At 68.5% G+C, this 55285-nt stretch carries 59 protein-coding genes, 1 tRNA gene and 3 pseudogenes (1 of these 63 cut by a window edge); 33 read left to right on the forward strand and 30 right to left on the reverse strand.

Annotated elements, in window-relative coordinates:
* Nucleotides 1-408, forward strand: a 408-nt coding sequence (locus AWC07_RS16430) for an HNH endonuclease signature motif containing protein (protein WP_139829735.1), incomplete at its 5' end; no start/stop codon positions are given.
* Nucleotides 409-510: 102 nt separating this feature from the next.
* On the opposite strand, the gene AWC07_RS28830 is transcribed toward AWC07_RS16430, so the two are convergent.
* Nucleotides 511-990 (reverse strand): DUF5994 family protein, encoded by a 480-nt coding sequence (locus tag AWC07_RS28830; protein ID WP_341865250.1) that lies wholly within the window; start codon nt 988-990, stop codon nt 511-513.
* Nucleotides 991-1373: 383 nt separating this feature from the next.
* Here AWC07_RS28830 and AWC07_RS16440 point away from each other — a divergent pair, with 383 nt between their 5' ends.
* From AWC07_RS16440 to AWC07_RS16445, 3 genes are all read left to right on the forward strand, one after another.
* Nucleotides 1374-1577, forward strand: a complete 204-nt coding sequence (locus AWC07_RS16440; RefSeq protein ID WP_036412397.1) for a cold-shock protein — start codon at nt 1374-1376, stop codon at nt 1575-1577.
* Nucleotides 1578-1715: 138 nt separating this feature from the next.
* On the forward strand, nt 1716-1850 hold the full coding sequence (locus AWC07_RS29375) for a hypothetical protein (protein WP_279628891.1): 135 nt from the start codon (nt 1716-1718) through the stop codon (nt 1848-1850).
* A gap of 271 nt (nt 1851-2121) precedes the next feature.
* Complete coding sequence (locus AWC07_RS16445) at nt 2122-2562, forward strand: DUF5994 family protein (protein ID WP_036412395.1); 441 nt, start codon at nt 2122-2124, stop codon at nt 2560-2562.
* Nucleotides 2563-3045: 483 nt separating this feature from the next.
* Here AWC07_RS16445 and AWC07_RS16450 read toward each other — a convergent pair whose 3' ends face one another.
* Both AWC07_RS16450 and AWC07_RS16455 read right to left on the reverse strand, forming a co-directional pair.
* Entirely contained in the window at nt 3046-3300 is a 255-nt protein-coding gene (locus AWC07_RS16450; protein ID WP_036412393.1) for a hypothetical protein, read from the reverse strand.
* A 184-nt stretch (nt 3301-3484) separates the two neighbouring features.
* Nucleotides 3485-3907: a DUF2784 domain-containing protein gene (locus AWC07_RS16455; protein WP_244187612.1), complete on the reverse strand. Its 423-nt coding sequence runs from the start codon at nt 3905-3907 to the stop codon at nt 3485-3487.
* 186 nt (nt 3908-4093) lie between these two features.
* On the opposite strand from AWC07_RS16455, the gene AWC07_RS16460 reads away from it, so the two are divergent.
* The 3 genes from AWC07_RS16460 to AWC07_RS27670 all read left to right on the forward strand — a co-directional run bounded on the left by AWC07_RS16460 (nt 4094) and on the right by AWC07_RS27670 (nt 6232).
* Nucleotides 4094-4885, forward strand: a complete 792-nt coding sequence (locus AWC07_RS16460; protein ID WP_084293479.1) for an SDR family oxidoreductase — start codon at nt 4094-4096, stop codon at nt 4883-4885.
* Nucleotides 4886-5118: 233 nt separating this feature from the next.
* Nucleotides 5119-5922, forward strand: a complete 804-nt coding sequence (locus AWC07_RS16465; RefSeq protein ID WP_036412392.1) for a mycofactocin-coupled SDR family oxidoreductase — start codon at nt 5119-5121, stop codon at nt 5920-5922.
* A gap of 133 nt (nt 5923-6055) precedes the next feature.
* Complete coding sequence (locus AWC07_RS27670) at nt 6056-6232, forward strand: hypothetical protein (RefSeq protein ID WP_167380091.1); 177 nt, start codon at nt 6056-6058, stop codon at nt 6230-6232.
* Between the two features lie 236 nt (nt 6233-6468).
* Here AWC07_RS27670 and AWC07_RS16475 read toward each other — a convergent pair.
* Nucleotides 6469-6552 (reverse strand) — tRNA-Tyr (locus tag AWC07_RS16475).
* 65 nt (nt 6553-6617) lie between these two features.
* Here AWC07_RS16475 and AWC07_RS16480 point away from each other — a divergent pair.
* Both AWC07_RS16480 and AWC07_RS16485 read left to right on the forward strand, forming a co-directional pair.
* Nucleotides 6618-7109 (forward strand): YajQ family cyclic di-GMP-binding protein, encoded by a 492-nt coding sequence (locus tag AWC07_RS16480; RefSeq protein ID WP_036412388.1) that lies wholly within the window; start codon nt 6618-6620, stop codon nt 7107-7109.
* 188 nt (nt 7110-7297) lie between these two features.
* On the forward strand, nt 7298-8794 hold the full coding sequence (locus AWC07_RS16485; protein WP_036412386.1) for a flavin-containing monooxygenase: 1497 nt from the start codon (nt 7298-7300) through the stop codon (nt 8792-8794).
* 19 nt (nt 8795-8813) lie between these two features.
* On the opposite strand, the gene AWC07_RS16490 is transcribed toward AWC07_RS16485, so the two are convergent.
* Nucleotides 8814-10328 carry a trypsin-like peptidase domain-containing protein gene (locus tag AWC07_RS16490; protein ID WP_085105146.1) on the reverse strand — a complete coding sequence of 505 codons (1515 nt, stop codon included), beginning with the start codon at nt 10326-10328 and terminating at the stop codon, nt 8814-8816.
* Nucleotides 10329-10496: 168 nt separating this feature from the next.
* Between AWC07_RS16490 and AWC07_RS16495 the strand changes: the two genes are divergently transcribed.
* Nucleotides 10497-11522 (forward strand): NAD(P)H-dependent glycerol-3-phosphate dehydrogenase, encoded by a 1026-nt coding sequence (locus AWC07_RS16495; RefSeq protein WP_139829736.1) that lies wholly within the window; start codon nt 10497-10499, stop codon nt 11520-11522.
* Here AWC07_RS16495 and AWC07_RS29845 read toward each other — a convergent pair.
* From AWC07_RS29845 to grcC1, 4 genes are all read right to left on the reverse strand, one after another.
* Entirely contained in the window at nt 11519-11752 is a 234-nt protein-coding gene (locus AWC07_RS29845; RefSeq protein ID WP_139829737.1) for a hypothetical protein, read from the reverse strand. The genes AWC07_RS16495 and AWC07_RS29845 overlap by 4 nt on opposite strands.
* Before the next feature lie 39 nt (nt 11753-11791).
* Entirely contained in the window at nt 11792-12148 is a 357-nt protein-coding gene (locus AWC07_RS16505) for a type II toxin-antitoxin system HicB family antitoxin (protein ID WP_036419559.1), read from the reverse strand.
* A gap of 295 nt (nt 12149-12443) precedes the next feature.
* Nucleotides 12444-13304 (reverse strand): zinc metalloprotease HtpX, encoded by an 861-nt coding sequence (gene htpX, locus AWC07_RS16510; RefSeq protein ID WP_036419561.1) that lies wholly within the window; start codon nt 13302-13304, stop codon nt 12444-12446.
* A 97-nt stretch (nt 13305-13401) separates the two neighbouring features.
* Nucleotides 13402-14409 (reverse strand): nonaprenyl/(2E,6E)-farnesyl/geranylgeranyl diphosphat synthase, encoded by a 1008-nt coding sequence (grcC1, locus tag AWC07_RS16515; protein WP_036419563.1) that lies wholly within the window; start codon nt 14407-14409, stop codon nt 13402-13404.
* On the opposite strand from grcC1, the pseudogene menJ reads away from it, so the two are divergent.
* A pseudogene (gene menJ, locus AWC07_RS16520) lies at nt 14389-15651 on the forward strand (menaquinone reductase); the annotation flags it as partial. The gene grcC1 and the pseudogene menJ overlap by 21 nt on opposite strands.
* A 38-nt stretch (nt 15652-15689) precedes the next feature.
* Complete coding sequence (locus AWC07_RS16525; protein ID WP_036419566.1) at nt 15690-16037, forward strand: DUF732 domain-containing protein; 348 nt, start codon at nt 15690-15692, stop codon at nt 16035-16037.
* On the opposite strand, the gene AWC07_RS16530 is transcribed toward AWC07_RS16525, so the two are convergent.
* The 8 genes from AWC07_RS16530 to AWC07_RS16565 form a co-directional block, all read right to left on the reverse strand.
* Nucleotides 16034-16732, reverse strand: a complete 699-nt coding sequence (locus tag AWC07_RS16530; protein ID WP_085105147.1) for a demethylmenaquinone methyltransferase — start codon at nt 16730-16732, stop codon at nt 16034-16036. The two genes, AWC07_RS16525 and AWC07_RS16530, sit on opposite strands and share 4 nt — an antisense overlap.
* A gap of 83 nt (nt 16733-16815) precedes the next feature.
* Nucleotides 16816-18678 carry a PE family protein gene (locus AWC07_RS16535; protein WP_036418974.1) on the reverse strand — a complete coding sequence of 621 codons (1863 nt, stop codon included), beginning with the start codon at nt 18676-18678 and terminating at the stop codon, nt 16816-16818.
* Between the two features lie 138 nt (nt 18679-18816).
* Nucleotides 18817-19968, reverse strand: a complete 1152-nt coding sequence (locus AWC07_RS16540; protein ID WP_085105148.1) for a glycosyltransferase family 4 protein — start codon at nt 19966-19968, stop codon at nt 18817-18819.
* A gap of 62 nt (nt 19969-20030) precedes the next feature.
* Nucleotides 20031-20543 carry a DUF3592 domain-containing protein gene (locus tag AWC07_RS16545; RefSeq protein ID WP_036419614.1) on the reverse strand — a complete coding sequence of 171 codons (513 nt, stop codon included), beginning with the start codon at nt 20541-20543 and terminating at the stop codon, nt 20031-20033.
* Entirely contained in the window at nt 20540-22189 is a 1650-nt protein-coding gene (menD, locus tag AWC07_RS16550; protein WP_036419616.1) for a 2-succinyl-5-enolpyruvyl-6-hydroxy-3-cyclohexene-1-carboxylic-acid synthase, read from the reverse strand. The genes AWC07_RS16545 and menD overlap by 4 nt, the downstream gene beginning before the upstream one ends.
* Before the next feature lie 25 nt (nt 22190-22214).
* Nucleotides 22215-23012 (reverse strand): alpha/beta fold hydrolase, encoded by a 798-nt coding sequence (locus AWC07_RS16555; RefSeq protein ID WP_036419617.1) that lies wholly within the window; start codon nt 23010-23012, stop codon nt 22215-22217.
* 10 nt (nt 23013-23022) lie between these two features.
* The gene (locus AWC07_RS16560; protein ID WP_036419618.1) at nt 23023-23979 is read right to left on the reverse strand and encodes an o-succinylbenzoate synthase; all 957 of its coding nucleotides are present in this window, start codon (nt 23977-23979) and stop codon (nt 23023-23025) included.
* Nucleotides 23976-25580, reverse strand: a complete 1605-nt coding sequence (locus AWC07_RS16565; protein ID WP_036419619.1) for an amidohydrolase — start codon at nt 25578-25580, stop codon at nt 23976-23978. Before AWC07_RS16565 ends, AWC07_RS16560 begins: the two co-directional genes overlap by 4 nt.
* 77 nt (nt 25581-25657) lie before the next feature.
* On the opposite strand from AWC07_RS16565, the gene fadD8 reads away from it, so the two are divergent.
* From fadD8 to AWC07_RS16615, 12 genes and pseudogenes are all read left to right on the forward strand, one after another.
* Nucleotides 25658-27259, forward strand: a complete 1602-nt coding sequence (fadD8, locus tag AWC07_RS16570; protein ID WP_036420121.1) for a fatty-acid--CoA ligase FadD8 — start codon at nt 25658-25660, stop codon at nt 27257-27259.
* Between the two features lie 88 nt (nt 27260-27347).
* On the forward strand, nt 27348-27485 hold the full coding sequence (locus tag AWC07_RS27675; protein ID WP_167380092.1) for a hypothetical protein: 138 nt from the start codon (nt 27348-27350) through the stop codon (nt 27483-27485).
* Complete coding sequence (locus AWC07_RS16575) at nt 27482-28384, forward strand: 1,4-dihydroxy-2-naphthoyl-CoA synthase (RefSeq protein WP_036420120.1); 903 nt, start codon at nt 27482-27484, stop codon at nt 28382-28384. The genes AWC07_RS27675 and AWC07_RS16575 overlap by 4 nt, the downstream gene beginning before the upstream one ends.
* Nucleotides 28385-28418: 34 nt before the next feature.
* A complete protein-coding gene (locus tag AWC07_RS16580) occupies nt 28419-29306 on the forward strand; it encodes an SDR family oxidoreductase (protein WP_036420118.1) in 888 nt (295 codons plus the stop codon).
* Nucleotides 29284-29451, forward strand: a complete 168-nt coding sequence (locus AWC07_RS27015) for a hypothetical protein (RefSeq protein WP_167380090.1) — start codon at nt 29284-29286, stop codon at nt 29449-29451. Before AWC07_RS16580 ends, AWC07_RS27015 begins: the two co-directional genes overlap by 23 nt.
* Before the next feature lie 24 nt (nt 29452-29475).
* Nucleotides 29476-29883, forward strand: coding sequence for a VOC family protein (locus tag AWC07_RS16585; protein ID WP_036420117.1), 408 nt, complete (start codon nt 29476-29478; stop codon nt 29881-29883).
* A 98-nt stretch (nt 29884-29981) separates the two neighbouring features.
* Nucleotides 29982-31212 (forward strand): annotated as a pseudogene (locus AWC07_RS16590) (inorganic phosphate transporter); the annotation flags it as partial.
* Between the two features lie 10 nt (nt 31213-31222).
* Complete coding sequence (locus tag AWC07_RS16595) at nt 31223-31516, forward strand: hypothetical protein (RefSeq protein WP_036420114.1); 294 nt, start codon at nt 31223-31225, stop codon at nt 31514-31516.
* Between the two features lie 58 nt (nt 31517-31574).
* The gene (locus tag AWC07_RS16600) at nt 31575-31871 is read left to right on the forward strand and encodes a DUF3349 domain-containing protein (protein WP_036420113.1); all 297 of its coding nucleotides are present in this window, start codon (nt 31575-31577) and stop codon (nt 31869-31871) included.
* Between the two features lie 44 nt (nt 31872-31915).
* The gene (gene menE, locus AWC07_RS16605) at nt 31916-33031 is read left to right on the forward strand and encodes an o-succinylbenzoate--CoA ligase (RefSeq protein ID WP_208622438.1); all 1116 of its coding nucleotides are present in this window, start codon (nt 31916-31918) and stop codon (nt 33029-33031) included.
* Nucleotides 33032-33042: 11 nt separating this feature from the next.
* A complete protein-coding gene (locus AWC07_RS16610; protein WP_036420110.1) occupies nt 33043-34395 on the forward strand; it encodes a hypothetical protein in 1353 nt (450 codons plus the stop codon).
* A gap of 8 nt (nt 34396-34403) precedes the next feature.
* Nucleotides 34404-35651 carry an APC family permease gene (locus AWC07_RS16615; protein ID WP_036420109.1) on the forward strand — a complete coding sequence of 416 codons (1248 nt, stop codon included), beginning with the start codon at nt 34404-34406 and terminating at the stop codon, nt 35649-35651.
* Nucleotides 35652-35732: 81 nt separating this feature from the next.
* Here AWC07_RS16615 and AWC07_RS16620 read toward each other — a convergent pair whose 3' ends face one another.
* From AWC07_RS16620 to AWC07_RS16630, 3 genes are read right to left on the reverse strand one after another with little or no spacing between them, the layout of a single operon-like run.
* Nucleotides 35733-36395 (reverse strand): TIGR04282 family arsenosugar biosynthesis glycosyltransferase, encoded by a 663-nt coding sequence (locus AWC07_RS16620; protein WP_036420107.1) that lies wholly within the window; start codon nt 36393-36395, stop codon nt 35733-35735.
* Complete coding sequence (locus AWC07_RS16625; RefSeq protein ID WP_036420106.1) at nt 36392-37048, reverse strand: glycosyltransferase family 2 protein; 657 nt, start codon at nt 37046-37048, stop codon at nt 36392-36394. Before AWC07_RS16625 ends, AWC07_RS16620 begins: the two co-directional genes overlap by 4 nt.
* A 33-nt stretch (nt 37049-37081) precedes the next feature.
* On the reverse strand, nt 37082-38971 hold the full coding sequence (locus AWC07_RS16630; RefSeq protein WP_085105149.1) for a DUF7159 family protein: 1890 nt from the start codon (nt 38969-38971) through the stop codon (nt 37082-37084).
* A gap of 313 nt (nt 38972-39284) precedes the next feature.
* On the opposite strand from AWC07_RS16630, the gene AWC07_RS16635 reads away from it, so the two are divergent.
* Nucleotides 39285-40874: a DUF7937 domain-containing protein gene (locus AWC07_RS16635; RefSeq protein WP_139829743.1), complete on the forward strand. Its 1590-nt coding sequence runs from the start codon at nt 39285-39287 to the stop codon at nt 40872-40874.
* A 3-nt stretch (nt 40875-40877) separates the two neighbouring features.
* On the opposite strand, the gene AWC07_RS16640 is transcribed toward AWC07_RS16635, so the two are convergent.
* Both AWC07_RS16640 and AWC07_RS16645 read right to left on the reverse strand, forming a co-directional pair.
* Nucleotides 40878-41918, reverse strand: coding sequence for an NAD-dependent epimerase/dehydratase family protein (locus AWC07_RS16640; protein ID WP_036420103.1), 1041 nt, complete (start codon nt 41916-41918; stop codon nt 40878-40880).
* Complete coding sequence (locus AWC07_RS16645) at nt 41915-42691, reverse strand: S-methyl-5'-thioadenosine phosphorylase (RefSeq protein WP_036420101.1); 777 nt, start codon at nt 42689-42691, stop codon at nt 41915-41917. Before AWC07_RS16645 ends, AWC07_RS16640 begins: the two co-directional genes overlap by 4 nt.
* 65 nt (nt 42692-42756) lie before the next feature.
* Between AWC07_RS16645 and AWC07_RS16650 the strand changes: the two genes are divergently transcribed.
* A complete protein-coding gene (locus AWC07_RS16650) occupies nt 42757-43629 on the forward strand; it encodes a 1,4-dihydroxy-2-naphthoate polyprenyltransferase (protein ID WP_036420125.1) in 873 nt (290 codons plus the stop codon).
* Between the two features lie 115 nt (nt 43630-43744).
* Nucleotides 43745-44755, forward strand: coding sequence for a beta-ketoacyl-ACP synthase III (locus AWC07_RS16655; protein WP_085105150.1), 1011 nt, complete (start codon nt 43745-43747; stop codon nt 44753-44755).
* 20 nt (nt 44756-44775) lie between these two features.
* Here the strand turns inward: AWC07_RS16655 and AWC07_RS16660 are convergent, their stop codons facing one another.
* Nucleotides 44776-45135 carry a DUF4229 domain-containing protein gene (locus AWC07_RS16660; RefSeq protein ID WP_036410235.1) on the reverse strand — a complete coding sequence of 120 codons (360 nt, stop codon included), beginning with the start codon at nt 45133-45135 and terminating at the stop codon, nt 44776-44778.
* A 46-nt stretch (nt 45136-45181) separates the two neighbouring features.
* Here AWC07_RS16660 and AWC07_RS27025 point away from each other — a divergent pair, with 46 nt between their 5' ends.
* Nucleotides 45182-45328: a hypothetical protein gene (locus tag AWC07_RS27025; RefSeq protein WP_089025030.1), complete on the forward strand. Its 147-nt coding sequence runs from the start codon at nt 45182-45184 to the stop codon at nt 45326-45328.
* Nucleotides 45329-45344: 16 nt separating this feature from the next.
* Here the strand turns inward: AWC07_RS27025 and AWC07_RS16665 are convergent, their stop codons facing one another.
* From AWC07_RS16665 to hemL, 7 genes are read right to left on the reverse strand one after another with little or no spacing between them, the layout of a single operon-like run.
* Complete coding sequence (locus AWC07_RS16665; RefSeq protein WP_084293359.1) at nt 45345-46646, reverse strand: MinD/ParA family ATP-binding protein; 1302 nt, start codon at nt 46644-46646, stop codon at nt 45345-45347.
* 48 nt (nt 46647-46694) lie between these two features.
* Nucleotides 46695-47669: a c-type cytochrome biogenesis protein CcsB gene (gene ccsB, locus AWC07_RS16670; RefSeq protein WP_036410231.1), complete on the reverse strand. Its 975-nt coding sequence runs from the start codon at nt 47667-47669 to the stop codon at nt 46695-46697.
* Nucleotides 47666-49246: a cytochrome c biogenesis protein ResB gene (locus AWC07_RS16675; RefSeq protein ID WP_085105159.1), complete on the reverse strand. Its 1581-nt coding sequence runs from the start codon at nt 49244-49246 to the stop codon at nt 47666-47668. The genes ccsB and AWC07_RS16675 overlap by 4 nt, the downstream gene beginning before the upstream one ends.
* 59 nt (nt 49247-49305) lie before the next feature.
* On the reverse strand, nt 49306-50070 hold the full coding sequence (locus tag AWC07_RS16680) for a cytochrome c biogenesis CcdA family protein (RefSeq protein ID WP_036417960.1): 765 nt from the start codon (nt 50068-50070) through the stop codon (nt 49306-49308).
* Complete coding sequence (locus AWC07_RS16685) at nt 50067-50669, reverse strand: TlpA disulfide reductase family protein (protein ID WP_036417962.1); 603 nt, start codon at nt 50667-50669, stop codon at nt 50067-50069. Before AWC07_RS16685 ends, AWC07_RS16680 begins: the two co-directional genes overlap by 4 nt.
* Before the next feature lie 2 nt (nt 50670-50671).
* Nucleotides 50672-51280, reverse strand: coding sequence for a histidine phosphatase family protein (locus AWC07_RS16690; protein ID WP_036417964.1), 609 nt, complete (start codon nt 51278-51280; stop codon nt 50672-50674).
* Complete coding sequence (gene hemL / locus AWC07_RS16695; protein ID WP_036417966.1) at nt 51280-52614, reverse strand: glutamate-1-semialdehyde 2,1-aminomutase; 1335 nt, start codon at nt 52612-52614, stop codon at nt 51280-51282. The genes AWC07_RS16690 and hemL overlap by 1 nt, the downstream gene beginning before the upstream one ends.
* Nucleotides 52615-53070: 456 nt before the next feature.
* Here hemL and AWC07_RS16700 point away from each other — a divergent pair, with 456 nt between their 5' ends.
* From AWC07_RS16700 to AWC07_RS16720, 5 genes and pseudogenes are all read left to right on the forward strand, one after another.
* The gene (locus AWC07_RS16700; RefSeq protein ID WP_244187613.1) at nt 53071-53487 is read left to right on the forward strand and encodes a YflT domain-containing protein; all 417 of its coding nucleotides are present in this window, start codon (nt 53071-53073) and stop codon (nt 53485-53487) included.
* Nucleotides 53488-53614: 127 nt separating this feature from the next.
* The gene (locus AWC07_RS16705; RefSeq protein ID WP_084293704.1) at nt 53615-54184 is read left to right on the forward strand and encodes a peroxiredoxin-like family protein; all 570 of its coding nucleotides are present in this window, start codon (nt 53615-53617) and stop codon (nt 54182-54184) included.
* 4 nt (nt 54185-54188) lie between these two features.
* Nucleotides 54189-54500, forward strand: coding sequence for a glutaredoxin family protein (locus AWC07_RS16710; protein ID WP_036417968.1), 312 nt, complete (start codon nt 54189-54191; stop codon nt 54498-54500).
* 162 nt (nt 54501-54662) lie between these two features.
* Complete coding sequence (locus AWC07_RS16715; protein ID WP_036417970.1) at nt 54663-55058, forward strand: nitroreductase family deazaflavin-dependent oxidoreductase; 396 nt, start codon at nt 54663-54665, stop codon at nt 55056-55058.
* Nucleotides 55059-55067: 9 nt separating this feature from the next.
* Nucleotides 55068-55285: pseudogene (locus tag AWC07_RS16720) on the forward strand (enolase C-terminal domain-like protein); it runs 786 nt beyond the window's last position.

Consider the following 55285-nt stretch of genomic DNA (forward strand, 5'->3'; position numbering starts at 1 on the left):
CGCCTGGGCCGCCACGCCCGCCACTACCTCGCCGTGTTCGACCACGGCAAAGCCGTGGCGCTGTATCACAGCAAACGGCTGGCCTCACCGGGGCAGCGAATCGTCTTGTACGCCAGCGATCGTGGCTGCAGCGCCCCGGGCTGCGACGTCAAAGGGTATTACTGTGAAGTCCACCATGTGATTCCGTTCGCCGAGTCGCCCACCACCGACATCAACCAACTCACCTTCGCCTGCGGCCCCCACCACAAACTGGCCGACCAAGGCTGGACCACCCGCAAAAACACCCACGGCGACACCGAATGGCTCCCCCCAGCCCACCAAGACCGCGGCCAGCCCCGCACCAACACGTTCCATCACCCCGAAAAACTGCTCCGCGACGGAGACGACGACGAAACGGAACCCCCATAGCCGCCACCACAATTACATTGCAGCGCAACACCATACCGCGGCAGACGCAAACCACAGACAGGCCGTCAAACCTCCCTGCGCGGATCGGCACCACCAACGGCTTCAGCTCACGCCGCTGGCGCCGTGACTCACCAGCGGGGGGGTCGCAGCCTGACGCAGCACCATGATGGCGAGGGCAGGAGAGGTCCGGCACGGTACCACTAGGAGATTTGCCGATGTTTCAACGCCAGTGACCCACATCAGCCGTTGGTGGCCAATGATTCCAACGTGGTTCGCCATCCTCATACAGTTCAGCAAGTCCAGATCTGGCGAACCCGCCACCGACGACCAATTGATGCTGATTGCCGCAATGTCGCCCAGTCGCGTGGACAGCGCATCAATGAGGTCGGGAAGCTCCTGCGCTATCGAGGCCTTGTGCGGCCACCATCCCCCGTCCAATGGTGCACCCAGGTCGGTCGCCAAGGTGAGCCGCACCGGGCTGGCCACGCGGTGTCCGTGTACGGTCGCGTTCACGAAGCGTCCGTGGTTGCCAACGCCACCGTGCGGACAGTCCGGGCGGTGACACCAGGCTGCGCGGCCCACTCCCGGCCGCAGGGCATCAACGAAATCGTCACTGCCAGTGCGCTATTCCGGCATTGCTCACGGAGTTCCATCACGATCCGTTCGTCTAGGTGCGACCCGACACACGCATGTGAGGGACCGACAAACGAAGCCCATCAATGATCGTCACGTCCGCTGTGGTGACACCCGAGGATCCGGTTGTCTAATAAACGTTCACCGGAGACGCTACACCCCGCAGAGGCTCGAACCGCAGAATGTTTGAAATATATTGAGCCAAAGGCTAATTCGTCGATGATCAGGCGGGCGTGCGCTCGCGGTACGGGCTACCGCCACCCAACGTGCTACCTTGAGGGTGGATGTCGTTTCCGTGCATCCATTCTAAAAAGAAAGAAGTTGGAAAAGGTATGACACAGGGAACTGTGAAGTGGTTCAACAGCGACAAAGGCTTCGGTTTCATCGCTCCTGACGGCGGTGCAGAGGATGTATTCGTTCACTACACAGAAATACTCGGAAGCGGTTATCGGTCGCTTGAGGAGAACCAGCGGGTTCAATTCGAGGTCGGCCAAGGCGCCAAAGGACCCCAAGCGACGGGAGTGACACCCGTCTAAGAGACCGCTTCGTCAGGTGGGCCGGCAGGCAGTGTCTCGCCGGCCCACCGCTCGGTTGCCTGCACTAGCCTTTATCCGCTCGAGCGGCGTACGCTCTTGAAACCGGGACCAGCCAGGCCCCATACGAAGGGGCCAGTCGTGTCCGATAAGTCTCCCCGCCAATCTCTGGGCAAGAAATCCAGCCAGACACTCAAGCAGAAACGCGCTGCCAAGCGCGCCAAAGCGGAGCACACAGCCGCCCGGGACGATGCGCTGAAGCCGAAACGCCACTGAGACAGTGGCTTTTGCGGACATGACACCTCGTCGATAACGTATCCCACGTCGCATTTCTTGAGCTGAATTCATTGGCGCGCCAACTCTTTCGGCATAATTGCCGGTCAGCGCGCCGAAGCGCAAGCCGAACGCTGTAAACAGCCGGGTGCGCTCTGGTTGCCGACTGCGAGTAGTATCTGACCATCGGCGGTTCCTCACACGCGACCATCTGAGATTGCGTCATCACCGATAAATCGGTTTGGCCGGATCGCGGCCAAGACGGGAGCGTCGGATGACGCGAAAACGAGGCTCAACCATAACCGGTTCCCGGCACACGCCGCCGGAGAACACTCCCCGCTTGCGCTTGAAACCCAAGGCGCCCACTACCGGGTACGTCGATGGGGCATGGTGGCCACACTCCGACGATCTTCCAATTGAATTGCCGGATCTGCTAGCAGTACTGTCCGTTAGGCTCGGCCCCATCGACCGCGTGACATACCACCTCGCCGAATGGGCGGAAGCACCGACAAAGATGCGCATCGGTCAACGAATGGTAAGACTTTCCGGTTACCACCGGCAACCGGCGAATACCGTCGAAGTGTTCGGTGCTAACCAAAAGATCGTCCTGCTGGTAGTTCCCCATCACACCGACCCGAACCGCGCACATGACTATATGATGGCGGCTGCCACCCGGAATAACACCTCGACAACCGACTGGCTACTGCATGACTAAAACGCGGGAGGGGCAACAGATTTCTTCGGTTAGGTTGTTATTCAACTGGTTCGGGTAGAGATTGCACCGCTGCTAATGGCGCCGGCCGGTTAGGCGAATGCTTCGTGACATGTGATGTCATCTGCGTGACGACTGAGCGGCCCTTGTCCAGAAACATACTTACACGCTCAGGTCGAGCACGTCGCCGCGAGCTGTCACCGCAACATTCAGTCCGCAGCCTGCTCGTAGCGGGTTCACCGGTTGCATACCAACAACTTTGACTCCGGCGATCATGTGGTTCGGCAATCAACTGCGCTATCAGGTCGGCCAACTCACGTTGTCCGCCCGGCGCGCAAATCCGCGCGGTGAATCCGCGACATTGGGTCGTCGTCATCGATTTGCGGCCTCGACAGCTTACCCGGTGGCGCTCCAGCCGACCGGCTCGCGGAGCTGTCCGGCTGGGCCAACGACGAGTCGACCAGCCGATGTAACCGTTGGTTATTCCTAGCGGTAGTCCATCGCCATTTGCATCGACGCCTCGGTGCTCGGGTGATGATTGGGCCGCATATTGCGAATCGGCACCGCCACGAGAATCCGCCATGGTCCCGGCAACTTGTACTCGCGGGCCGCGCGCCGCCCTCGGGCCGTCACCATGTCCCGTGAGACGGCCAGCAACGGCCAGATTGCCAGCAGCGGCAGCCGCCAGGTGGGCGCTTGCGGTACCCCGTCGATCGGGCAGTGCGGCAACCGCCAGACCACAGCAGCCGGCCAGCCCCAGCACCACGCGGGGCAACGCGGCCAAGACACGGAGACCGCCGGCGGTGAGGATGAGGCAGCCGCCGCTGTTCACGAAACCGGCCGTCGTTATCCATGCGCCCCGACCGCTGGCCGCCAGAATGCTCAGCGTCCCACTGACCGGGTCATAGTTGCGCGTTCGCCGCTGTTACCCGGTGATCTCGGACAGACCATGAGCCTGCCGCTCGCTCTTCGCTTCGACCGTTCGGCGGCGCGCGTGCCACCCGAACACCAGGATCCACGAGACGGCGACGAGCGCGAAGACGGCTATCGCGACCGGGCCGGACCACCCGGACGGATAAACCACTCCGGTGATGTAGTGCGCGATGAAACCGTCCGGTGGCAGCGGCGCCATCCCGGCATGTGCCCTACCCCATCGCTCAAGGCCCGTCAGCGGACAGTTGAGGTGCCCGGTGAAGCTCACCACCGACCACGCCACCGCGAACGCGTGACAGGCCATCGTCCGACTCCATCGCAACGCGACAAACCCGCCGACCACCAGGTAGGCGATGTAGGCGAAGTGGGCGGCAACCACCACGACGACCACCGCGATGTACATGTCTCCGGTCAACGGGTGCACCTTCCATAACCCATCCAAGGGCGCTTACCACGGTAGATCGAATGTCCCCCGGTTTCATCGAGACGGCACACGGCCGGCGGTACGGAGCTCTCGTCGAGCGGCGGTCATCGATTCCGCGACTTAACACCTGCCCAACGGGGTAACCGGTGGGCGTGAGGAGCAGCGCCCAGCGTCTCGATGGATTTCGCAAGCGGTTGTCCACGCAGTCACGTCCGCGGTGTCCGGGTCAATGTGGCGTTCACTTCGGTGTTCGCCCCGTTCCACGAGATCACGCCCGACGAATACCGCCGCGCCACCGAGGTGACCTATCTGGGCTTCGTCTGGGGCACCATGGCGGCGTTGCGGCGCATGCGCCCCCGCGATCACGGCACGATCGTTCAGGTCGGGTCGGCCCTGAGCCACCGTTCGATCCCGCTGCAGTCGGTCTACGGCGGGGCCAAACACGCGGTCAACGGGTTCACCGAGTCGTTGCGCACCGAGTTGCTGCATGACAACAGCAACGTCCACGTGACCGTCGTCCAAATGCCGGCACTGAACACTCCGCAGTTTTCCTGGGTGTTGTCCCGGCTGCCGCGACAACCGCAACCGGTACCACCGATCTACCAACCCGAGGTCGCGGCGCGCGCGGTCTACTATGCGGCGAAACACCCCAGGCACAAGGAATACTGGGTGGGCGCCAGCACCACCGCGACCCTGCTGGGCCAGCGGCTTTTTCCCGCCCTGCTCGACTGCTATCTGGCCCGCAACGGCTACTCGTCGCAGCAGACCGATCACCCCAACACTCGAGACGCCAATCTGTGGCAACCGGTGGACGACGGAGACGGCAAAGATTGTGGCGCGCATGGGGATTTCGACAGTCGCTCGCACGCGGTCAGCGCCCAGTGGTGGCTGCGCGAGAACGCCAAACCGCTGGCGGTGGCGGCGGGCGCGGTACCGGCCGGCGTCGCCGGCGTCGCCGCTCGCCACTGAGTGCGTCGAGCGCGACTCCGCCCATTCCGCCGCCGAAATGAGGCGAAGCGGGTTGGCTCCGCACAGTTTCGGCAATCTGCGCTGCCATTGAACCAACACCTGAACCAACACCGGATATCCGCCCATAACCCACTGAACTGACAGCCCAGGCGAAATACCCATCACTGCAATCGATTTCGCGACCTACTCGGTGCTGCCTCGATAGCCGGGTAGGGCTGCTACCCTAGCCGGCTATGGGTGCCTTGGATGGACGCGTGGCCTTCATCACCGGCGGGGCCCGGGGGCAGGGGCGTGCACATGCGTTGGCCCTGGCAGCCGCGGGAGCGGACATCGCCATCGGCGATGTGCCCGCGCCGATGGCAAACCTGAGCTACCCGCTCAGCACCGAAGCTGACCTCCGCGACACGGCCAAACTCGTGGAAGAGCTGGGCCGGCGCTGTCTACCGATAACCCTCGACATCCGCGACCCGGCCCAGGTCGGCACGGCCGTGGAGCAGACGCTCGCCGACCTGGGCAGCCTCGACATCGTCGTGGCCAATGCCGGCATCGTCAGCACCGGACCGCTCGAGGACGTGAGCGATCAGGTGTGGCAGCAGCTGGTGGACACCAACTTGACCGGTACCTTTCACACCCTTCGCGCGGCCATACCGGTGATGCGCCGTCAGCGCTACGGCCGGATCGTGGTGACATCCTCGATGGGCGGGCGAATGGGCATCCCCGAACTCGCCGCGTACAACGCCACCAAGTGGGGTGTCATCGGACTGGCGAAGTCGCTCGCCCTGGAGGTTGCCAAGGAGGGCATCACGGTCAACGTCGTCTGCCCGACCACCACCCAGACCCCGATGGTGCAGCCGACGGGAAGTGACGACGTTCCCGACGATCTGGTGCGCCGCATGATGAAAGCCAACCCGATCCCGCTGCCGTGGCTGCAGCCCGAGGATGTCAGCCGTGGAGTGGTCTACCTGGTCACCGACCCCGGGGTCATCACCGGCAGCGTCTTGGAGATCGGCCTCGGCGGCAGTGCCCGCATCAATTGACGTCGCGTCGGGATCGGCCGCTGCGGAATCCGAAGTGACCGCGCGATCCGCCCGGTGGCCCAGAGTCCATAGCGGGCGGCGCGTTGGGTCACCAGACTTGGACACCGGAGCCAGCACCCGGAACGTTCACTGCGTGAGGCCGGCAGCAACCCCGCCGTCGTGTTCGGCTTGTGGTGGGGCGTTCTGGGAGTCGGCACCCGGCTACTTGTCGCGGGCATCAGCCAACTCACCAAAACCGGGGCGCACCGCGCGCGGCATTCTCGCAATCGAGGACGCGGGCGCCGAACAAGTGGTGCACGAGCTCGGCTAGGCGAACCTCAGCATGGGGCTCATCGGCCTGGTGAGTCCGTTCACCGGTGGCTGGGGAATCCGCGCAGCCGTAACAGGTGCGGTGTACCTCGGCTTCGCGGGCCTGCGCCACATCGCCAAGCGCGGAAAGAACGCCGACGAGACCGTCGCCACCCGGACCGACCTACTGGTCTTCGTCATGGTGACAGTGGGCGCCATCGCCATTGAGGTCCGCGAGCTGACACCGCCCCTGACTCGTGGTGGCAGGTACAGGATTCGAACCTGTGAAGCTTTCGCGACGGATTTACAGTCCGCTCCCATTGGCCGCTCGGGCAACCTGCCGCCAGACAGGTTACAACGACCGGGTAGACAAAGCACATAGGGCTATCGAAGAAGGGACCGATCGAATGGCGGACTCATCGTTCGACATCGTCAGCAAGGTCGACCGGCAGGAGGTCGACAACGCGCTCAACCAGGCGGCCAAGGAACTGGCCACGCGATTCGACTTCCGCGGCACCGACACCAAGATCGCGTGGAAGGGTGAGGAGGCCGTCGAGCTGACCTCGTCTACCGCGGAGCGCGTCAAGGCCGCCGTCGACGTCTTCAAGGAAAAGCTGATCCGCCGCGACATCTCGATGAAGGCCTTCGACGCCGGCGAGCCGCAGGCCTCCGGCAAGACCTACAAGGTCACCGGCACCATCAAGCAGGGCATCAGCAGCGAGAACGCCAAGAAGATCACCAAACTGATCCGCGACGAGGGGCCCAAGACCGTCAAGACCCAAATCCAGGGCGACGAGATTCGCGTCACCAGCAAGAAGCGCGACGACCTGCAGGCCGTCATCGCGATGCTGAAGAACGCCGACCTGGACGTGGCGCTGCAGTTCGTCAACTACCGATAGGTGCTGCCCGGGCCGCACCGAACGTAATGCCACGGCGAGATTTCGCGCGGCGCCAATTTTCGCACTGGCGTTACGCTCGCGGCGCCCCATTCGCTTCATGCAGTAACCGCGGCAGCCATCCCGTGGCCCGACCAACCGGTGGGTGCCTACTCTGGATGAGGCATACCCGAATCCAAGCGAGGTTTGGCATGACCGTGAGCCCTCACGAAGCCATCGACACGGCCTACTTCGACGTCGTCATCGTCGGCGCCGGGATCTCCGGCCTCGGCGCGGCCTACCGGCTGCTGCAACGCAACCCCGAACTCTCCTACACCATCCTGGAGCGGCGCGAGCGGATCGGCGGCACCTGGGACCTGTTCCGCTACCCGGGGGTGCGCTCCGACAGCAGCATCTTCACGCTGAGCTTTCCCTACGAACCATGGACCCGAAAGGAAGGCGTCGCCGACGGCGACCACATCCGCGAGTACCTGACCCACACCGCCCACAAGTACGGCATCGACCGCCACATCCGGTTCAACAGTCACGTCTTAGCAGCGGACTGGGATTCGGCCACCGACACCTGGACCGTCACCTTCGAGCAAGGCGGCGTCGCACAGCAATGCCGCAGCCGGTTCGTGTTCTTCGGCAGCGGTTACTACAACTACGACCAGGGCTACACCCCCGAATTCCCCGGCATCGAGCAGTTCGGCGGCACCGTGGTGCATCCGCAGCACTGGCCGGAAGACCTGGACTACGCCGGCAAGAAGGTCGTGGTGATCGGCAGCGGGGCCACCGCGGTCACGCTGATCCCGTCGATGGCGGAAAGGGCCGGCAAGGTGACGATGCTGCAGCGCTCGCCGACCTACCTCATCTCGGGGTCCAAGTACAGCAGGTTTGCCGCAGGTGCTCGTAAAGTACTGCCCCGCAAGGCTTCCCATCTGGCGATCCGGATGTACAACGCGCTGCTGGAGGCGGCGTTCTGGTTCCTGTCCCGCAAGACGCCACGACTCATCAAGTGGCTGCTGCGGCGAATGGCGATCAAGAACCTGCCCGCCGGCTACGACGTCGATACCCACTTCAAGCCCACGTACAACCCGTGGGACCAACGGCTGTGCCTGATTCCCGACGCTGACCTCTACACGGCCATCGCCGACGGGCGCGCCGACGTCGTCACCGACCACATCGACCATTTCGACGCCACCGGCATCGCGCTCAAGTCCGGCGTACACCTCGATGCCGACATGGTCGTCACCGCCACCGGCCTGCAACTGCAGGCCCTTGGCGGTGTCAAGATCAGCTTGGACGGCGTCGGGATCAATCCGTGCGACCGCTTCGTCTACAAGGCGCACATGCTCGAGGACGTGCCGAACTTGTTCTGGTGTGTGGGCTATACGAATGCGTCCTGGACGTTGCGGGCCGACATGACGGCGCGGGCAACGGTAAAGTTGTTGGCGCACATGGCTGCTCACGGCTATACCCATGCCTACCCGCACCGCGGCGACGAGCCGATGACCGAGAAGCCCTCCTGGGACATTCAGGCCGGCTATGTGCTGCGCTCGCTGCACGCGCTGCCCAGGTCGGGCACCAAAAGGCCGTGGAATGTGCGGCAGAACTACTTCGCCGATGCCATCGACTACCGGTTCGACCGCATCGAGGAGGCGATGGTGTTCGGCCGTGCCGCCGACCGCGCGGCGGTAGTGGGCTAACGGCAGGCAGGCGCCCTAGCTAGGCGGGTTGCGCCGATTCGCCGGCCGGGATTTTTTTGCCGCAGTTCGGGCAGAACTTCTCGGCTGGGTGGTGCGCCGCTCCGCAGTTGGCACAGAAGTGCGGCTCACTCGACGGGGCGGGAACAAGGCCCAGTGGCCGGACGGTGCCGGTCGCCCGCGGCGGCTGAGTATCCGCAGCAGCGGCTGCGGCGGCTTCGGCGGCTTCCGCTTGGGCTTCGGCTTCGGCTTCGGCTATGGCTTGGGCTTCGGCTTCGGTGCGTCGCAGCCGACGGCTCTTGCGCACCATGAAGGTCACCCAGCCGCCCACCGTGAGCAGCAGCAAGACGCCGCTTACCGTGTACCACACCGGTTTTGAGCGAAGAAACACCGGCGCGTCACCGTACTGCTGACGTAGGTTGGCCGCGCTCGTCTTGAGATCGGCCACGCCCGGATAGTCGGGTGACAGCGCCAGGGCCTGATCGAAATCGTAGATCGCCTCGCTGTACTGGCCCGAGAAATAGTGGTTGAGTCCTTGGCGGTAGTACAGGTCGGCGGGTCCGAGCATCGGCTTGACACCCTTGCCGGCCAGCAGCGCCGCGAGACTGTCTGCGGGCGCGATGAAGTTGAACGGCTGCGGTTCGCCGACGGGGCCGAAACTGTTCACGCCGATCACCTTGCCGTTGAGTTCGACGGTGGGCCCGCCGCTCATGCCCTCGGCGACCGGGGCATCGATCTCATAGATCGGACTCGATTCCATGGTCGACTTCTTGCTCACCTTGCCGCTCTTGTTCGTCGGGTCCAGCGACATACCGGTGACCCGCTGCGTCGTCTCCGGGAAACCCACGGCGAGAACCGGTGCCCCGATACTGACGTCGGCGTCGGTGGCGAGCTCCGACGACGGCAGGTTGTGCTTTTCCACCTTGAGCAGCGCGACGTCGCCTTTGCCCATCGGCCGGAAGTCCACGACGGTGGCCGGGAGCTTCTCGGCGAGCTTTGTCCCGGTTCCGTATCCCAGCATGAGGCTGATCTCGGGCCCCCGGTCGGGGGTCTGACCTTCGACCCGCGCGTTCTTGGTGAGCCAGTCCAGCGTCGCGCCGGGATTGTGGCCCACCGGCGAGTCGGGAAATTGGGCGACGAATTCACTGGCGGCACGCTTGAGTATCAGCTGCTTGGCCGTCTCCGGATCGACGCAGTGACCTGCGGTCGCCACCCACCCGTCGGGATTGACGACAAATGCGGTGCAGGTCCACGTCGCAGTGAAGGGGATACCCGAACCTTCGCCGAACAGTGACAGCAGCTGGCCGTCGGGCAGCCGAACCTGACCGTGAGCCTGGGCCGCAAGATATAGGACTGCCGGCCGGATCAGCGCTGCCGCTCGCTGTTCCGGGTTCGCCTGCGGGCGTCCGCCGTCGGCGGACGCGACACCCGGCGACCCGGCCAGCAGCACCAACGCGGCCGCGATCAGCAGTACGAACGTCCGGACGCTACAAGAGGGTAGATATCTCTCGCGCGGCGGTCTCGCTCGTCGCGACATGATTCCTCCTCGATAGAACAGCTATCTTCACGATCCCGGCGTGGTTGCCCCGCCGGGTAGGGGCCGAAGTCCCATGCTCGGAGGTCGTTGGTTTCGACTTCGTCTCCGGGTTCGCGGGCGGCGATCAACCGCTGTCAAATGTCGGGTTACCGCAATAGGCTGTGCCCCATGGCAGCTGAAAAGCGCGAACCCAAAGTCGTTGTCCTCGGTGGCGGTTCCTGGGGGACCACGGTGGCGTCCATTTGTGCACGGCGGGTGCCGACGTTGCAGTGGGTGCGCTCAGAGGCGACCGCCAGCGACATCAACGCCAATCACCGCAATAGCCGCTATCTCGGCAACGACGTCGTGCTCAGCGAGACGCTGCGCGCCACCACCGATTTCTCCGAAGCCGCCAACAGCGCCGACGTCGTCGTGATGGGGGTGCCCTCGCACGGATTCCGGGGTGTGCTTACCGAGCTGAGCAAGGAACTGCGACCCTGGGTGCCGGTGGTGTCCCTGGTCAAGGGGCTCGAGCAGAGCACCAACATGCGGATGTCGCAGATCATCGAGGAGATCCTGCCCGGTCATCCGGCGGGCATCCTGGCCGGTCCCAACATCGCCCGAGAAGTCGCCGAGGGCTATGCGGCCGCGGCGGTCCTGGCCATGCCCGATCAACATCTGGCCACCCAGCTGGCAGTATTTTTCCGGACCCGGCGCTTCCGGGTGTACACCACCGACGACGTCATCGGCGTCGAAATGGCCGGGGCGCTCAAGAATGTGTTCGCCATCGCCGTCGGCATGGGCTACTCGCTGGGCATCGGCGAGAACACCCGGGCGCTGGTGATCGCCCGCTCGCTGCGGGAAATGACCAAACTCGGCGTCGCGATGGGAGGCGACACCGAGACCTTCCCAGGATTGGCCGGTCTGGGTGATCTGATCGTCACCTGCACCAGCCAGCGCAGCCGTAACCGCCACGTCGGCGAACAACTGGGCGCGGGCAAACCCATCGACGAGATCATCGCGTCGATGAACCAGGTCGCCGAGGGCGTCAAGGCGGCCAGCGTGGTCATGGAGTTCGCCAACGAGTACGGGCTGAACATGCCCATCGCTCGCGAAGTCGACGCCGTCATCAACCACGGCTCCACCGTCGAACAGGCCTATCACGGCCTGATGCTCGACGAGCCCGGACACGAGGTCTACGGCTCAGGGTTTTAGCTTCGCTTGCTGATGCCAGCGCGGCGTTCTACATAGTCAGCGCCCATCGCACCGGAAATCTGCGTTCGGTATGCGCGCTGCCCCGGCTGACGCAGGCGTTGGCTGCCATCCCGGAACGCACCGCAGTCACGCCTCATATCGCGGTCAACTAGCTCGACCACGCTGCGCAGCCAGCGATTACGGACTGGCAGCGTCAGCACCACGCCACTGGCGGGAATGTGCACGTCCATGGTGGCCTCACGAGGGGCCATTCGTTGCGGAAAGTACCACTAATCGAACGGGAAACGTCCGAAGCTGCCGCCTGATTGACGATCCGCCAGCTTCTGAACTACCCAATGATTCATCGAAACACGTTGTTCGGCAGCCTCAATGGCGAGGCGGGCGTGAAGCGCCGGTGAGGTCCTGATCACCAGGGTGCCGCTATAACTGCGTTCGCTCAGTGGTGTCGGCGCCTCCTCGCCGCACCCGCGCAGAGCAGACACATGCTGATCAACGGCGTCCTCTATAGCGGCGATCGCTTCCTGCGCTGTCGGCGCCCTCCCCGTCAGGTATGGCATTTCGACGCAGGTACCTATGTGTTCGTCATATTCGGGGCACCATTGCACGCGGTAGGTGTATCGGTTCATGCCGGATTGGTAGCAGATGCGCTCGCGGTCCGGCAGTCACCCGGGGCCGCTCCCCGCTCCTCAAAGGAATAGACCCCCCGCGAATCTGATAGCGCAGGCGCTAGCGTATTCGAACAGGCCCACATGGTGCCCACGCACAATTAGGTCTCCAAGGAAATAGGAGCCCGCTAAATCTGATAGCGCAGGCGCTAGCGTATTCGAAAAGGCCCACATGGTGCCCACGCGCAATTGGCTCTCCAGGGAAATATGACTCCGCCAGATGTGATAGCGCAGGCGCTAGCACATCTGAGAACTCCTAACCGCGTGCCATCTCCTCCAAGCGGCGGATGCGGTCCTCGATCGGCGGGTGCGTCGAGAACAGCGACCCGATCCGCTCGCCCGCCCGGAACGGGTTGGCGATCATCAGGTGCGCCTGGCTGGCCAGCTGCGGCTCCGGCGGCAACGGAGCCATCTGCACGCCACCGGAGATCTTGCGCAAAGCCGACGCCAATGCCAACGGGTCACCGGTCAAGACGGCACCCGATTCGTCGGCCTGGTATTCGCGGGACCGCGACACCGCCAACCGCACCACCGTCGCGGCGATCGGGCCCAGCAATGAAACCAGAAGCAATGCAAAAGGATTGCTGTTTTCCCGGTTGCCGCCGAACATGCCCATCCACATGGCCATGTTGGCCAGGGCGGTGATCACCGACGCCAGCGCGCCGGCGATGCAGGAGATCAGGATGTCGCGGTTGTAGACGTGCGACAGCTCGTGGCCCAGCACCGCACGCAGCTCCCGCTCGTTGAGGATCTGCAGGATGCCGGTGGTGCAGCACACCGCGGCGTTGCGGGGGTTGCGGCCGGTGGCGAACGCGTTGGGCGCAGCGGTATCGCTGATGTACAGCCGCGGCATGGGCTGGTGGGCGGCGGTGGCCAGCTCGCGCACGATCCGGTACATCACCGGCGCCTGCAGCTCGGAGACCGGCTGCGCATGCATGGCCCGCAGGGCCAGCTTGTCGCTGTTGAAGTAGACGTAGACGTTCATCCCGACGGCGAACAGCACCGCCAGCCACATTGCCGTCGTACCGAACAGCCGGCCGGCGAACACGATCATCGCTGACATAACGACCAACAGCAGGAACGTCTTCAGCCTGTTGGCATGCGGATGCCAGGTCATCAGTGTGTGTCCTCCTACGAACACCTCGGCTTGCCGATTTACTGCTGACTCAACGTCCGGAAGGGTCCGCCGGGTTCCGCGGCGCCGATAATCCCTGCTAGCCGTGCCGGCTGGCGGTGTAGTCGACCAGCGCCGCCAGTGCCCGCCGGCCCGGAACATCGGGTAGCAGGTCCAGCTCGTGACGCGCCGCGGCGGCGTACTGGCCCAGCACCTCCTTGGCCTTGGCCATCCCCGGCGACGCGCGCAACAGCGCCAGCGCCTCGAGCACCGCGTCGTCGTCGTGGATGGGTCCGGCCAGCAGCGCACGCAGCCGCGCGCCGTCGGGCCCGGTGTCGCGCAGCGCGTAGAGCATCGGCAGCGTGCGCACGCCTTCGCGCAGATCGGTGCCGGGCACCTTTCCCGACTCGTCGGATTCGCTGTCGATGTCGATGATGTCGTCGGCGATCTGGAACGCGGTGCCGACGATGCCGCCCAGGCGGCTCAGCCGCTCGACCTGATCACTGTCGGCGCCGGAGAACATGGCACCGAACCGGCCCGCGGCCCCGATCAGGCTGCCGGTCTTCTCGTGCACCACCGTCAGGTACTGCTCGATCAGGTCCACCCCTTCCGGGGCGCCGCGAGTCTCGCGCATCTGACCGGTCACCAGGGCAGCGAAGGTGTCGGCGACGATCCGCACCGCGGCCGGTCCCAACCGCGACACCAGCCGCGACGCCGTCGCCAGCAGATAGTCGCCGGCCAGAATGGCGACGTTGTTGCCCCAGCGCGCGTTGGCGCTGGGGGCCCCGCGGCGGACCTCGGCCTCGTCCATCACGTCGTCGTGGTAGAGCGTCGCCAGGTGGATCAGCTCGACGACCGCGCCGGCGATGATCACTTCCTCGGCCTCCGGGTCCGGCCCGACCTGGGCGGACAGCACGGTGAACAGCGGCCGGAACCGCTTACCCCCGGCCTTGAACAGGTGCAGGAGCGAGTCGATCATCACCACATCGGCGCTGCGCAACTCGGCGTCCATGAGCTGCTCGATCCGCGCGACACCGGAACGCACAGCCGTGGCGAACCGGGCGTCCCCGAAGTCGACGCCTGCCACCACGGTCGCCGGAGTTCCCATTCGACCAACATACTGGTGAGCATGAAGACCCGAGCCGACCTGGTAGTCGTGGGCGCCGGACCGGCCGGGTCGGCGGCGGCGGCCTGGGCCGCCCGCAGCGGCCGGGACGTCCTCGTCATCGACTCCGCCGGTTTCCCGCGCGACAAAGCCTGCGGTGACGGCCTGACGCCGCGGGCGATCGCCGAACTGGAACGGCTGGGGCTCGGCCGGTGGCTGACCGGCCGCATCCGCCACCACGGCCTGCGGATGAGCGGATTCGGCGGCGAGGTGGAAATCGCCTGGCCCGGACCGTCGTTCCCGGCGCACAGCAGCGCGGTGGCCCGCACGGAGCTCGACGAGCGCATCCGCAAGGTCGCCGAGGACTCCGGGGCCCGTATGCTGCTTGGCGCGAAAGTCGTTGCGGTGCATCATGATTCGTCGAGACGAGTGGTGTCGGTCAGGTTGGCCGACGGTACCGAGGTCGGCTGCGGGCAGTTGGTCGTCGCCGACGGGGCGCGGTCGTCGCTGGGCCGCAAGCTGGGCCGCCGGTGGCATCAGGAGACGGTCTACGGCATCGCCGCCCGCGGTTACCTGACCACCGAGCGCGCCGACGATCCATGGCTCACGTCGCATCTGGAACTACGCTCGCCCGACGGCGCCGTGTTGCCCGGCTACGGCTGGATTTTCCCGCTGGGCAACGGCGAGGTGAACATCGGCGTGGGCGCGCTGTCGACCACCAAACGACCGGCCGAGCTGGCGCTGCGGCCGCTGATGTCGTACTACACCGACCTGCGCCGCGACGAGTGGGGCTTTCCCGGCGAGCCGCGGACGGTGGCGTCGGCGCTGCTGCCGATGGGCGGCGCGGTTTCCGGAGTGGCCGGGCCGAATTGGATGTTGATCGGCGACGCCGCGGCGTGCGTCAACCCGCTCAACGGCGAAGGCATCGACTACGGGCTCGAGACCGGGCGGCTGGCCGCCGAAGTGCTGGACGCACGCGACCTGTCCCGGCTGTGGCCGTCGCTGCTGCACGACCACTACGCCCGGGGATTCTCGGTGGCGCGCAGGCTGGCGTTGTTGCTGACCTTCCAGCGGTTCCTGCCAACGACCGGTCCCGTCGCGATGCGCTCCACCAGACTGATGACCATCGCCGTGCGCGTGATGGCCAACCTGGTCACTGACGACGACGCCGACTGGGTGGCGCGGGTGTGGCGCGGCGCCGGGCGGGCGTCGCGGCTGATCGATCGCCGGCCGCCGTTCAGTTGAGCCCTGCGGTACGTGTGACGAGGTGTATAGTCCGGCTAATGAAGGGAACGGGGCTGGCTCTTATCGCCTCCACGGCCGCGCTGGCGGTGGCTGCCATCTCACTGGCCGCACCCGCACAGGCCGACGACTACGACTACACGTTCAAGCAAACCGTCAACAGTTTCGGCGTTTACGGCCCGCAGGATCAGCTCGCGTGGCTGGCCAAGATCAGCTGCGAGCGGCTGGAACGAGGCGTCGACCACACTGCCTACAACTCGGCGACGTTCCTGCAGCGCAACCTGCCGCGCGGAACCACCCAGGGGCAGGCGTTCCAATTCCTGGGTGCCGCGATCGACCATTACTGCCCCGAGCAGGTCGGCTTTCTGCAACGGGCCGGCACCAGCTAATCGGGTTCGCCGGGCTTGTACCCGGCATGCAGCGCCACGATTCCGCCGGTCAGGTTGCGCCACCGCACCGCCGACCACCCGGCCCGCGCAATGTGGCCGGCCAGGCTGGCCTGGTCCGGCCAGGCCCTGATCGACTCCGCCAGGTACACGTAGGCGTCGGGGTTGCTGGACACCGCCCGCGCCACCCGCGGCAACGCCCGCATCAGGTATTCCTTGTACACCGTGGCGAACAATGCGCTTGTGGGCGTGGAGAATTCGCACACCACCAACTGCCCCCCGGGGCGAGTGACGCGGGCCATCTCGCGTAGCGCGGCCGGGAAGTCGGCCACGTTGCGCAGCCCGAAGCTGATGGTGACCGCGTCGAACACCCCGTCTGCGAACGGCAGCCGAGTGGCGTCGCCGGCGACCTTGGGCACCTTGCGGCCGCCACCGGCGGCCAGCATCCCGACCGAGAAGTCGGCCGCCACACACCATGCTCCGGATTTCGCCAGCTCCACGGTGGAAACCGCCGTGCCCGCGGCCAGGTCCAGCACCCTGTCACCGGGACCGATCCGCAACGCCGACCGGGTGGCGCGCCGCCAGTAACGGTCCCGGCCCAGCGACAGCACGGTGTTGGTCAGGTCGTAACGGCGGGCGACACCGTCGAACATCGACGCGACGTCGCGGGGATTCTTGTCCAGGGCCGCGCGACTCACCAGCCAGACGCTACCCGCCTCGGCCGAGCGGCGAACTGCCCGCCCGTGACCACCGTTGCCAGCACGGGCCCGTCAAGCGCGGATCAGCCGGGCAGGCCGTCGTCGCCGCTCGCCCCCGTCTGACCGGCCTGGCCAGCAACGCCGCCCGACAACCCCGCTCCACCAGAACCTCCGGACCCCGGGTTGCCGCCGGTACCGCCGCTACCGGCGCTGCCGCCGGCGACCGACGCGCCAGCATGGCCCCAAAGCCCGCCTGCCCCGCCAATACCGCCACTTCCGCCGTCGCCGCCGGCACCTCCGGTGCCGCCGTTGCCGCCGTTGCCGCCGTTGCCGCCGGCACCGACCAGGTTCCCGACAACCAAGCCGGTGTTACCGCCGGCGCCGCCGACACCGCCGTGGCCGCCCATGCCGCCGCCGCCAGCACTCCCCCCGAGGCCACCGGCGCCGCCATCGCCAATCAGGAAGCCACCGTAGCCTCCGGCACCCCCGGCGCCGCCGGTACCGCCAGTGCCCCCGCTACCTCCGACACCTCCAAAACCACCCGCTCCGCCGTTACCGTTGGCGCCGCCGCCCGCGACGGGTCCGGCGCCGCCGCTGCCGCCCTGACCACCGGCACCGGCGTCCGCGCCGACGCCACCGGCACCGGCACCACCACCCGCGCCGCCGGATCCGCCGTTGCCGATCAGCAGGCCGCCATGACCGCCGGCGCCTCCGGCGCCCCCGGAGCCGCCCGATCCACCCGCGGCGCCAACGCCGCCCGGCCCGCCCGAACCGCCGGCGCCGGCCACGAAGCCCGGCCCGCCGGTGCCGCCGGCGCCACCCTGCGCGCCGGTACCCCCGGCGCCGCCGGTGCCGCCGGTGCCGGCGTGTCCCGAGGAAGTAAAGGAAGTACCGCCCCATTCACCGCCCGTGCCACCTTGCCCTCCCAGGGCGCCCGCACCGCCGTTACCTCCGTTAGCGCCATTGCCCGCTATTTGGACGCCGAAGCCGCCATCGCCGCCCGCACCGCCCGGGGCGCCCACACCGCCGTTACCCCCCACACCTCCATTGCCCCCGTAGATCGTGCCGCTGCCGCCGACACCGCCGGTACCGCCCGCCTGCCCCTGGGTGGGGCTGCTGACTCCATTGGTGCCGGGCCCACCGTTTCCGCCGAAGGTTCCAGGGATACCCGGTGAACCGTCGCTCGCCGGGGGGCCGGCCGGCAGCGGGCTGGGGTTGACGCCGCCGGCGCCGGTCGCACCCACTCCGCCCGCCCCACCGGCACCGCCCTGACCGAAGAACCAGGCCGATCCCCCGTTGCCACCCGCCCCGCCATTCTGGCCAGGCACGATGGCGTTGCCGCCGGCCCCACCGGCCCCACCGGCGCCGTACAACAACCCGCCGCTGCCGCCATTGCCGCCGGGCGCACCCGGCGCACCCAGACCACCGCTGCCGCCCGAACCGAACAGCCCGGCGTCACCGCCGTTGCCGCCACCGGGATGAGTGCCACCGCCGGATCCGCCGCTGCCGCCGTTGCCGAACAGCAGCCCGCCGGCCGCGCCGTTTTGCCCGGTCCCAGGAGCCCCGTTGGCGCCATCACCGATCAGGGGGCGCCCCAGTAGCACCTGCGTGGGCGTATTGACCACCCCCAGTAGCTGCTGCTCAAGGACCTGCAGGGGTGAGACGTTAGCGGCTTCAGCGGCCGCATAGGCATTCCCGGCAGCAGTCACGGCCTGGACGAATTGGCCATGAAACGCCGCCACCCGGGCGCTCAGAGCCTGGTAGTTCTGGGCGTGCGCAGCAAACAACGCCGCGATAGCCGCCGACACCTCGTCAGCACCCGCCGCCGCCAGAGCCGTTGTCGGAGCGGCCGCCGCGGCGTTGGCCGCACCGATTACCGACCCAATGCCCGCCAAGTCCGCTGCGGCGGCTGTCACCAGCTGTGGTACGGCAATCACATACGACACCACGCCGATCCTCCTCGCCGGCCCCCCGAACACGCCGATGCTATCGCCGTGCCGGGTTGCGCATCGGCAAATTGAGCAACCAGGCGCCCAATGCCGCGACACGAGAAGGACACCGACAGTCGAAACCTGAAGCGTGCCTTAGGCGTGGCGCATTCGCCACACCGAATCGCGCGCCCGAGCAGCCGGCGACAGCACCGCCGCGTAGTGGCCCAACAGCTCGTCGCAGATCACCGGCCAGCCGCGGCCCAGCACGCTGCGCCGCGCCGCGAGTGCATAGCGGTTGCGTTCGCAGACCAGGTGGGCGACGGCGCCCGGCAGCCGGGCCTCGAACTCGGCGACCGGCAGCAGCAACCCGGTGCGGTAGGGAACAACCAGGTCGCGGGGGCCGCCGGCGTCGGGGGCGATCACCGGCAGCCCCGACGCCAGCGCTTCCTGCACGACCTGGCAGAACGTCTCGTGTTCGCCGGGATGCACGAAGACGTCCATGCTGGCATATGCCCGCGCGAGCTCTTCACCGTGCAGAGCTCCGGTGAAAAGTGCTGTGGGCATTGCCGATTCGAGTTTGCGCCGGTCCACTCCGGCGCCGACGACGACCAGCCGCACCGCGCCGGAGGCACTTAGGGACGCGAGCCGCTCGACATGCTTCTCGGGGGCCAGACGGCCGACGAAGCCGACGATCGGCCGGCCGTCCGGCGACCATTGCCGGCGCAGCGCTTCGTCGCGGGCGGACGGTACGAACCGGAGCAGGTCGACTCCCCGTCCCCACCGGTAGACCCGCGGGATGCCTTGGGCGGCAAGGTCTTCCATGGTTGCCGTGGACGGCGCCAGGGTGCGGTCGGCAAGACCGTGCAGATGGCGAAACCAGGCCCACGCGGCGCGCGACATCAGCGGAATGCCGTAGCTGGCGGCGAATCCCGGTACGTCGGTCTGGTACACCGCAACCGTGGGCACGCCCAGACGGCGGGCCGCGCGCAGCCCGCCGTAGCCGAGCAGCGCCGGTGACGCCAGATGCACCATGTCGGGGCCGAAGCCGCGCAGCACCCGAAGGATTCGTGGGGCCGGCACACCCAGGGGCAGCGTGGTCACCTTGGGGAACATCCGCGCCGGCACCCGGTGGACCCGGACACCGTCGTGCAAACGGTCGGCGCGTGGCTCACCGGGCGGGTTGTCCGGGGCGATCACGATGGCCTCATGACCGGTGCGGCGCAGGTGCTCGAGGATGCGCAGCACCGAGTTGCTGACACCGTTGACGTTGGGCAAAAACGACTCGGCGACAATCGCAACGCGCACCCGGCCACGGTGTCAGGCGATATTGTCGGCAAGGTTTCCGACCGGCATACGCGGCGCGAAAACTAGCCGCAGGGTGGGCTGCTCAGGTGCTTGTCCAGCCGCCGATCGAGCAGGGCCAGACCGATCAGCGCGACCGTGGCGGCCAGCCAGGCCACGACCGCGATGGATCCGGCGGGGATGATCGCCAGCCCGGCGTTGCGGTGCTGTACCCGGACCAGATTGGGATCCTTCTTGTTGTATTCGACGTAGATCCGCATGCCGGTGGCCAGCTCGGACGGATACAGCACGCCGAGTTCGGGCCGATAGGTCACCCGCTCGGGTGTGACGAACTCGATGGTGGACCGGCGCGGCCCGGCGCTGAGCACCTCGGCCTGCGCGACCCCCATGTTGCGTTGGATGGCCAGGTCGTTACGCCAGGCGCCGGCCACCAACAGCACCGACTGCAGCGTGACCAAGGCGGCGACGATCAGCACGGTGATGCGGACCCACCGCACCACCCGACGCCGCCAGGTATCCGCCAGTTCTTCGCTGGTTCCGTGAATCAGGATGCGCAGCGACTTTTTTGGCGAGATCACAACGCCGCCTTGATGGCGGCGTGCAGTTGCCGCAGCGACGACCGGTCCGCCTTGACCTCGAGCACCCGCAGTCCGGGGTTGGGTTCGTCCAACGCGGCCGGCAGCTGCTCGGCCTCGATCTGCCGGCTCTCCACGTGGTAGGCGCGACACAGCGCGCCCACGTCGACGTCGTGGGGGGTGCCGAAGATCCGTGACGACACGTCGGAGAACCTCGGGTCACCCGGCTCGAGCAGTTCGAAGATGCCGCCGCCGTTGTCGTTGGACACCACGATCGTCAGCCGCTGCGGTGTGGGTTCGGTGGGGCCGATCAGCAGCCCGGAGCTGTCATGGACGAACGTCAGGTCCCCGATCAGGGCGATGGTGCGTCCCTGGTGTGCGGTCTCGTGAGCCCGCTCGAATGCCAGAGCCGCCCCGATGGCCGTGGAGACGGTGCCGTCGATGCCGGCGACGCCGCGGTTGGACCGGACCAGAATGCCCTCGGTGTTCAGCCCGACCAGGGCCGCGTCGCGCACCGGGTTGGACGCTCCGAGAACCAGCTGGTCACCGGGCCGCAATGTGTCGGCCACCGCGGCGGCGACGTGCAGACCCGTGGTCAGCGGGTGAGCCGCCAGCTGCTCGCGCACCGCGGCGAGCGCGTGGCGATTCAGGTCCGCGCAGCGGCGCAGCCACTTCGGGCTGGGGGCGCCGGTGACGACCGCCCGCGTGCCGGTGGCCTGCGAGTTGCCCGAGACGTCCGGCCAGCGCGGCCCGGTCGTCAGCGCGTAGACCGGAACTTCCGGGTTGGCCAGCAGAGCTGACACCGGCCGGTGCAGCGTCGGGCGGCCCAGCATGATCACCTGCTGGGGACGCAGCAGCGGCAGGGTGAGCGGATGCAACGGGTTGGGCGCATACGGCGCGGTCGGCTCGGCGACGGTGGGCAACTCCACCAGGTTGGGGTGCACCCCGGCACCGTGCCCGGCGATGACGACGGTATCTGCCGACACGTCGATGTCCAGCGGCTGATCGAAGGTCACGGGCGGCGTGTGGGTCCAGGGTCTGCCGTCGAGACGGCCCGGTGGGGTAGCGACGTTCAGGTGTTCCGGATCGGGCACCAGGGGTTCGCGCAGCGGGATGTCGAAATGCACCGGTCCCGCGTTGGCGCTACGAGAACCCTTGGCGGCCACCAACACTCGGCACGTCGCCGACCGCCACGTCGCGTTGAGGGCGGGCAGGCGCTCCGGCGCATCCTCGGCCAGACCCAGGCTGATGGTGGCGCGGACCTGGGTGCCGAAGTAGCCCAACTGCTCCATGGTCTGGTTGGCGCCGGTGCCCAGCAGTTCGTAGGGCCGGTTGGCCGAGAGGACGATCAGCGGCACCCGGGCGTAGTTGGCCTCCACCACGGCCGGGCCCAGGTTGGCGACGGCGGTGCCCGACGTCATCGCCACACACACCGGCGCGCCCGCCGCGACCGCCAGCCCGATCGCCAGATAACCGGCGGTGCGTTCGTCGATGCGCACGTGCAGCCGGATCCGGCCGGACCGGTCGGCGTCCTGCAGCGCGAACGCTAGCGGCGCGTTTCGGGAGCCTGGACACAGCACCACGTCGCGGACGCCGCCGCGAATCAGCTCGTCAACGACGACGCGGGCCTGTGTCGTCGAGGGGTTCACCAGTACAGGGTGTCACAACCGGCCGTCAAGGCGTTGCGGCCTTGACGGTGGCGAAGAACCTCAGCACCGCGGCGTTGACGGCCTCCGGCCGCTCGAAGAAGCCGAGGTGTCCGGCGTCGGGTATCTGCAGGTAGCGGCCGTTGGGCAGGGCATCGGCAACCTCCCGTCCCAGATGCGGCGGGGTCACGATGTCGTCGGCGAAACCGATCACCAGCACCGGGGCGGCGATATTGCGGTAGGCGGGCAGCCGGTTGGTCTGCGGCGAGCAGTCCAATTGACAGCGAAGTCCCGGTGTCTGCTTGACCGGCCACATGGAGAACATTGCGATCCAATCGGCCACGGCGGTGTCGTCGTTGAGCGTCTTGCGCGAAAAGCTTTCCAGCAGGCGAGCTCTCGCATCGTAGGCCGGCGGTAACTGGGTGCCGGAGTCATACAGCTCGGCCTCGGCGGTGCGGAAGAATTGCCGGGCGCGGTCCAGCCGGCCGCGGGTGGCCATCAATACCGCGGCGCTGACCAGTTCGGGCCGCACCACCATCAGCTCCTGGGCGATGTAAGCGCCCATGGACACCCCGACGATGCGCACCGGGGCTATGTCCAGGGATTCGATCAGCGCCGCGGTGTCGTTGACCATGGTCTGCGTGGTGAAGCCTTCGGCGTTTTCGGTGGCGCCGATCCCGCGGTTGTCGAAGGTGACGCAGCGATATCCGGCGGCCAGGAACGCCGGGACTTGATGTGGGTGCCAGGTCCGTCCGGCACCGCCGCGACCGGCGACGAAAAGGACCGGCTCACCGGTCCCTTTGTCGTCGTAAGCCAGGTTGATCACCCGAACGACGCTACAGCAGCGGGTAACAGGCCCTGATCCGATCGATCCACCATTGCCGCCGGTCAAGCGACGCGGCCAGGGCGTGCAGCCGCGCCGGGTCGGGCGTGACGGGCCCGACCGCCAGACAACCGTCGGCGGACGCCGGGATCTCGGTGACGTCCTCGACGAACAGCCCCCCGGTGCCCAGCCCGCAGGCGTGCTGAAGTTCAGGTAGCGCCGCGGCGGCGGTGAGGCCGTGGCTGATGCCGACGGCCGAATCCAGCGCGCTGGAGATCACCACCGGGATGTCGAGCTGCGCGGCGATGTGCAGCACGGCCGAAACCCCGCCCAGCGGAGCGACTTTGAGCACCGCGATGTCGGCGGCCCCGGCGGCGGCGACGGCCAGGGGGTCGTCGGCCTTGCGGATGGATTCGTCAGCGGCGATCGGCACGTCGATCCGGCGGCGCAATTCAGCGAGCTCGGCGACGGTGGCGCAGGGCTGTTCGAGGTATTCCAGCGGCCCGTCGGCCGTCAGCGCGGCAGCCGCCTCGGCGGCCTCGGTGACGCTCCAGCCGCCGTTGGCGTCCACCCGCACCGTCGGGACCAGTTGTCGCACCGCGTTGACCCGCGCGACGTCGTCGGCCAGGCGCTGCCCGGGCTCGGCGACCTTCACCTTGGCGGTGCGGGCGCCGGGGAACCGGGCCAGCACCTGCGGCACCTCGGCGGCGCCGACGGCCGGCACGGTGGCGTTGATCGGGATGCGGTCGCGTCGCAGCGCCGGCGGCTCGCGGTAGGCGGCCTCGACGGCTGCGGCCAGCCAGGCGGCGGCTTCCCGGGGCTGATATTCCAGGAACGGTCCGAATTCGCCCCACCCGGCCGGCCCGTCGATCAACGCCACTTCCCGGGTGGTGATGCCGCGGAAGCGCACCCGCATCGGCAGCGCCACCACATACAGGCGGTCAAGCAAGTCCGCCAGCGCAGGCGTCACTGCCGATAGACCTGCCGGCCTGCCAGAAAGGTCGCCCGCACCTCGAGGTCGGCGATCTCCTCGGGCGGAACCGTCCGCGGATCCGCCGACAGCACCACCATGTCCGCGTATTTGCCGACCTCCAGCGAGCCCACGACATCGTCGGCGAACATCTGCCAAGCGGGATCGATGGTCTGCGCGCGGATCGCCTGCTCGACGGTCAACCGCTCCTCGGGGCCCAGCACCCGGCCACTGGGCGCCACCCGGGTGGCGGCCACGCTGATGTTGCGCAGCGGTTCTTCGGGGGTCACCGGTGGGTCGTTGTGCAACGAGATCCGCATGCCGGTGGCCACCGCGGACCCGGCCGGCATCCAGCGGGATCCGCGTTCCGCCCCGAACAGCCCGTCGACGACGACGTCACCCCAGTAGTGGATCTGGTCGACGAAGATGCTGCAGGTGACGCCGAGGGCGGCCGCCCGCTGCAGCTGGTCGGGCCGGATGGCCCCGACGTGCTCGAGCCGCAGCCGGTGATCGTCGCGCGGGTGCCGGCGCAGCACGTCTTCGTAGACATCGAGGATGGTGTCGACGCCGGCGTCACCCTGCACGTGGCAGGCCATCTGCCAGCCGTTGGGGAAGTAGGCGCCGACGATCTCGGTGAGCTGTTCGCGGGTGTAGTTGGCGCAGCCGCACGAGCCGGGCGCCACCCCGATGGTCCGGGTGGCGGCCGTGTCCAGGTAAGGAAAGGACAGGTCGATGTTGCCGATATACGGGGAGCCGTCCACCCAGATCTTGATTCCCACCTGACGCACGATGTCGTCGCCCTGGCCGGGTGCGGCGTCGGTGGACATCCGCGCATTGGACATCTCGTAAGTACGCAACCGGACGGTCAGGTCGTCGCGGACCTGCTCGACCAGCGGCCCGTAGGCCGGATCGAAGGCCATCTCCGAGCACATCGTCAGCCCGGCACGGTTGAGCCGGGCACATTCGGCCCGCAGCATCGCCGGGTAGTCACTGGGTTTGATCGCATCGCCCAGCAGCGAGAACACCGCCCCGATCTCTACGGCGGTGCCGTCGAGTTCCCCGTCGGCGTCGCGGCCGTAGCTGGAACCCTTGGGATCCGGGGTGTCGCGGGTCAGCCCGTTGACGCGGGCCGCATGCGAGTTGAAGTAGGCCTTGTGGCCGGAGTTGTGGATGATCACCAACGGCCCCTCGGGTGCCGTGTCATCGAGCCAGGCCAGGGTGGGCTCAGGCAGACCCGACTGCAGCAGCGGGTCCCAACCGTTGAAGTAGGCGCCCTCGGCTCCCCGTCGGGCGACCTCGCCGCGGATCGCGTCGACGACGGCGTCGGCCCTGCCGATGGTGACCGGACGGATGTCGACGAACCGGTCCGACAGCGCGACCGCTTCCATCAGCGGATGGCCATGTGCCTCAACGAAACCCGGCATGACACAACCCGAGCCCAGGTCGAGGGTTCGAGTGTCGGGGCCGATGAGCCCGTTGACGTCGGACCGGTTTCCGACGGCGACGATCCGGCCGTCGGTGACGGCGAGCGATTCGGCGGTGGGCCGCGTCTCGTCGACGGTGAGCACGGTTCCGATGATGACGAGATCTGCATGGGCCATGAGCGGCGATCCTACTGATAGGTTCGGCCCGCGAGGGTGCGGTCACCCCGAATTGCAACACGTTCTAGTCTTGCCACATGAGCGACCAGTTGTTGCGTAAGCCGGTCCATAACGGCCATCTGCTGGTGGGCGCGCTGAAACGCCACACGAACAAGCCGGTGCTGTTCCTGGGCGAGACCACGCTGACCGGTGGCCAGCTGGCCGACCGGATCAGCCAGTACATCCAGGCCTTCGAGGCGCTGGGCGCCGGTACGGGTGTCGCGGTCGGCCTGCTGTCGCTCAACCGTCCGGAAGTGCTGATGATCATCGGCGCCGGCCAGACCCGTGGCTACCGGCGCACCGCGCTGCACCCGCTGGGGTCGCTGGACGATCACGCCTACGTGCTGTCCGACGCCGGGATCAGCTCGCTGATCATCGACCCCAACCCGATGTTCGTCGAGCGGGCGCTGGGCCTGCTGGAGCGGGTGGATTCGCTGCGGCAGATTCTGACCATCGGGCCGGTGCCGGAAGCCTTGGCGGATGTGGCCGTTGATCTGTCGGCCCAGGCCGCCAAATACCAGCCGCAGCCGTTGGTTCCCGCCGAGCTGCCACCGGACCAGGTCATCGGGCTGACCTACACCGGGGGCACCACCGGAAAGCCCAAGGGCGTGATGGGTACCGCGCAGTCGATTTCCACGATGACGTCGATCCAGCTGGCCGAGTGGGAATGGCCGGAAAACCCCCGGTTTTTGATGTGCACGCCGTTATCACACGCCGGCGCAGCATTTTTCACGCCGACGGTGATCAAGGGCGGCTCGATGTATGTGCTCGGCAAGTTCGACCCGGCCGAGGTATTGAAAGTCATTGAGGAGCAGCGTATTACGGCTACCATGCTGGTGCCGTCGATGCTGTACGCGCTGCTGGATCACCCGGATTCGCACAGCCGTGACCTGTCGTCGCTGCAGACCGTCTATTACGGCGCCTCGGCGATCAACCCGGTGCGGCTGGCCGAGGCGATCGCGCGGTTCGGCCCGATCTTCGCCCAGTACTACGGCCAATCCGAGGCACCGATGGTGATCACCTACCTGGCCAAGGGCGACCACGACGAGAAGCGGCTGACCTCGTGCGGCCGCCCGACGCTGTTCGCGCGGGTGGCGCTGCTGGACGAGGACGGCCAGCCGGTGCCGCAGGGCGAGCCGGGCGAGATCTGTGTCAGCGGACCGCTTTTGGCCGGCGGCTACTGGAATTTGCCGGAGGCGACGGCCGAGACATTTCGAGACGGCTGGCTGCACACCGGCGACCTGGCCCGCGAGGACGAGGACGGCTTCTACTACATCGTCGACCGGGTCAAGGACATGATCGTCACCGGCGGCTTCAACGTGTTCCCCCGCGAGGTGGAAGACGTGGTCGCCGAGCATGCCTTCGTTGCCCAGGTGTGCGTGGTCGGGACGCCGGATGACAAGTGGGGCGAGGCCGTGACCGCGGTGGTGGTGCTGCGCGCCGACGCGCCCCGCGACGACGCCGCGATCGAGGCGATGACCGCCGAGATCCAGACCGCGGTCAAGGAGCGCAAGGGCTCGGTGCAGTCGCCCAAGCGGGTGGTGGTTGTCGACTCGCTGCCGTTGACCGGGCTGGGCAAGCCGGACAAGAAGGCGGTGCGGGCCCGGTTCTGGGAGGGCGCCGGCCGCGCCGTCGGCTGATTCGTCGCCGAGCGTGACGCTACAGGCGCGTTCGCGGCCGGGCGTGACTGTGGCGTCACGCTCGGGGGCGGTGACTACTGTGGCAGCCATGACTGACGGTGACCGCGTCCGCCCGCCGTGGTGGCTGAAGGCGACCAACAAGGTCATGATGATCGTGTCGCGGCTGGGACTGGCTTACGGCGAGGAAGGCCCGGCCGTGTTGACGAACGGAGTTCGAAAGATTTGAGCGACAACCCATTCGACGCCACGGTGTGGCGGCGAGTCGACGGGTTCGACGACCTGACCGACATCACCTATCACCGCCACGTCAGCGACGCCACGGTCCGGGTGGCGTTCAACCGTCCCGAGGTGCGCAACGCCTTCCGGCCGCACACCGTCGACGAGCTGTACACCGCACTCGACCACGCTCGGATGTCGCCCGACGTCGGTGTGGTCTTGTTGACCGGCAACGGGCCCTCGCCAAACGACGGCGGCTGGGCGTTTTGCTCCGGCGGTGATCAACGCATCCGCGGGCGGTCCGGCTATCAGTACGCTTCCGGCGAGACCGCGGACACCATTGATGCAGCCCGCGCCGGCCGGTTGCACATCCTCGAGGTGCAACGGCTGATCCGCTTCATGCCCAAGGTGGTCATTTGCCTGGTCAACGGCTGGGCCGCCGGCGGCGGGCACAGCCTGCACGTGGTCTGCGACCTCACCCTGGCCAGCCGCCAGCATGCCCGCTTCAAACAGACCGACGCCGATGTCGGCAGCTTCGACGGCGGCTACGGCAGCGCGTATCTGGCCCGTCAGGTCGGCCAGAAATTCGCCCGGGAGATCTTCTTCCTGGGCCGGCCGTACACCGCCGAGCAGATGCACCGCATGGGCGCGGTCAACGAGGTGGTGGACCACGCCGAGCTGGAGACGGTCGGTCTGCAATGGGCGGCGGAGATCAACGCCAAATCGCCTCAGGCGCAACGGATGCTGAAGTTCGCGTTCAATCTGCTCGACGACGGTCTGGTGGGTCAGCAGCTGTTCGCCGGTGAGGCCACCCGGTTGGCGTACATGACCGACGAGGCCGTCGAGGGCCGCGATGCGTTCCTGCAGAAGCGCCCGCCGGACTGGAGCCGGTTCCCGCGGTATTTCTAGAGGGTGCCGGGCTACCCACCTAGACTGCCCCCCTGTGAGCAAGAGTCCGCTGCGCCGGTTGGCCGAACAGATCTCGCTGGCCACCATGCGGCCACCGGTGTCGCCGCAGCTGCTGGTCAACCGGCCCGCGATCAAGCCGATCAACCTCGACGGCAAGCGGATCCTGATCACCGGCGCATCCTCGGGCATCGGCGAGGCCGCCGCCGAGCTGTTCGGCCGGCACGGCGCCACCGTGGCCGTCGTCGCCCGCCGCAAGGACTTGCTGGACGCCGTGGCCGACCGGATCACCACCTCCGGCGGGGCGGCGATGTCGATGCCCTGTGACATCTCGGACCTGGACGCCGTCGACGCCCTGGTGGCTGACGTGCAACGGCGTATCGGGGGCGTCGACATCCTGATCAACAACGCCGGCCGGTCCATCCGCCGACCCCTGGACGAATCGCTGCAACGCTGGCACGACATCGAGCGGACCATCGCGCTGAACTACTACGCCCCGCTGCGGCTGATCCGCGGACTGGCGCCGGGGATGCGCGAGCGCGGCGACGGCCACATCATCAACGTCGCGACGTGGGGCGTCTTATCGGAAGCGGCGCCGCTGTTCTCGGTGTACAACGCGTCTAAGGCGGCGCTGTCCGCAGTGAGCCGAACCATCGAAACCGAGTGGGGACGCGACGGGGTGCATTCCACGACCCTCTACTACCCGTTGGTGTCTACCCCGATGATCGCTCCGACCAAGGCCTACGAGGGAATGCCTGCGTTGACGCCGCGGGAAGCGGCCGAGTGGATGGTGACCGCCGCGCGCACTCGGCCGGTGCGGATCGCGCCGCGGATCGCCCTGGCGGCCAAGGCGCTCAACACGATCGGGCCCCGCTGGGTCAATGCACTCATGCAGCAACGCAATGACCACCTCGACGGCGACTAACCCGGGAGTGTGCCACGGCCTGGGCGACAAGGTCGAGGGCCCGCTGTTGTCGCTGCTGCTCGCCATGACGGGCCGGGTGGCCGGCTGCGACGACCTCACCGGCCCCGGCGTGCCGACCCTGCGGAGCCGATGCGGCCCCAACTGACGACGACGTGATAGACACGACACCATGGAAATCCTGGCCAGCCGGATGCTGCTGCGGCCGGCCGACTATCAGAAGTCGCTGAGCTTCTACCGTGACCAGCTAGGGCTGGCGATAGCTCGCGAATACCCTTCGGGCACGGTGCTTTTCGCAGGCCAGTCGCTGCTCGAGCTGGCCGGCTATGGCGAGCCCGACCACTCCCGCGGCCCGTTTCCCGGGGCGCTGTGGCTGCAGGTGCGCGACCTGGACGTGACGCGGGCCGAGCTGGCCGGCCGGGGGGTGCCGATCGCCCGGGAGCCGCGGCGCGAACCGTGGGGCCTCTATGAGATGCACGTGACCGACCCGGACGGCATCACGTTGATTTTCGTCGAGGTCCCCCCAGGCCACCCGCTGCGCAAAGACACCCGAGGTGAACGCGGCGAAACTTCGGGTTAACGGGCTAAGTAATATCTGGCGACGAGTCGCAGTACACCGGCGTTTCGGGTACTCATTTGTTCGACAGCGGATCAGCCCAACGACCAGAATCAGGTGCCGTGAGCCTCGACTTCTTCCTTTTGGTGATCGTCGTGATCACGGCGTTGGCCTTCGATTTCACCAACGGTTTCCACGACACCGGCAACGCCATGGCCACCTCAATCGCCAGCGGCGCATTGGCGCCCAAAACAGCGGTCATCCTCTCGGCGGTGCTGAACCTGGTGGGAGCGTTCTTGTCCACCGCTGTCGCGGCCACCATCGCCAAAGGTCTGATCGACGCGAACCTGGTGACCCTGGAATTGGTGTTCGCCGGCCTGGTCGGCGGAATCGTGTGGAACCTACTGACCTGGTTGCTCGGCATCCCATCGAGTTCTTCGCACGCGCTGATCGGTGGCATCGTCGGCGCCACGATCGCCGCGGTCGGCGGTCACGGCGTCATCTGGAGCGGTGTGGTGTCCAAGGTGATCGTGCCGGCCGTGGTGGCCGCGGTGCTGGCCACGCTTGTCGGGGCGATCGGCACCTGGCTGGTGTACCGGGTCATCCGCGGCCTTCCCGAGAAGCGCACCGAAAGCGGCTTCCGGCACGGTCAGATCGGCTCGGCGTCACTGGTCTCGCTGGCGCACGGCACCAACGATGCCCAGAAGACGATGGGCGTGATCTTTCTGGCCCTGATGTCCTACGGCGCGGTCAGCACGGCCGCCACGATGCCGCCGCTGTGGGTCATCGTGTCCTGCGCGCTGGCGATGGCCGGGGGCACCTACCTGGGTGGCTGGCGCATCATCCGGACGCTGGGCAAGGGACTGGTGGAGATCAAGCCGCCGCAGGGCATGGCCGCCGAGTCGTCGTCGGCCGCGGTGATCCTATTGTCCGCACACTTCGGCTACGCGTTGTCGACCACCCAGGTGGCGACCGGCTCGGTGCTGGGCAGCGGCGTGGGCAAGCCCGGCGCCGAGGTGCGTTGGGGGGTAGCCGGCCGGATGGCGGCCGCATGGCTGATCACGCTTCCATTGGCCGGCCTGGTCGGCGCGACCACCTACTGGCTGGTGCACGTCATCGGCGGATACCCGGGCGCATTGATCGGTTTCGGCCTGCTGTGCGCAGTCGCCACCGCTATCTGGCTGCAGTCGCGCAAGGCGCGGGTGGACCACACCAACGTCAACGCCGATTGGGAAGGCGGCCTGACGGCCGGGCTCGACGGGGCAGTCAAAGCGGTTCCGCCACCTGCGAAAACCACCGTCACATCGAACGGCCAGCTACCGGAGTTCGGTGCCGACGACCCGGTCGGGGCCGGTAACGCGTCATGAATCACTGGTTCAATTACGAGGCCACGGCGAAGATCCTGGTATTCAGCTTGGTGCTCGGCGCCGGGCTGCCGGCGCTGTTCGCGCTCGGGGTGCAGCTGCACGCCGCCGGAGCGGGCACCGTCGGGCAGGCCGGGGGCCACGCCCCGTCGCGGCGGCAGGTGCTAGTCGCGCTCGGGTGGGCGATCTTCGGGCTGGTGCTGGCGGTGGTTGTCATCGGGGTGCTGTATATCGCCCGCGACTTCATCGCCCATCACATCGGCTGGCACATCCTCGGAGCCCAACGCGCGTAGCGTCGGATTAGTCCTGACATAGAGTTTTGCGGCAGGCCTGACGGGAAGTTGTGACAGCGTGAACCGATTTCTTACCTCGATCGTGTCGTGGCTGCGCGCGGGCTATCCCGAGGGAGTTCCACCGACGGACTCCTTCGCAGTGCTTGCCTTGCTGTGCCGCCGCCTGACCAACGAGGAAGTCATGGCCGTCGCCAACGAGCTGATGCGGCGCGGCGAGTTCGACGACATCGAAATCGGGGTGGTGATAACCCAATTCACCGACGACCTGCCCGCGCCGGAGGACATCGAGCGGGTGCGTGCCCGGCTGGCCGCCAACGGCTGGCCACTCGATGACGCCGGCGAGGACCGCGCATAACCGTCCTGCGGGCGCTGAGCGTCCCATCCGGTTGCGCTGTGTCGTTGCTGCTGCCCGCCCTGCAGCGGGCTCTCGAGGGCCGCGACCCGGCGCTGGTCGTGACGCCGGCGCCGGATGAGTCTCTCTCGGCGGCTTTACGAGTGGGCGAGGAGATCGACGACGACGTGGCCCTGGTGGTGACGACGTCGGGAACCACCGGTGCACCCAAGGGTGCGTTGCTGACGGCTATCGCTCTGACCGCCAGCGCATCGGCTACCCACCGCCGTCTCGGCGGCCCGGGCAGCTGGCTGCTGGCCGTGCCGCCGTACCACATCGCCGGGCTGCAGGTGCTGGTTCGCAGTGTGCTGGCCGGTTGCACGCCCGTCGAGCTGGATGTCTCCGCAGGCTTCGACGTCACCCAATTGCCCGGCGCGGTAAGGCGATTGGCCCCGGGGCGACGATACACGTCGCTGGTGGCCGCCCAGCTGGCCAAGGCGCTCACCGACCCGGCCGCCGCCGCGGCGCTGGCCGAACTGGACGCCGTGCTGATCGGCGGCGGACCAGCGCCGCGGCGAGTCGTGGAAGCCGCAGCGGCGGCCGGCATCAGGGTGGTACGCACCTACGGCATGAGTGAGACCGCGGGCGGCTGCGTGTACGACGGCGTGCCGCTCGACGGGGTCCGGGTGAGGATCCTGGCCGATGGCCGCATCGCGCTGGGCGGCCCGATGCTGGCGAAGGGCTATCGCAACCCGGTCGATCCCGACCCGTTCGCCGAACCGGGCTGGTTCCACACCGATGACCTTGGCGCGGTGGAGGATTCGGGTGTACTGCGGGTCCTGGGGCGGGTCGATGATGCGATCAGCACGGGCGGACTGACCGTGCTGCCGGGGCCGGTGGAGATGGCACTGGGCGGCCATCCGGCGGTGGCTGACTGTGCGGTTTTCGGGGTGGCCGATGACCGGTTGGGCCAGCGCGTGGTGGCCGCGATCGTGGTCCGCGCTGGTTGCGCCGCGCCGACGCTGGAGGCATTGCGCGCGCAGGTCGCGCGCACGCTCGATGTCACCGCCGCGCCTCGCGAGCTGCACATCGTCGACGAGCTACCGCGACGCGGCATCGGCAAGGTCGACCGGGCGGCGTTGGTGCGCCGCGTCGCCGGCGATCAAGTCGCCGGCGGTCAATAGGCTGAGCGATCGTGAGAATTGCCCGCCGGGAAACGTCAGCCGTCGCGGTCGGGGTCGTCCTGGTGGCAGCCGCCTTCGTGCTGCCGCGGATGAACCTCGGTGTCAAACCGCGCCGCGATATCGGCCTGGAACGCTTCGCCTCGCGGGCCGGCGCCGCGCCGATCTTCGGCTACTGGGACATCCACGCCAGCTGGGGCACCTGGGCCGCGATCGTCATTGCGCTGGCCGTCGTGGCGTGGGGCCCGGCTGTGGCGCAACAACTTTCGTGGCGGGTGCTGATCCCCGGCAGCTGGGTCACCAGCTGCGCCTGGGCGTTTTCGCTGGCGATGATCGACGGTTGGCGGCAAGGCTTCGCCGGCCGATTGACCACCAAGGACGAATATTTGTTTGAGGTGCCGGGCGTTAAAGACATCCCGGCGACGGTCCGGACGTTCGCCGGCCGGATCGTCGACTTCCAGCCGAATTCCTGGACCACCCATGTCTCCGGGCATCCGCCGGGCGCGCTGCTGACGTTTGTGTGGCTGGATCGGCTCGGCCTGCATGGCGGGGCCTGGGCCGGGCTGCTGTGCCTGCTGGTCGGTTCCAGCGCCGCCGCGGCGGTGGTGATCGCCGTCCGCGCTTTAGCCGGCGAGCACAACGCGCGGCGCGCCGCCCCTTTTGTCGCCCTGGCGCCGACGGCGATCTGGGTTGCGGTGTCGGCCGACGGATATTTCGCCGGCGTCGTGGCGTGGGGTATCGCGCTGCTCGCGGTTGCGGTGCACGGTGGGACGCGGTTTCCCGGGCTGGTGGCCGCCGGGGCGGGCCTGCTGCTGGGCTGGGGCGTCTTTCTCAGCTACGGCCTGCTGCTGATGGGGCTTCCGGCATTGGCGGTACTGGTATCCGCGAAGAGCTGGCGGGCCGCGCTGCGGGCCTTGGGGCCGGCCATCTTGGCCGCGGCGGCGGTGGCGGTGGCCTTCGCCGTCGCCGGGTTCTGCTGGTTCGACGGCTATACCCTTGTGCAGCAACGGTATTGGCAGGGTATCGCGAAGGACCGCCCGTTCCAGTACTGGTCTTGGGCCAACCTGGCTTGTGTGGTGTGCGCCATCGGGCTGGGCAGCGTCGCCGGCATCAGCCGGGTGTTCGACCGCGACGCCATCGCTCGCCGCTCCGGGTTTCATCTGTTGCTGCTGGGGGTGCTGGCCGCCATCGTCTGCGCGGACCTGAGCACGCTAAGCAAGGCGGAGACGGAACGGATCTGGCTGCCGTTCACCATCTGGCTGACCGCGGCGCCGGCGCTGCTGCCGGCGCGGTCCGACCGGCTGTGGCTGGCGGTCAACGCCGCCGGTGCCCTGCTGCTGAACAGCATCATCTTCACCAACTGGTAGGCGGATACATGGAAGAGTCGGCACTGGCGCGTCGGCTCGGCACCACCGATGCGGTGGTGATCGGGCTGGGATCGATGATCGGCGCCGGGGTGTTCGCCGCGTTTGGCCCGGCCGCCCGGGCTGCCGGCGTGGGGCTGCTGATCGGGCTGGGGCTCGCCGCGGCGGTGGCCTACTGCAACGCGATCGCCTCGGCCCGGCTGGCCGCGCGGTATCCGGTTTCCGGCGGCACCTACATCTACGGGCGCGAACGCCTGGGACCGTGGTGGGGCTTCCTGGCCGGCTGGGGATTCGTGATCGGCAAGACCGCCTCGTGTGCGGCGATGGCGTTGACCGTCGCCTCCTACACCGTCACCGGGCCGGGGTGGGCGCAGCGAGCCGTAGCGGTCGCCGCCGTGGCGGTGCTGGCCGCGCTGAACTATCACGACATCACCAAGACGGCGATGCTGGCCCGAATATTGGTGGCGTGCACCTTTATTGCGCTCGCCGTGGTGGTGATCGGCATTGCCGCGGCCCGGCCCGGGTCCGCCCATCTGACCGACGCCTGGTCCGTCGTCACCCCCTACGGGGTGCTGCAGGCGGCGGGACTGCTGTTCTTCGCGTTCGCCGGTTATGCGCGCATCGCCACGATGGGGGAAGAGGTCCGTGACCCGGCCCATGCCATCCCCAAGGCGATCACCCTGGCGCTGACGATCACGGTGGCGACCTATCTGGTGGTCGGGGTGGCGGTGCTGTCGGCCGCCGGCCCGGCCCGGCTGGCCAGAGCCGCGGCGCCGCTGGCCGAGGCGCTGCGCGCCGCCGGTGCCACGTCGTTGGTGCCGGTGGTGGCCGTCGGCGGCGCGCTGGCCTCCCTCGGTGCGCTGCTGGCGCTGATCGCCGGGGTGGGGCGCACCACGCTGGCGATGGCCCGTCATCGGGATCTGCCCGGCTGGCTGGCCGCGGTCCATCCGCGTTATCAGGTGCCGCATCACGCCGAGATCGCGCTGGCCGTCGCGGTCTGCGTATTGGTGGCCACCGTGGATCTGCGCGGCGCGATCGGTTTCTCGTCCTTCGGCGTGTTGATCTACTACGCGATCGCCAACGCCGCCGCCTATACCCTGGCGGGCCGCGGCCGGCTGCGGGCGCTGAGCGTCTGCGGGCTGATCGGCTGTCTGGTCCTGGTGGTCACCCTGCCCTGGGAATCGGTCGCCGCGGGACTGGGCATGTTTGCCGTCGGGGTCGCCGGACGCTGGGTGGTACTGCGCCGCCTAACCCGCTGACAGTGGGCTAGCCGGCAATGCCGGGTAGTTAAGGCCCGAGCGCGCCACCCTGGTAGTGCCGCCTGCCTCCCGGGGACAGCCTCACAGGCCGGCCGCGCGGGTGACCCGGGCGAAGCGGCTGTCCGGTGCGCACGCGTCGCGGACCGCCGCGAGGTCGTCGATGACGTCGAGATCGGCCAGCGCCGGCACGGTTGTCGCCTCAATACCGTTGTCGCGCAACGCCTTCAGGGTGAGTTCACCGGTATCAGGCTGCGACATCGGGACGCCGCGCAGGCACTCCGCCGCAGCAGGGCTGCGGACTCCGAGCACCCACCAACCGCCGTCGAGTGCCAATCCGAGCACCGCCGGCGTCTCGAGCAACCGTCGTGCGCACTCGCCCAGCAGTCCGGGGCTCACCTGCGGGGTGTCCATCCCGATTTGCAGCACGGGGTACCCGTCCGCGGCATCGGCGTGTGCGTTTGCCAGCCGGTCGGCAAAGCCGTCGCCACGCTGCGCGATGACCGTGAAGGCCTCTAGCCGCTGCCGGATGTCGATAGCCGCCGCGGCGTTATCAAGGTTGCCGGTGAGCGCCACCACCCGCGCGGCCACCTGCGCCGCGGCCACCGCATCCAGCGTGTCCAGCAACGCGGCGGCGGCAATCTCCGCCGCAATCCGGTCACCAACCGTCGCGGCCAGCCGCGTCTTGGCGAATCCGGGCTCCGGGGCCTTGGCGACCACCAGCACCGTGACCGGCAGCACGCTCACGAGATCACCTTCCAGAAGTCCAGAATCGCGATGATGCTGCCGCGTAACGAACCACTGACCTTGGACTTGCCGCCGGTCCGGGGACCGTAGCTGACGTCGAGTTCGACCACCCGCCAGCCGGCCGCCGCGGCTCGGACCAACAGTTCCAGCGGATACCCCGACCGTCGATCGGCCACGCCCAGTTCCAGCAGCGCCTCCCGCCTGGCCACCCGCATGGGCGCGATGTCGTGTACCGGCAAGCCGTGACGGGTGCGCAGCCGCCAGCTCATTACCACCGTGCCCAGCCGCGCCACCCATGGCCAGTGCAATCCGCGAACCGGACGGCGCCGACCGGTTACCAGGTCGGCGCCCCGCTCGAGTTCGGCCACCAGCCGGGGCAACTCACCGGCATCCATCGAGCCGTCGGCGTCGATCACCGCCACGATCGGGGTTGTCGCGGCTTCCACGCCCGCGTGCACCGCAGCGCCATAACCTGGCCGCGGCTCACCGACCACCCGTGCACCGTGGCGGGTCGCCACCGCCGCGGTGTTGTCGGTGCTGTTGTTGTCCACCACCAGCGCCCGATAACCGGCCGGGATGGCGGCCAGCACCGCCGGTAGCGACTCTTCCTCGTTGAGACAGGGCAGCACCACCGTCACCGCATCGCCGGGCATGCCCTCCGACCTTAGGCGATGCCGCGCCCGGGATCAGTGCCCGGAGCCGCCGCTACCGCTACCGCCGCTGCTGCCTCCGCTGCTGCCGCTGCTGCCGCTGCCACCGCTGCCGCCGCTGCCACCGCCGCCGCCGCCGCTGCCGCTGCCACCGCTGCCGCTGCCACCGCTGCCACCGCTGCCGCTGCCTCCGCCGCCGCCGCTACCGCTGCTACCCCCGCCGCTGCTACCCCCGCCGCTGCCGCTGCCTCCGCTGCCACCGCTGCCGCTGCTACCGCCACCCCCGAGTGGCGGCTGCGGAGCCGGGGCCACCGTCTGCGGAGCCGGGGCCACCGTCTGCGGCGCCTGCGGGGCCACAGTCTGCTGCTGGGTTGGTACCTGTTGGGTTGGTACTTGCGTCGGCTGGGGAGCGACGGTGGTCGGAGCGACCGTGGTCGGAGGAACGGTCGTCGGAGCCACCGTCGTGGTCACTGGGGCCATCGTCGTGGGCGGCGTGGTCACCGGCGTCGTCGGTGGCGTGGTCACCGGCGTGGTGGGTGGGGTCGTCGGCGGCGTGGTGGGCGGGGTCGTCGGCGGCGTTGTGGGCGGCGTTGTGGGCGGCGTCGTGGGCGGCGTGGTGGGCGGCGTTGTGGGCAGGGTCGTCGGCGGCGTCGTCACTCCGGGCGACCAACCCGGCCAGGGCGGAATGATGACCGGAACCGGGATCGGGATGGGTGCGGGCACGACACCGGGAGGCGCCGGGGCAGGTGCAACCGGCTCCACGCCTGTCGCGGGCGGCGTCTGCTGCCGAGGAACCACACCCTGGACGGCCGGGACGGTACCGCCCTGGAAGCCTGCGGTGGGGTTGTCGGCAGGTGGCGGTGGGACCGGTGCCTGTTGTTCCGTCGGCAACAGCGGCATGAACTTGCCCGGCTGCGCGTTCTGGTAACCCTGGACCGGCTGCGACGCCGCGGTCGGCCGGACGGCGACCGCCACCGCCACCGCCAGCGAGGCGAATCCGATGATCATGAATGCCACCACGGCATTGCTGATCAGCAACGACCGGGAGTTGAGCCGCGGACGGCCCGCGGCGGCCACATCGTCGTCGCCATAGTCGCCGTACGCGCCATAGTCGCCGTACTCGCCATAGTCGTCCGCATAGTCGTCCGCATAGTCGTCAAAGCCGCCCGCCTCCGAGTACGCCAGCTGGGCGTCTGCTGCCTCACCCGCCGGCACCGCCGCGGCCGGCGGCAGAAAAGTCGTCGCGTCCGCGGCCACGGCCGGCTGAGCCATCGTCGAACCCGACGCGCCCGCTGCCGCCCCGGCAACCAACGCCGCGCCGCGGGCCAGGGCGAACGTCGGATCGTCGGCAACCTGCACCCGCATCGTCGAGGCGGCCCGGATCTGGTCGGCCAGCACCGAGGTCTGCTCGGTAGAACCACCCACCAGCAAAACCTCACCGGGAGCACCTGACTGCTCGTCAAGCCGGGCCATCAGCGTGTCGAATGTAGCCGTGGCATCACCCTCCACCGGCGCGGCAGCCAGCAGGGTCGGCGGCGCGTCGCCGGCACCCGCGACCGACAAGCTCGCCGTCTGGTCGCCGACCAGCAACACAGCCGAGTCCGAGCCCTGCGCGCCCAACAGCGCCGTGGCAGCCTCGGACTCCGATAACACCTCCACGTCGTGGACACCGGAATCGACCAAGGCCTGCCGCAGTTCGTCGGCCTTGCCGTGATCCGGCCAGCACAGCCGGGTGGCGACCAGCCGGTGGCCCTCGTCGGCCAGCAACCGGTCCGTGCCGGCCACCGTCTCGGTCAACACCGAGATCGGCTCTTCGGCCACATCGACCGAGGATTGGTCGATCACGGCGGCGCCCCCGGAGCCCGCCCCGACAAGCGCCAACCGCGCGACCGGACCCGCGACCGCGACCCCCAACACGACGTCCATTTACGGTCTCCTTCGGCTGGCGACCCCACGGCCAGCAATGTCCGGCATCATTAGACTGCGATACGGTCGGCAGTATTCATCTTTTCAGGCGACAAACGCAGCGTAACTGGATTCCCGAAGGGCTGGGTCACACCCGAAACCCCGCCACCTGCCGCGTCGTCCGAATGGAGGATATGTTCGCAATCCAACAACGCCGAGTGCCCGGCAGGGGGTCCCCTCGCCGCCGCGCCGACCCCGAGGTAGCCGCAACCGATCTCGATCCCAGGGAGGCATCGTGAGCCTGAGCAGCGACGACACGCCTACCGGCCCGATCATGGGTGCGCGGCCGCCGGCCCCGCCCGGACAGGCCCGGGACTCGATACGAAGGTGGAACATCACCCGGGACCTGGGCGCCGGTGTGCTGGTGGTCAGTGCGCTGTTCTTCCCATGGAATCTGTATTTCGGCTTCCGAATTCCGGGCAGCAGCAGAATTTTGTTCGCGGTCCTGCTGCTGGTGACGCTGCTGTCGTTGACGGCGGCCGTCGTGCCGTATCTGGGTAAACCCGATCCCGGCCGGGCAGGCCGGTTGCGTCTGGGCCTCAACATCCCGTATCTGCTGCTGGTGTTGGCGTTCGTCGTCTACGACGCGTTCCAAACAATCCGGTTCGGTGGCACCGTCAACGTGCCCGGCGGTGTCGGGCCAGGCGCCTGGCTGGGAACCGCCGGCGCGGTGCTCAGCGCGCAACCGTCGATCACCGGCGCGGTCGCCGACGACGACAAGCACCGCAACTGGTTGCTGGCCGCCCGAATCGTCGGCTATGCGTCGATGTTCGGCGCCGCCCTCAGCGCCGGTTTCAACCTTGTCTGGCGGGTGCGGTATGCGTTGCATCCCGCGGGCGCCGCCTCCGGTTTCGGCAAGCAGAACATCGTGGTGATCGACACGGCGGTGGTCTACGGCATTGTCGCGCTCGTCGCGGTACTGGTTGCATCCCGGTGGATGCTGAAGGGCACCGAAGACTACCGGCTGTCCACGATTGCGCTGGGAGCCTCGGCGCTGGTCGCCGGAGTCATCGTGTGGATCTTGCCGGCCGGCCGCGAAATCGACGCATTCCACGGCATCGCGCAGAACACCTCGACGGCCGGAGTCGGATACGAGGGGTTTCTGGCGTGGGCGGCCGGCGCCGCCATCTTCGCGCCGCTGACCTTGGTGCGATCCCCGGGCGGCCAGCCGATAGCCAAGGCCGTCTGGCGCGCGGCGGCCCGAAACGGCTTGCTGCTGATCGCCGCGTGGTGCCTGGGTTCGGTGGTGATGAGGCTCACCGACCTCACCACGGCGGTGATGCTGAATTACCCTTATTCACGCTATGACACCATGACGCTGGCGGGCTTCGATCTGGTCACCGCGGTGCTTGCGATCTGGCTTCGACTCAACCTGACAACCGATGCGCTGCCCGGCCGGCTGATCTCGTCGCTGTCCGGATTTCTGTTCGCGCTCAGCGTTTCTCGCGTCATCCTCGGCATCGTCCTGGCCCCACGATTTGCGACACCCCCCGGCGCCCCGGCAAACCCGGTCTATGGCAACAACCTGGCCCAGCAGATCAGCAGTGTCTTCGACGTGACGCTGTGCGGCCTGGCCCTGGGCATTCTCGCCGCCGTCCTGATCGCGCGGCGGCAGCGCCCGCCGCGGCGAATGCGGCCACATCCGCGACGCCCCCGGTCCGCTCGGCGCCGCACCCCACCGGGTGGGCGGCCCGCGCTGCCGTCGGAGGCGGAGACGGCCCAGTTCCGGACACCGGAGGCGGGCCATGACGCACCCACCACCGTGCTGTCCGGGCCGGGGCCGTCCCCCCGGATCTTCCGGTCAGCCGAGACGACCGGGCCGGTGCGCCCGAAGATCTACCGTCCGCCAGGCGACTCGCGGTAACGGTCAGCGAAGGGGCGCGAACGCGAACTCACGCAGCCCGTCGCCCGGTGCGACGGCCGCACGGAAGCCCAAAACCTCGGCGGCCCGGGTGGGGTCGGCGACGATGTGGCGCACATCGCCGCTGCGGTACTGCCCGGTGATCACCGGAGACATCGAATCGCCCCGGGCCTCGCACAGCGCGGTGGCCACCTCCAGGATCGAGATCGGCCGCCCCGAACAGACGTTGACGGCGGTGAAGCCGCCGCGGTCGGCCGCAGTCAGATCCGCGGCGGCCAGGTTGGCCGCGGCGACGTCGTCGACGTGGACGAAGTCACGCATCTGACCGCCGTCTTCGAAAACCCTTGGCGGATCTCCCTTTTCCAGCGACGAGCGGAATATCGCCGCCACCCCGGAATACGGGGTGTCGCGCGGCATGCCCGGACCGTAGACGTTGTGGTAGCGCAGCGCCACCACCGAGCCGCCCGTCGACTCCGACCACGCCAGCGCGTAGTGCTCCTGCGCCGCCTTGCTGGCCGCGTACAGGCTGCGCGGCCGCACCGCGGCGGCTTCGTCCACCAGGCACCACCTGACCGGCTCCCCGCATTCCGGGCAGCGGTGTTCGAAGACGCCGGCGTCCAGATCGGCCCGCCGCCGCGGCAGCGGGTCGACCAATCCGTGCCGGCCGCAGTGGTAGCAGCCCTGCCCGTAGACCACCATCGACGACGCCAGCACCAGGCGGCGCACCCCGGCGGCGAACATCTGGGCCAGCAGCACCGTGGTGGCCAGGTCGTTGTGGGCGCCGTATTCGGGCGCGTCGGCGGCGTCTACCCCGGCACCCACCATCGCCGCCTGGTGACACACCAGGTCCACCCCGGCCAACAGCGGGGCCAAGGCCTGCGCATCACGGACGTCGACCCGGTGACACCCCGGCGGTAACACCGGATCGGGCCCGTGCGCGGCCGGCAGCAAGGCGTCGACGCCAACCACCTCATGGCCGGCCGCGCTCAGCGCGACGGCCACCCGGGATCCGATGAAACCGGCCGCACCGGTCAGCAGCACCTTCACGGCAACTCGAACGGCAACGCGACACCGGCATGCACCAGGCACCGGGTACAGGTGCGCTCCGCGGCGACCCGGCCGATCGCCGCCCGCACCAGCGCCTTGAGCGTCTCGATGTTCTCTCCGAAGCTGGCGAACACGTCGGCCGCTGTCACGCCCTCCCCGACATCGACACCCGCGTCGACATCGGTCACCAAAGCGATTGCCGCATAGCATAATTCGAGCTCACGAGCGAGGATTGCCTCCGGATATCCGGTCATGTTGACCAGGTCGAACCCCGCGGCGGCAAACCACTGGCTTTCCGCTCGAGTGGAAAACCGCGGGCCCTGGATCACCACCAGCGTGCCGCCGTCGACCACATCGGGTAACCCGGTGACCGCGGCGCGCAGCGTCGGACAGTACGGATCGGCGAAGGTGGCATGCACCCCGCCGGAGTCGAAGTAGGTGTCGGCCCGGCCGCGGGTGCGATCGACCAACTGGTCGGGCACCACCACCGCGCCGGGCCCGAGCCGGGAAGTCAGGCTGCCGACCGCACACGGGGCGAACACCCGGCGCACCCCGAGGGCACGCAGCGCCCACATGTTGGCCCGGTAGGGCACGGTGTGCGCCGAGTACTGGTGGTGCACGCCGTGCCGGGGCAGGAACGCGACATCGTGGCCTGCGACGGTACCGATGGTGATCGCGCCGCTGGGCCGACCGTAGGGGGTTTCCGGTTCGACGGTGCGCGCATCGGGACCGAAGAAGGTGTAGAAGCCGCTGCCGCCGATCACTCCGAGCATCCGCTCATTGTCGTCTATGCCGTTGCGAGTTGATCGCGGGTGCGGGGCACCGGCAGGATGCCTTCGTGGCCAGTTTCACGCAGTGGATCGCCGGCGCTCGCCCGCGCACCCTGCCGAACGCGGTGGCGCCCGTCGTCGCGGGCACCGGCGCCGCGGCCTGGCTGCACGCGGCCGTGTGGTGGAAAGCGCTGCTGGCGCTGGTCGTCGCGGTCGCGCTGACCGTCGGCGTCAACTACGCCAACGACTATTCCGACGGCATCCGCGGCACCGACGACCAGCGGGCCGGCCCGGTGCGGCTGGTCGGCTCACGGTTGGCGGCGCCCCGTTCGGTGCTGACCGCGGCGATGGTGAGCCTGACGCTCGCCGCGCTGGCCGGGTTGGTGCTGGCGCTGGTGAGCCAGCCGTGGCTGATCGCGGTCGGCGCCGCCTGCATCGCCGGGGCGTGGCTGTACACCGGCGGGGCGAAACCCTACGGCTACTCCGGTTTCGGCGAGGTCGCGGTGTTCGTGTTCTTCGGCCTGATCGCGGTGCTCGGCACCCAGTACACCCAGGCCTTGCGGGTCGACTGGGTGGGGCTGGTGCTGGCTGTGGCGACGGGAGCGCTGTCGTCGTCGGTGCTGGTGGCCAACAACCTGCGCGACATCCCGACCGACACGGTGTCGAACAAGATGACCCTGGCGGTGCGGCTGGGCGATGCCCGCACCCGAGTCCTCTACCAGGGGCTGCTGGTCACGGCGGGGGCGCTGACGCTGCTGTTGACGATCGCGACGCCGTGGTGTGCCGGGGGCCTGGTGGCCACGCCGCTGGCCCTGCGTGCGGCCGCGCCGGTGCGATCCGGCCGCCGCGGGCCCGAGCTGATCCCGGTGCTGCGTGACACCGGGCTGGCGATGCTGGTGTGGGCGGTTGCGGTGGCCGTGGCGTTGGCGGTGGCCGCGTGAGCGTGCGCGCCCGGCAAGCCGGGCATTCAGGCTGGGCATTCAGGACGGGCGCTATTGGCGCGGGGTGGCCCCGGGCGCACACTCGACATGTGGATAACAGCTACCGAGGACGGGTATGACGGAGATCGCCACAGCCAGCGGGACCACGAGCGTCGGGTTGCTCAGCGTCGGGGCGTACCGCCCCGCACGGGTGGTCACCAACGACGAGATATGCCAGAACATCGACTCATCCGATGAATGGATCTACACCCGAACCGGTATCAAGACCCGCCGGTTCGCCGCCGCCGAGGAATCCGCCGCTTCGATGGCGATCGAGGCCAGTCGGCAAGCGATCGCCGGCGCCGGCCTCGAGGGCAGCGACATCGACGGCGTGATCGTCGCCACCAGCACCCACTTTCTGCAGACCCCGGCGTGTGCCCCGATCGTCGCCGCGGCGTTGGGCGCCCACGACGTTCCAGCATTCGACATCTCAGCCGGATGCGCCGGATTCGGATACGCGGTGGGTGTCGCGGCCGACATGATCCGGGGCGGCAGCGCCGGGACGGTGCTGGTGATCGGCACCGAGAAACTGTCACCCACGGTTGACATGCAGGACCGGAGCAACTGCTTCATCTTCGCCGACGGCGCCGCCGCGGTGGTGGTCGGGCAGACGCCGACGCAAGGCATCGGACCGACCGTCTGGGGCAGTGACGGCGAACAGGCCACGGCGATACGGCAGGACATCGACTGGATCACCCACGCGGAGAACCCAACCGGACCACGCCCGTTCCTGCGCTTGGAAGGTACCGCCGTCTTTCGGTGGGCCGCATTCGAGATGGGCAAAGTCGGTCAGCGGGCGCTGGACGCGGCTGGGGTGAAACCCGACGAGATCGATGTGTTCATCCCGCATCAAGCCAATAGCCGGATCAACGAACTGCTCGCCAAGACCCTGCAACTGCGGCCGGATGCGGTGGTGGCCAACGACATCGAGCACACCGGGAACACCTCGGCGGCGTCCATTCCGCTGGCGATGGCCGAACTGCTGGCGACCGGGACCGCCAAGCCGGGCGACCTGGCGTTGCTGATCGGTTACGGCGCCGGCCTCAGCTATGCCGCGCAAGTGGTCCGAATGCCTAAGGCGCCATAGTCATAGGGATAAGCGGGATTTCAGCTTTCGCCGGCACGCTCGCCGGAGTTCGGATCGTCGGGATTCTCGCCCCGCAGCCGGGCCCGCAGCCGTTCGCGTTCGGCGCGCCTGCGCTCCCCCGCAACCGCCAGGGCGGCGGTGGCCCGCCGGCGCAGCGGAGTGAACACCCACATACCCAACGGCATCGCAATGGTCAGCCCGAACAGCGCGGCGACGACAACCGGGAATTCGGCGATCCCGGCCAGCCGCGCCACCCCGTAGATCGCCGCGGTGACCACGACCGCGAGCAGCAACCGGGCCGTAGCGTAGAGCGCCACGTCGACGACGCCGCGGTGCTCGGTGGTTTTCCCGGCGCTGTTGCCGTTAGGCGCTGCTGACACAGCCTGAGCCTACGGCGCGGGTATATTCGCTCACAGGAGGTGTCGAGTGCTTTACCTGCTCGTCGTCCTGGTATTGGGGACGCTGATCTACATCGGCTGGCGTGCGGCCCGGTCGCAGACAAGCCGGCCCAAGACTCGCGTTATCGGACCCGACGACGACCCAGAGTTCTTGCGCCGGTTGGGACAAGGCTGACCGGCGCCAGGCCCACCTAGATGAACGCCGGGTTGGTTCGCCGCTGATCGCTGGGAAACCCGTCGGCGACAACGGCAGCCAACTCCATCAGCGCCTCGCGAGTCTCCCGCTTCAACCGCTCGAAGCGGATCTCGGCGCCCTCTTCGAGATGCGGGTCGAACGGCACCAGCCGCACGGCGCGGCACCGCCGCGCGAAGTGATCGACCACCTTCTGCATGTCGACCTTGCCGGACCGCGGCCGCACAGCGTTGATCACCGCTATCGATCCGCGTACCAGCTCGTCGTACCCGTGTGCATCCAGCCAGTCCAGCGTTGCCGAGGCGCTGCGGGCGCCATCGATGGATGCCGAGCTGACCACGATCAGCACGTCGGCCTTGGCCAACACCGCCGACATCGCCGAATGCAGCAACCCGGTGCCGCAGTCGGTGAGCACCAGGCCATAGAACCGCTCGAGGATCTCGAGGGTGCGAGCATAATCGTCGGCGCTGAACGCCTCCGACACCGCCGGATCGGTTTCCGACGCCAGCACTTCCAGCCTGCTGGGGCCCACCGAGGTGTAGCTGCGGACATCGCTGTAGCGCTCGATGCCGTCGGCGTCGCGCAGCAGATGGCGCACCGTGGCCGAGGTCTCCACCGGCACCTTCTGGCTCAACGTTCCGCGGTCCGGGTTGGCGTCGACCGCCACCACCCGGTCACCGCGGATCGAGGCGAAGGTGCCGCCCAGGCTGGCGGTGATGGTGGTCTTGCCGACGCCGCCCTTCAGTGACAGCAGCGCGATCCGATAGCATCCGCGCAACGGGCGGTTGACCGCGACCACCAGGTCGTTGTACCGGTTGACCCGTGGGCTTTCCCCCAGGTTGATCAGCTTGCCGGACGCCATGTAGAGCCAGCGGCGCCAACCCTCCGACGGCGGCGGTTTGACCTGCCGCAACAGCGTACTGGTGGACAGTTCCGGATACCGTGACGACGGCGGGCCCGCCGGCCGCTGCGCAGTCTCCACCGGCGAGTCGGCCGGCTGGCCACCCAAATATCCGTAGGCCTGCGCATCAGGGATCGGCGCCAAGCCCTTGGCCGGCGTAGGGGTTGCGGCCCCCGCCGCCCACGCGCGCGGCTCGGCGCGGGTCGGCGGCGGGGGCACGGCGTGTGTCTCCGATTCGGAGAAGCGTCGCCCGGTGCGGAATCCGGCGAAGGCCCGGGTCGGCGCCTCGCTGGATTCGCCGCCCGTCTCGCCGGCCGGCGACTGTGTCGTCGGGCGATCCGGGTCTTGGCGTTCCTGTCCCAGTGGCGCCCCCACGCCCTCCGTCGGATGGTCAGACACGTGTACGTCCCCTCGTCGTGTTACTCGGTATTTGTACCCGCTGCCTGGTCACCCCACACCAGCATAGGAATGCAAACCGACGGTAACCAGGTTAACGAAGAACAGGTTGAAGACCATGGCCACGAACCCGGCGACGTTGACCCAGGCCGCCTTCCGGTCCCGCCAGCCCGCGGTCGACCTGGCATGGAGGTAGGCCGCGTAGACCACCCACGCGACGAAGGACACCGTCTCCTTGGGGTCCCAGCCCCAGTAGCGGCCCCAGGCTTCCTCGGCCCAGATGGCGCCGAAGATGACTCCGAAGCCGAACACCGGGAAGGCGAAGATCGTGGTCCGGTAGGCGATCCGGTCCAGGGTTTGGGCATCGGGGAACCGCTGCACCAGACGGGCCAACGCCCCTTCGGTTTCGGGCTCACCCAGCCGTGAGGTCCGCAGTAAAAACAGGATGCTGGCGATGCCGGCGACCAGGAACACTCCCGAACCGAGACTGACCACCGAGACGTGAATGGGCAGCCAGTACGACTGCAGTGCCGGCATCACCGGGGCGGCATTGGCGTACAGCCAGCGTCCGGACACCGTCAGCAGGATCAGCACCGGGACCAGCAGGAAGACCCACAGCGGCCGGTTCTGCGGGCGGCGCAGCACCACCGCGCCGGCGACCAGCCCGGACATGCAGGTGAGGTTGATGAACTCGTACATGTTTCCCCACGGCACCCGCATGGTGGCCAGGCCCCGCAGCACGATGCAGGCGCCCAGCAGGCCGACGCCGAGGTAGAGCACCGCCAGCCCGGCCCGGCCGACGCGTTCGTCGAGCGGCCGTCGCGGACCGTCGGCCACGATGCCCGGGGTGGTGCTGTCGACGGCGACCGATCCGGCGGCCACCACGACCGGTTCGAGTTTGCGGCCGCGGACGTAGGCCAGCTCGAAGGCCAGCAGCAGCAGTGCCACCACCAGAGCCACCACGGCTGAGGTAAACGCCCAGTCGGAGTAGCGGGCCAGGCCGATGTTGATGTGCGCGGTGTTCATCTGACGTGCACCTGAGGGCTCCTTCGGGATGCTGCGGGCATCGGGGCCGCCGATTCGCCGAACCCGGCCAGCAGTCGCTCGGTCAGCCGCTCGAACTCGTCACCCCAGCCGGAGTTGTCGGTCCGTGCCAGGCCGCCCAGCTCGACGTTCACCGTACCGGGGGTGTCGGTGGCCGGCGTAAGCCGGACCCAGACCCGGCGCCGGCGCACCAGCAGCGATACCAGCAGCCCGGCCATCATCGTGACGGCGAACACCAGCACCCAGGTTTGGCCGGGGTCGTGGGAGACCTGCAGGTTGACGAAGGGCACGGCGCCGTCGAAGCGGACGGTGGTGCCGTCTTGATCGAGGCGCACCTGTTCGCCGGCGCGCAGGTTGACCCGCTTTTCCTTGGTGAGCCGGCCCTGTTCGATCAGCCGGGGATCCAGGCTGAACAGCGACTGCGGTCGCCCGGTGTCCAGACCGGTGTCGCCGCGGTAGATGTCGATGGCCACCGCGGGGGCGTCCAGCGCCGGGAAACGCGACGACAACAGGGTGCCGTCGAGCTGCTCGGTCGGTGCCAGCAGGCCCTGGATCGCGATTTGGTGCCGACGGCGTTCTTCGGCGGTGGGATAGCTGCCGGCCGGCGGGTCGATGCGCACCACCCCCGACGACAGTAGGGTCTGCGGGTTGTCGGGTCGCCATTGCACGGTCGACGTGCGGATCTGCCCGTCGGGGAAGGTCACGGTGAAGCTGGGCGCGTAGCCGTGGCCCTGCAGATACACCCGGTCCCCGCCGACCCGCAGCGGATGGTTGACCTCCAGCCGGTAGGGCCGCCAGGTGTTGGCCGACGGGTCGTGGCTGCCCGGGTCGGCCTGGTAGTCGATGTCGGCGGCAAACGCGGTGGCCTGCCCGGAGGGCAGGTAGTGGGCCGCGAAGTCGTTGACCCGGATGCAGATCGGGTGCAGCGACGTGCCGTCGACGGTGTTGCCGGCGCGGAACGAGTCGAAGGCGGCCGGCGAGGCCGAGCAGAAGCCGGGACCGCCGTCGGCGATGACGATGACGTTGCCCTCGTAGCCGAAGAGTTTGCCGACGGCCACCGCGACCAGCAGGCCCAGCAGCGAGAAATGGAAGACGATGTTGCCGAATTCGCGCAGGTAGCCCTTCTCGGCGGAGACCTCGCAGGTGCCGTCTGTGTGCCGGACGATCCAGCGCCAGCCGCGCAGCCTCGCCGCGATCGTCGTGGCCAGCGTGTCCGGGTCGGCGGGGTCGGTGAGCCGGGCCTGGTAGCTGGCGTGCTTGGGCAGCCGGGCCAGGTTGCGCGGTGCGGCGACCGGGGCGGCCCGCAGGCTGCGGGCGTGCTCGATAATCCGCGGGGTCAGGCAGCCCACCAGGGACACGAACAGCAGCACGTAGATGGCGGTGAACCAGAAACTGGAGAACACGTCGAAGGCCTGCAGCTCGTTCAGCCACGGGCCGATGATGGGGTGGGTGCGCAGGTAGTCGTCGACTTTGCCGGCGTTGAGGCCGCGCTGCGGCAGCAGCGCTCCCGGTATCGCCCCCAGCGCGAGCAGAAACAGCAGCACCAGCGCGGTGCCCATCGACGTCAGCGACCGCCAGGTGTTGCGCGCTTTGCCCACGAGCGCCGCTCCTCGCGCCGTCAAATCGGCAGCCTCACGTCGGACACCACGGCGTCGCGCAGCCAGGAGACCACGTCGTTCCAGACGCCGGTGACCAGCGCCAGACCGACGGCGATCAGCAGCACGCCGCCGAAGACCTGAATGGCCCTGGTGTGCCGGCGCAGCCAGCCCAGGCCCGCGACCGCCCCCGCCGAACCGAACGCCAGCAGCACGAACGGGATGCCCAGCCCCAGGCAGTAGGCGATCACCAGGACGATCCCACGCGCCACGCTGGCGCCGTCGGTGGCCGAGGCGACGGTGATCACCCCGGTCAGCGTCGGCCCCAGGCACGGCGTCCACCCGAGCGCGAACACCGCGCCGAGCAGCGGTGCCCCGGCCACCGTCGTCAACAGCCGCGGGCTGAACCGGACCTGACGCTGCAGCGCCGGGATCAGACCCACGAACACCAACCCCATCACGACGGTCAGCACCCCGCCCACCCGCTGCAGCAGCACCTGGTTACTGATCAGCGTGGTCGTCATGCCCAGCACCGCGACCGTGCCCAGGACGAACACCGTGGTGAACCCGGCGACGAACAGCGCCGCCGACCCGGCGATCCGCCACCGGGCCGCGGGCTGCGGCCATGGCTCCTCGTTGACGCCGACCACGCCCGCCAGATAGGACAGGTAGCCCGGCACCAACGGCACCACGCAGGGGGAAGCGAACGAGACCAGCCCGGCCAGCATGCACACGCCCAGCGCCAGCAGCAGCGGGCCGGCGGCGGCGATCTCGGTGAAACCCGTCATTGCCGTCCCCGCGGGCTCACCGGTTCCTCGGCCGCTACCCGCTGCACCACCGGCTGCAGATCCTCGGCCAGCAACTCGCGCAAAAACACCGCCGCGACCCGATGCTGGCGATCGAGCACCAGCGTGGACGGAATGACGGTGGTGGGGTACTTGCCGCCGAACGCGATCAGGGTGCGCATCGCCGGGTCGTAGATGGACGGGAACGTGACGTGGCGGTCGTTGACGAAATCCAGTGCGGCGTCGCGACTGTTGTCGCGCACGTCGAGGCCGAGCAAGGACACCCCGGACCCGTGGGTGGCGTCGTACACCCGCTGCAGTTGGCCGACCTCGGCCCGGCAGGGTCCGCACCACTGGCCCCACACGTTGACGACGACGACCTGCCCGGCGAAATCGTCGAGGGACAGCGTGCGCGCCGGGTCGCGCAGGTCCGGCCCGGACAGCGGCCCCGGACGGCCGCGGCTGGCCGGCGGGTCGTAGAAGATGTCGGTCTTGCCGCCGGGGGAGACGAATTCGAACGTACCGCCCTGGGCGACGGCATCACGCCCGGAACAGCCGGTCAGCACGGCTGCCACCACCAGAGCAAAAGCGAGCCGCCGCATGCTCAGCAGTCTGCCGGTTCGGAGTACACCACGTCGACCAGGCGGTCGCCGTCATAGACCAGGGAGGTCACCGACGCCAGCGAGCATTCGCGGCGCCGCGGGTCGTGCCACAGCCGCCTACCGGTCACGTGCAGCCGCAACGTCCACACCGGCAGCTGGTGGCTGACGCACACCACCTCGTGGCCGGCGGCGCGCGCCCGCGCCTTGTCCACCGCGGTCGACATCCGTTGGGCGATCTGGGTGTACGGCTCGCCCCACGACGGCGTGAACGGGTTGCGCAGCTGCCACCACACCCGCAGGTCGCGCCACTGGCCGTCACCGAGGCCGACACGCCGGCCCTCGAAGAAGTTCGCCGATTCGATCAGGTCATGGTCGGTGTCCACCGGCAGCTCGTGACGGGCGGCGATGGGCGCGGCGGTCTCCTGGGCGCGTTGCAGCGGCGAGGCGATCACCGCGACGACGTCGCGGCCGGCCAGGAAGTCGGCGACCGCGACCGCCTGCGCTCGGCCGGCATCCGACAGCTGGAAGCCGGGCAACCGGCCGTAGAGGACCCCGCTGGGGTTGTGCACCTCGCCGTGGCGCACCACGTGCACCCGGGTTTCTTCGGCCATCAGGCTCTGTCCTCTCGGGCGGCGGCGGTGGCGGCCCGACGGGCCGCAACAGGCAGCGCGTCGGCGATCCGCCCGAATGCGGCGTCATCGAGGGCGGCCGAGACGAACCACGCCTCGAACGCACTGCACGGCGGGTAGACGCCCGCGTCTAGCAGAGCGTGAAAGAACGGGGCATAACGCCACGTCTGGCTGGCTCGTGCCGACGCGAAGTCGGTGACCGGCCGGTCGGTGAAGAACACGCTGAGCATGTTGCCGGCCCGGGGAACCTGGTGCGGCACCCCGGCGTCCGTCAGCGCCTCGGTCAGCAGCGCCGCCAATCGGTCGGCATTGGCGTCCAGCGCCGCGTACACCGCGTGGTCGGCGGCCCGCAGGGTGGCCAGCCCGGCGGCCATCGCCACCGGGTTGCCCGACAGCGTCCCGGCTTGATACACCGGGCCCAGCGGCGCCAGCCGCTCCATCACCTCGGCCCGGCCGCCGAACGCGGCGGCGGGCAGCCCGCCGCTCATCACCTTGCCGAAGGTGAACAGGTCGGCGGCCACCGGATCCAGGCCGTACCAGCCACTTCGGCTGACCCGAAATCCCGTCATCACCTCGTCGACGATCAGCAGCGCGCCATGTTCGGCGGTGATCGAGCGCAGCGCGGCGTTGTAGCCGGGCTTGGGCGGGACGACGCCCATATTGCCCGGGCTGGCCTCGGTGATGACCGCGGCGATCTGCTCGCCGTAACGGGCAAAACTCTCCCGAACGGCGTCGACGTCGTTGTAGGGCAACACGATGGTGTCGGCCGCGGCGGCGCCGGTGACCCCCGGCGAGGACGGCAGGCCGAGGGTGGCCACGCCCGAGCCCGCGTCGGCCAGCAGCGCGTCGACGTGACCGTGGTAGCAGCCGGCGAACTTGATGACCTTGGCCCGGCCGGTGTACCCGCGCGCCAGCCGGACCGCGCTCATGGTGGCCTCGGTGCCGGAATTCACCAGCCGGATCCGCTCGACGGGCGCCACCCGCCCGAGGATCTCGGCGGCCAGCTCGGTCTCGGCCGGTGTCGGCGCCCCGAAGGACAGGCCGTTGGCGGCGGCCTTGGCGACGGCGTCGACGACGGCCGGGTGGGCATGACCGAGGATCATCGGCCCCCACGAGCAGACCAGGTCGACGTAGCGGTTGCCGTCGGCGTCGGTGAGCCGGCAGCCGTGCGCTTCGGTGATGAACCGCGGGGTGCCGCCGACGGCCGTGAACGCGCGCACCGGGGAGTTCACCCCGCCGGGGATGACCGTGCAGGCGTCGGCGAACAGTTGCGCGGAGACGTGCGTCTGCGCGGTCGCCTGGTCCGTGCTGCCCATGCCGACTAGTGTCCCAGTTGCCGCGGCCCGTTCAACTACAGGGTGTAAGAGTTCGCGCTACCCGACGCGGGTGCAGGCACGCCGCTGGTGATGGCCGTGCTGGCCGGCGGCTGCGGCAGCGACAACCCGGTCATCGACTCGTCGAACCGCGGCTCGCATTCCCCGCTTTCAACCGGGGTCGTGTGCGATGTGCACGGTCTGCGGGAATCCGCCAGACCGGGTACGTCGGTGGATGTGACCCTTGTATTCGACTGTATTCGACAACTACGGCGACCTGACCATGCGGGTGCCCATCAAGGCCTGCCCCAGCCAGCTGTAGCCCGAGTTTGAAAAACGATGGCAGCCAACCGCTTTCAGCCGGACCGGCCGCAGCGTGCATACGACAACCCGGCACGGGGTAACCCTCTGAGGACAGACAACGAAGCATCGAGACGGATAACGAGAGGGATGAGACGCATGACCGACCCCGCCGGGGAACGCACGACATCGAGCGCCGGGCAACGGCTGGTCGCATCGTTTGACACTTACGACGCCGCTCAGGAGCTGGTAGATCGCATGTCCGACGGCGGATTCCCCGTCGAGCACGTGCGCATCGTCGGTGACGGCCTGCGCACCGTCGAACAAGTCACCGGCCGCATGACCAAGGGCAAGGCGGCGCTCGCGGGTGCGGCCAGTGGCGCCTGGATCGGTCTGCTGTTCTTGCTCTTTGCCGTCGGCCTGTTATGGCTTTGGGTATGGGTGCTGCTGCTCCCATTGCCTTCGGCGCACTCTGGGGCGCTATCTTCGGCTTCGCGGCACACGCGTCGACGGGTGGAGAGCGTGACTTCACCAGCGAGCAGACCTTGCTGGCGCGCCGTTACCACGTCTATGTGACCGCCGAGTACGCCGACCGCGCCGCCCACTTTCTGCCGGCAGCGCAGAGCGCGGCTCGCTGACGTCGGCTTGGCACCCAGTTTGGCAGAGCCGCGTCGGCGCGGTGTACTACCTCTATGAGGGCTCCATGAGCGGCTCAGGCCGACTGTCGACGGGCGTGACGATTCCCGCACAAGAGCTGGAAACCATCACCGGCCAGCCCGTGGCGGTGCCGGCCCCCCGGGGGCGTACCCATCTGCAGTTTCGCCGGTTTGCCGGGTGCCCGATCTGCAGTCTGCATCTGCACAGCTTCGCCGACCGACACGAGCAGCTCACCGACGCCGGCATCACCGAAGTGGTGGTCTTTCACTCGCCGGCCGACGCGCTGCGCGGATATCAGACCGTGCTGCCGTTCGCCGTGGTCGCCGACCCCGACAAGGTGCACTACCGCCGGTTCGGCGTGCAGACCAGCTGGCGCTCCCTGGCCAGTTTGCGCGCCTGGTCGGCAGCCGTCCGCGGCTACCGCGCCGCGCTGCGGCACCGCCGCGACCCGGCCTATGCCGGCGTCGGATCTACCGACGGCACAACACATTTGGGGCTGCCTGCGGACTTTCTCATCGATCCGGATGGCAGGCTGGTCGCGGTGCATTACGGGCGTCACGCCGACGACCAGTGGTCGGTCGACGAGCTGCTGCGCATCGATCGGTCGCTGGGGTAACGGCATGGCCAGCGAAGTGGTGGTCTACTGGCGTCCGGGCTGTCCGTTCTGTTGGCGGCTGCGCAGGGCGCTACGGCGGCGCCGGCTGCCCACCCGGGAGGTGAACATCTGGACCGATCCGGAGGCGGCCGCGGTGGTCCGCTCGATCGCCGACGGCAACGAGACCGTGCCCACCGTCGTCGTCGGCGATATCGCGATGGTCAACCCGACGCCCGGCCAGGTCATCGACGCGGTCCGCAGCCGGGCTCCGGAGCTTCTCGACCGGGTGGCCGCGTCCGCCCGTCGGCGAACCATCTTCCGGGGCCAAAGCCGTTAGCCCGGCTCGCTCTGCGGTGCCTCCGCGAGCACGGTCGCGTTCCACACGGCGCGAATCATTCGCCCACCTCCCTGTCGGCTTCGATAGTGCCGGGATTCCGGAGCCGGCGCGGCCGACTGCCCGGCCTTGAGATGTGGCCCCGGAAATGAGTTGGATAGTGGCATGCAATTTCCGCAACAGCTCGCCCGGTTCAACCGCCATGTCACCAACCCCATTCAGCGGAGGTGGGCCGGCTGGCTACCTCCGTTCGCGACCATCGAGCATGTCGGACGACGATCGGGCAAGCCGTACCGCACCCCGGTCAACGCCTTCGAGGCGACCGTCGACGGCAAACCCGGGGTGGCGGTTGTATTGACTTACGGCCCGGACCGGGACTGGCTGAAGAACCTCAAGGCGGCCGGTGGCGGGCGAATGCGGCGGCGCGCCAAGACTTTCGGCATCGCCGATCCGCGGGTGGTGAGCATGGCCGAGGCGGCGCCGCAGGTCGCTGCCGGCTGGCGGCCGATTTTCGCGCGGCTGCCGTTCGAGAGCGCGGTGCTGTTTACCCGGACCTCCTGAGACCTGGAGATGCGGGTCACTGCGATCCGGGAGCGACCGGTCGCACTACCCGGCAGCCCGGCCAACGCGGTCGTCAACTTCGCACAGCACACGGTCTCGCTGGTGGCACTGGTCAGCGATGTCATCCGCGACGGAAAACCGGTGACGAGAAACCCGGCGGACACGGAGACCGGACGGCCGCGGCCGCCGCCCTGGAGCTGGCATGCTGGGACCTCAACGCCAAACTC

Origin of the sequence: Mycobacterium gastri, assembly GCF_002102175.1 — a bacterium.
Classification (GTDB): domain Bacteria; phylum Actinomycetota; class Actinomycetes; order Mycobacteriales; family Mycobacteriaceae; genus Mycobacterium; species Mycobacterium gastri.

What these genes read in the sequence shown, in the direction of transcription:
- AWC07_RS16440 (WP_036412397.1), top strand. Translation starts at nt 1,374, where the DNA reads ATGACACAGGGAACTGTGAAGTGGTTCAACAGCGACAAAGGCTTCGGT.
- AWC07_RS16445 (WP_036412395.1), top strand. Translation starts at nt 2,122, where the DNA reads ATGACGCGAAAACGAGGCTCAACCATAACCGGTTCCCGGCACACGCCG.
- AWC07_RS16460 (WP_084293479.1), top strand. Translation starts at nt 4,094, where the DNA reads ATGGATTTCGCAAGCGGTTGTCCACGCAGTCACGTCCGCGGTGTCCGG.
- AWC07_RS16465 (WP_036412392.1), top strand. Translation starts at nt 5,119, where the DNA reads ATGGGTGCCTTGGATGGACGCGTGGCCTTCATCACCGGCGGGGCCCGG.
- AWC07_RS16480 (WP_036412388.1), top strand. Translation starts at nt 6,618, where the DNA reads ATGGCGGACTCATCGTTCGACATCGTCAGCAAGGTCGACCGGCAGGAG.
- AWC07_RS16485 (WP_036412386.1), top strand. Translation starts at nt 7,298, where the DNA reads ATGACCGTGAGCCCTCACGAAGCCATCGACACGGCCTACTTCGACGTC.
- AWC07_RS16490 (WP_085105146.1), bottom strand. Translation starts at nt 10,328, where the DNA reads ATGTCGCGACGAGCGAGACCGCCGCGCGAGAGATATCTACCCTCTTGT.
- AWC07_RS16495 (WP_139829736.1), top strand. Translation starts at nt 10,497, where the DNA reads ATGGCAGCTGAAAAGCGCGAACCCAAAGTCGTTGTCCTCGGTGGCGGT.
- AWC07_RS29845 (WP_139829737.1), bottom strand. Translation starts at nt 11,752, where the DNA reads ATGGACGTGCACATTCCCGCCAGTGGCGTGGTGCTGACGCTGCCAGTC.
- AWC07_RS16505 (WP_036419559.1), bottom strand. Translation starts at nt 12,148, where the DNA reads ATGAACCGATACACCTACCGCGTGCAATGGTGCCCCGAATATGACGAA.
- htpX (WP_036419561.1), bottom strand. Translation starts at nt 13,304, where the DNA reads ATGACCTGGCATCCGCATGCCAACAGGCTGAAGACGTTCCTGCTGTTG.
- grcC1 (WP_036419563.1), bottom strand. Translation starts at nt 14,409, where the DNA reads ATGGGAACTCCGGCGACCGTGGTGGCAGGCGTCGACTTCGGGGACGCC.
- AWC07_RS16525 (WP_036419566.1), top strand. Translation starts at nt 15,690, where the DNA reads ATGAAGGGAACGGGGCTGGCTCTTATCGCCTCCACGGCCGCGCTGGCG.
- AWC07_RS16565 (WP_036419619.1), bottom strand. Translation starts at nt 25,580, where the DNA reads ATGGCCCATGCAGATCTCGTCATCATCGGAACCGTGCTCACCGTCGAC.
- fadD8 (WP_036420121.1), top strand. Translation starts at nt 25,658, where the DNA reads ATGAGCGACCAGTTGTTGCGTAAGCCGGTCCATAACGGCCATCTGCTG.
- AWC07_RS27675 (WP_167380092.1), top strand. Translation starts at nt 27,348, where the DNA reads ATGACTGACGGTGACCGCGTCCGCCCGCCGTGGTGGCTGAAGGCGACC.
- AWC07_RS27015 (WP_167380090.1), top strand. Translation starts at nt 29,284, where the DNA reads ATGACCACCTCGACGGCGACTAACCCGGGAGTGTGCCACGGCCTGGGC.
- AWC07_RS16585 (WP_036420117.1), top strand. Translation starts at nt 29,476, where the DNA reads ATGGAAATCCTGGCCAGCCGGATGCTGCTGCGGCCGGCCGACTATCAG.
- AWC07_RS16595 (WP_036420114.1), top strand. Translation starts at nt 31,223, where the DNA reads ATGAATCACTGGTTCAATTACGAGGCCACGGCGAAGATCCTGGTATTC.
- AWC07_RS16615 (WP_036420109.1), top strand. Translation starts at nt 34,404, where the DNA reads ATGGAAGAGTCGGCACTGGCGCGTCGGCTCGGCACCACCGATGCGGTG.
- AWC07_RS16625 (WP_036420106.1), bottom strand. Translation starts at nt 37,048, where the DNA reads ATGCCCGGCGATGCGGTGACGGTGGTGCTGCCCTGTCTCAACGAGGAA.
- AWC07_RS16630 (WP_085105149.1), bottom strand. Translation starts at nt 38,971, where the DNA reads ATGGACGTCGTGTTGGGGGTCGCGGTCGCGGGTCCGGTCGCGCGGTTG.
- AWC07_RS16635 (WP_139829743.1), top strand. Translation starts at nt 39,285, where the DNA reads ATGGGTGCGCGGCCGCCGGCCCCGCCCGGACAGGCCCGGGACTCGATA.
- AWC07_RS16645 (WP_036420101.1), bottom strand. Translation starts at nt 42,691, where the DNA reads ATGCTCGGAGTGATCGGCGGCAGCGGCTTCTACACCTTCTTCGGTCCC.
- AWC07_RS16655 (WP_085105150.1), top strand. Translation starts at nt 43,745, where the DNA reads ATGACGGAGATCGCCACAGCCAGCGGGACCACGAGCGTCGGGTTGCTC.
- ccsB (WP_036410231.1), bottom strand. Translation starts at nt 47,669, where the DNA reads ATGAACACCGCGCACATCAACATCGGCCTGGCCCGCTACTCCGACTGG.
- AWC07_RS16675 (WP_085105159.1), bottom strand. Translation starts at nt 49,246, where the DNA reads ATGGGCACCGCGCTGGTGCTGCTGTTTCTGCTCGCGCTGGGGGCGATA.
- AWC07_RS16680 (WP_036417960.1), bottom strand. Translation starts at nt 50,070, where the DNA reads ATGACGGGTTTCACCGAGATCGCCGCCGCCGGCCCGCTGCTGCTGGCG.
- AWC07_RS16685 (WP_036417962.1), bottom strand. Translation starts at nt 50,669, where the DNA reads ATGCGGCGGCTCGCTTTTGCTCTGGTGGTGGCAGCCGTGCTGACCGGC.
- AWC07_RS16690 (WP_036417964.1), bottom strand. Translation starts at nt 51,280, where the DNA reads ATGGCCGAAGAAACCCGGGTGCACGTGGTGCGCCACGGCGAGGTGCAC.
- hemL (WP_036417966.1), bottom strand. Translation starts at nt 52,614, where the DNA reads ATGGGCAGCACGGACCAGGCGACCGCGCAGACGCACGTCTCCGCGCAA.
- AWC07_RS16700 (WP_244187613.1), top strand. Translation starts at nt 53,071, where the DNA reads ATGACCGACCCCGCCGGGGAACGCACGACATCGAGCGCCGGGCAACGG.
- AWC07_RS16705 (WP_084293704.1), top strand. Translation starts at nt 53,615, where the DNA reads ATGAGCGGCTCAGGCCGACTGTCGACGGGCGTGACGATTCCCGCACAA.
- AWC07_RS16710 (WP_036417968.1), top strand. Translation starts at nt 54,189, where the DNA reads ATGGCCAGCGAAGTGGTGGTCTACTGGCGTCCGGGCTGTCCGTTCTGT.
- AWC07_RS16715 (WP_036417970.1), top strand. Translation starts at nt 54,663, where the DNA reads ATGCAATTTCCGCAACAGCTCGCCCGGTTCAACCGCCATGTCACCAAC.